This window comes from Microlunatus sagamiharensis, assembly GCF_900105785.1.
Classification (GTDB): Bacteria; Actinomycetota; Actinomycetes; order Propionibacteriales; family Propionibacteriaceae; genus Microlunatus; species Microlunatus sagamiharensis.
Genome location: NZ_LT629799.1, coordinates 1,143,531 through 1,201,201 on the forward strand (window position 1 = coordinate 1,143,531; position 57,671 = coordinate 1,201,201).

Annotated in this window: 47 protein-coding genes (2 of these 47 cut by a window edge); 30 read left to right on the top strand and 17 right to left on the bottom strand. The window is 73.6% G+C overall.

What is annotated here, in order from left to right; all coding sequences use genetic code 11:
* A protein-coding gene (thiD, locus tag BLU42_RS05210) for a bifunctional hydroxymethylpyrimidine kinase/phosphomethylpyrimidine kinase (protein ID WP_091073541.1) crosses the window boundary here: on the top strand, window positions 1-581 show its 3' portion. Its footprint begins 244 nt before the window's first position; only the last 581 of its 825 coding nucleotides appear in the window; the start codon falls outside the window, past its left edge; the stop codon is at window positions 579-581.
* A gap of 59 nt (window positions 582-640) precedes the next feature.
* Window positions 641-3,322 (top strand): FtsK/SpoIIIE family DNA translocase, encoded by a 2,682-nt coding sequence (locus tag BLU42_RS05215; RefSeq protein WP_091073542.1) that lies wholly within the window; start codon window positions 641-643, stop codon window positions 3,320-3,322.
* Between the two features lie 45 nt (window positions 3,323-3,367).
* Here BLU42_RS05215 and BLU42_RS05220 read toward each other — a convergent pair whose 3' ends face one another.
* Entirely contained in the window at window positions 3,368-4,015 is a 648-nt protein-coding gene (locus BLU42_RS05220; protein WP_091073543.1) for a DUF4232 domain-containing protein, read from the bottom strand.
* A gap of 196 nt (window positions 4,016-4,211) precedes the next feature.
* Here BLU42_RS05220 and rimO point away from each other — a divergent pair, with 196 nt between their 5' ends.
* The 4 genes from rimO to BLU42_RS05240 are packed head-to-tail and all read left to right on the top strand — an operon-like array spanning window position 4,212 to window position 7,153.
* Entirely contained in the window at window positions 4,212-5,699 is a 1,488-nt protein-coding gene (rimO, locus tag BLU42_RS05225; RefSeq protein WP_091073544.1) for a 30S ribosomal protein S12 methylthiotransferase RimO, read from the top strand.
* Complete coding sequence (gene pgsA, locus BLU42_RS05230; RefSeq protein ID WP_091073545.1) at window positions 5,696-6,301, top strand: CDP-diacylglycerol--glycerol-3-phosphate 3-phosphatidyltransferase; 606 nt, start codon at window positions 5,696-5,698, stop codon at window positions 6,299-6,301. The genes rimO and pgsA overlap by 4 nt, the downstream gene beginning before the upstream one ends.
* Complete coding sequence (locus tag BLU42_RS05235; RefSeq protein WP_091073546.1) at window positions 6,298-6,789, top strand: CinA family protein; 492 nt, start codon at window positions 6,298-6,300, stop codon at window positions 6,787-6,789. Before pgsA ends, BLU42_RS05235 begins: the two co-directional genes overlap by 4 nt.
* A 46-nt stretch (window positions 6,790-6,835) precedes the next feature.
* Window positions 6,836-7,153: a helix-turn-helix domain-containing protein gene (locus BLU42_RS05240; RefSeq protein ID WP_091073547.1), complete on the top strand. Its 318-nt coding sequence runs from the start codon at window positions 6,836-6,838 to the stop codon at window positions 7,151-7,153.
* 10 nt (window positions 7,154-7,163) lie between these two features.
* On the opposite strand, the gene BLU42_RS05245 is transcribed toward BLU42_RS05240, so the two are convergent.
* Complete coding sequence (locus BLU42_RS05245) at window positions 7,164-8,135, bottom strand: IS481 family transposase (RefSeq protein ID WP_091079479.1); 972 nt, start codon at window positions 8,133-8,135, stop codon at window positions 7,164-7,166.
* Window positions 8,136-8,277: 142 nt separating this feature from the next.
* Complete coding sequence (locus tag BLU42_RS05250; RefSeq protein WP_091073548.1) at window positions 8,278-12,984, bottom strand: ATP-dependent helicase; 4,707 nt, start codon at window positions 12,982-12,984, stop codon at window positions 8,278-8,280.
* Between the two features lie 113 nt (window positions 12,985-13,097).
* Between BLU42_RS05250 and BLU42_RS05255 the strand changes: the two genes are divergently transcribed.
* The gene (locus BLU42_RS05255) at window positions 13,098-13,292 is read left to right on the top strand and encodes a DUF3046 domain-containing protein (RefSeq protein WP_091073549.1); all 195 of its coding nucleotides are present in this window, start codon (window positions 13,098-13,100) and stop codon (window positions 13,290-13,292) included.
* A 19-nt stretch (window positions 13,293-13,311) separates the two neighbouring features.
* On the opposite strand, the gene BLU42_RS05260 is transcribed toward BLU42_RS05255, so the two are convergent.
* A complete protein-coding gene (locus BLU42_RS05260) occupies window positions 13,312-13,902 on the bottom strand; it encodes a TIGR03086 family metal-binding protein (RefSeq protein WP_091073550.1) in 591 nt (196 codons plus the stop codon).
* A gap of 268 nt (window positions 13,903-14,170) precedes the next feature.
* Here BLU42_RS05260 and recA point away from each other — a divergent pair, with 268 nt between their 5' ends.
* The 3 genes from recA (at window position 14,171) to rny (ending at window position 18,150) form a co-directional block, all read left to right on the top strand.
* On the top strand, window positions 14,171-15,217 hold the full coding sequence (gene recA / locus BLU42_RS05265; protein ID WP_091073551.1) for a recombinase RecA: 1,047 nt from the start codon (window positions 14,171-14,173) through the stop codon (window positions 15,215-15,217).
* Window positions 15,218-15,641: 424 nt separating this feature from the next.
* Window positions 15,642-16,097, top strand: coding sequence for a regulatory protein RecX (locus tag BLU42_RS20465; RefSeq protein ID WP_157719785.1), 456 nt, complete (start codon window positions 15,642-15,644; stop codon window positions 16,095-16,097).
* A gap of 346 nt (window positions 16,098-16,443) precedes the next feature.
* Window positions 16,444-18,150: a ribonuclease Y gene (gene rny / locus BLU42_RS05275; RefSeq protein WP_091073553.1), complete on the top strand. Its 1,707-nt coding sequence runs from the start codon at window positions 16,444-16,446 to the stop codon at window positions 18,148-18,150.
* 12 nt (window positions 18,151-18,162) lie between these two features.
* On the opposite strand, the gene BLU42_RS05280 is transcribed toward rny, so the two are convergent.
* The 5 genes from BLU42_RS05280 to BLU42_RS05300 all read right to left on the bottom strand — a co-directional run bounded on the left by BLU42_RS05280 (window position 18,163) and on the right by BLU42_RS05300 (window position 22,616).
* Complete coding sequence (locus tag BLU42_RS05280) at window positions 18,163-19,068, bottom strand: amino acid ABC transporter permease (RefSeq protein WP_091073554.1); 906 nt, start codon at window positions 19,066-19,068, stop codon at window positions 18,163-18,165.
* Entirely contained in the window at window positions 19,065-19,754 is a 690-nt protein-coding gene (locus BLU42_RS05285; RefSeq protein WP_091073555.1) for an amino acid ABC transporter permease, read from the bottom strand. Before BLU42_RS05285 ends, BLU42_RS05280 begins: the two co-directional genes overlap by 4 nt.
* A gap of 68 nt (window positions 19,755-19,822) precedes the next feature.
* Window positions 19,823-20,677, bottom strand: a complete 855-nt coding sequence (locus tag BLU42_RS05290) for a glutamate ABC transporter substrate-binding protein (protein ID WP_091079483.1) — start codon at window positions 20,675-20,677, stop codon at window positions 19,823-19,825.
* Window positions 20,678-20,785: 108 nt separating this feature from the next.
* Window positions 20,786-21,595, bottom strand: coding sequence for an amino acid ABC transporter ATP-binding protein (locus tag BLU42_RS05295; protein WP_091073556.1), 810 nt, complete (start codon window positions 21,593-21,595; stop codon window positions 20,786-20,788).
* Window positions 21,596-21,698: 103 nt separating this feature from the next.
* Window positions 21,699-22,616, bottom strand: coding sequence for an aldose 1-epimerase family protein (locus BLU42_RS05300; RefSeq protein ID WP_157719787.1), 918 nt, complete (start codon window positions 22,614-22,616; stop codon window positions 21,699-21,701).
* A 42-nt stretch (window positions 22,617-22,658) separates the two neighbouring features.
* On the opposite strand from BLU42_RS05300, the gene miaB reads away from it, so the two are divergent.
* On the top strand, window positions 22,659-24,215 hold the full coding sequence (gene miaB, locus BLU42_RS05305) for a tRNA (N6-isopentenyl adenosine(37)-C2)-methylthiotransferase MiaB (RefSeq protein ID WP_091073558.1): 1,557 nt from the start codon (window positions 22,659-22,661) through the stop codon (window positions 24,213-24,215).
* 25 nt (window positions 24,216-24,240) lie between these two features.
* A complete protein-coding gene (locus tag BLU42_RS05310; protein WP_091073559.1) occupies window positions 24,241-25,776 on the top strand; it encodes a hypothetical protein in 1,536 nt (511 codons plus the stop codon).
* 10 nt (window positions 25,777-25,786) lie between these two features.
* Here the strand turns inward: BLU42_RS05310 and BLU42_RS05315 are convergent, their stop codons facing one another.
* The gene (locus tag BLU42_RS05315; protein ID WP_091073560.1) at window positions 25,787-25,993 is read right to left on the bottom strand and encodes an antitoxin; all 207 of its coding nucleotides are present in this window, start codon (window positions 25,991-25,993) and stop codon (window positions 25,787-25,789) included.
* 64 nt (window positions 25,994-26,057) lie between these two features.
* Here BLU42_RS05315 and miaA point away from each other — a divergent pair, with 64 nt between their 5' ends.
* Complete coding sequence (miaA, locus tag BLU42_RS05320; protein WP_091079487.1) at window positions 26,058-26,984, top strand: tRNA (adenosine(37)-N6)-dimethylallyltransferase MiaA; 927 nt, start codon at window positions 26,058-26,060, stop codon at window positions 26,982-26,984.
* A 43-nt stretch (window positions 26,985-27,027) separates the two neighbouring features.
* The gene (dapF, locus tag BLU42_RS05325; protein ID WP_091073561.1) at window positions 27,028-27,864 is read left to right on the top strand and encodes a diaminopimelate epimerase; all 837 of its coding nucleotides are present in this window, start codon (window positions 27,028-27,030) and stop codon (window positions 27,862-27,864) included.
* A 119-nt stretch (window positions 27,865-27,983) separates the two neighbouring features.
* On the opposite strand, the gene BLU42_RS20470 is transcribed toward dapF, so the two are convergent.
* Window positions 27,984-28,160, bottom strand: coding sequence for a hypothetical protein (locus tag BLU42_RS20470; protein ID WP_157719789.1), 177 nt, complete (start codon window positions 28,158-28,160; stop codon window positions 27,984-27,986).
* 231 nt (window positions 28,161-28,391) lie between these two features.
* Between BLU42_RS20470 and hflX the strand changes: the two genes are divergently transcribed.
* The 3 genes from hflX to BLU42_RS05340 all read left to right on the top strand — a co-directional run bounded on the left by hflX (window position 28,392) and on the right by BLU42_RS05340 (window position 32,464).
* Window positions 28,392-29,909, top strand: a complete 1,518-nt coding sequence (hflX, locus tag BLU42_RS05330; RefSeq protein ID WP_091079491.1) for a GTPase HflX — start codon at window positions 28,392-28,394, stop codon at window positions 29,907-29,909.
* A gap of 115 nt (window positions 29,910-30,024) precedes the next feature.
* Window positions 30,025-31,986, top strand: coding sequence for an ATP-dependent DNA helicase (locus BLU42_RS05335; RefSeq protein WP_091079495.1), 1,962 nt, complete (start codon window positions 30,025-30,027; stop codon window positions 31,984-31,986).
* A 118-nt stretch (window positions 31,987-32,104) separates the two neighbouring features.
* Window positions 32,105-32,464 (top strand): nuclear transport factor 2 family protein, encoded by a 360-nt coding sequence (locus BLU42_RS05340; protein WP_091073562.1) that lies wholly within the window; start codon window positions 32,105-32,107, stop codon window positions 32,462-32,464.
* Between the two features lie 36 nt (window positions 32,465-32,500).
* Here the strand turns inward: BLU42_RS05340 and lexA are convergent, their stop codons facing one another.
* Window positions 32,501-33,334, bottom strand: coding sequence for a transcriptional repressor LexA (gene lexA, locus BLU42_RS05345; protein WP_091079498.1), 834 nt, complete (start codon window positions 33,332-33,334; stop codon window positions 32,501-32,503).
* A 330-nt stretch (window positions 33,335-33,664) separates the two neighbouring features.
* On the opposite strand from lexA, the gene BLU42_RS05350 reads away from it, so the two are divergent.
* Complete coding sequence (locus tag BLU42_RS05350; RefSeq protein ID WP_091073563.1) at window positions 33,665-34,084, top strand: hypothetical protein; 420 nt, start codon at window positions 33,665-33,667, stop codon at window positions 34,082-34,084.
* Window positions 34,085-34,177: 93 nt separating this feature from the next.
* On the opposite strand, the gene BLU42_RS05355 is transcribed toward BLU42_RS05350, so the two are convergent.
* Window positions 34,178-35,017, bottom strand: a complete 840-nt coding sequence (locus tag BLU42_RS05355) for an RDD family protein (protein ID WP_157719791.1) — start codon at window positions 35,015-35,017, stop codon at window positions 34,178-34,180.
* A gap of 94 nt (window positions 35,018-35,111) precedes the next feature.
* On the opposite strand from BLU42_RS05355, the gene BLU42_RS05360 reads away from it, so the two are divergent.
* From BLU42_RS05360 to BLU42_RS05375, 4 genes are all read left to right on the top strand, one after another.
* Window positions 35,112-35,567 (top strand): DUF2752 domain-containing protein, encoded by a 456-nt coding sequence (locus BLU42_RS05360; protein ID WP_091079502.1) that lies wholly within the window; start codon window positions 35,112-35,114, stop codon window positions 35,565-35,567.
* Window positions 35,568-35,974: 407 nt separating this feature from the next.
* Window positions 35,975-36,544, top strand: a complete 570-nt coding sequence (gene nrdR, locus BLU42_RS05365; RefSeq protein ID WP_091073565.1) for a transcriptional regulator NrdR — start codon at window positions 35,975-35,977, stop codon at window positions 36,542-36,544.
* A gap of 257 nt (window positions 36,545-36,801) precedes the next feature.
* On the top strand, window positions 36,802-39,690 hold the full coding sequence (locus BLU42_RS05370) for a vitamin B12-dependent ribonucleotide reductase (protein WP_091073566.1): 2,889 nt from the start codon (window positions 36,802-36,804) through the stop codon (window positions 39,688-39,690).
* 86 nt (window positions 39,691-39,776) lie between these two features.
* Window positions 39,777-40,898 (top strand): serine hydrolase domain-containing protein, encoded by a 1,122-nt coding sequence (locus tag BLU42_RS05375; RefSeq protein WP_091073567.1) that lies wholly within the window; start codon window positions 39,777-39,779, stop codon window positions 40,896-40,898.
* A 29-nt stretch (window positions 40,899-40,927) separates the two neighbouring features.
* On the opposite strand, the gene BLU42_RS05380 is transcribed toward BLU42_RS05375, so the two are convergent.
* Both BLU42_RS05380 and BLU42_RS05385 read right to left on the bottom strand, forming a co-directional pair.
* On the bottom strand, window positions 40,928-41,968 hold the full coding sequence (locus BLU42_RS05380) for a molybdopterin-dependent oxidoreductase (RefSeq protein WP_157719793.1): 1,041 nt from the start codon (window positions 41,966-41,968) through the stop codon (window positions 40,928-40,930).
* A 17-nt stretch (window positions 41,969-41,985) separates the two neighbouring features.
* Window positions 41,986-43,251, bottom strand: coding sequence for a PrsW family intramembrane metalloprotease (locus BLU42_RS05385; protein ID WP_157719795.1), 1,266 nt, complete (start codon window positions 43,249-43,251; stop codon window positions 41,986-41,988).
* A 168-nt stretch (window positions 43,252-43,419) separates the two neighbouring features.
* Here BLU42_RS05385 and BLU42_RS05390 point away from each other — a divergent pair, with 168 nt between their 5' ends.
* From BLU42_RS05390 to BLU42_RS05410, 5 genes are all read left to right on the top strand, one after another.
* Complete coding sequence (locus tag BLU42_RS05390; RefSeq protein ID WP_231918454.1) at window positions 43,420-44,400, top strand: T3SS (YopN, CesT) and YbjN peptide-binding chaperone 1; 981 nt, start codon at window positions 43,420-43,422, stop codon at window positions 44,398-44,400.
* A gap of 235 nt (window positions 44,401-44,635) precedes the next feature.
* A complete protein-coding gene (hrpA, locus tag BLU42_RS05395) occupies window positions 44,636-48,544 on the top strand; it encodes an ATP-dependent RNA helicase HrpA (protein WP_197680626.1) in 3,909 nt (1,302 codons plus the stop codon).
* Window positions 48,545-48,606: 62 nt separating this feature from the next.
* Entirely contained in the window at window positions 48,607-49,497 is an 891-nt protein-coding gene (locus BLU42_RS05400) for a proteasome assembly chaperone family protein (protein ID WP_091073571.1), read from the top strand.
* Window positions 49,498-49,564: 67 nt separating this feature from the next.
* The gene (locus BLU42_RS05405; RefSeq protein WP_091073572.1) at window positions 49,565-50,431 is read left to right on the top strand and encodes an acyl-CoA thioesterase; all 867 of its coding nucleotides are present in this window, start codon (window positions 49,565-49,567) and stop codon (window positions 50,429-50,431) included.
* Window positions 50,432-50,440: 9 nt separating this feature from the next.
* Window positions 50,441-50,971, top strand: a complete 531-nt coding sequence (locus BLU42_RS05410; RefSeq protein WP_091073573.1) for a TOPRIM nucleotidyl transferase/hydrolase domain-containing protein — start codon at window positions 50,441-50,443, stop codon at window positions 50,969-50,971.
* A 493-nt stretch (window positions 50,972-51,464) separates the two neighbouring features.
* Here BLU42_RS05410 and BLU42_RS05415 read toward each other — a convergent pair whose 3' ends face one another.
* Both BLU42_RS05415 and BLU42_RS05420 read right to left on the bottom strand, forming a co-directional pair.
* The gene (locus BLU42_RS05415) at window positions 51,465-52,415 is read right to left on the bottom strand and encodes a sigma-70 family RNA polymerase sigma factor (protein WP_091073574.1); all 951 of its coding nucleotides are present in this window, start codon (window positions 52,413-52,415) and stop codon (window positions 51,465-51,467) included.
* Between the two features lie 175 nt (window positions 52,416-52,590).
* Window positions 52,591-54,717, bottom strand: a complete 2,127-nt coding sequence (locus BLU42_RS05420) for a S9 family peptidase (protein WP_231918455.1) — start codon at window positions 54,715-54,717, stop codon at window positions 52,591-52,593.
* Window positions 54,718-54,962: 245 nt separating this feature from the next.
* On the opposite strand from BLU42_RS05420, the gene BLU42_RS05425 reads away from it, so the two are divergent.
* The 3 genes from BLU42_RS05425 to BLU42_RS05435 all read left to right on the top strand — a co-directional run.
* Entirely contained in the window at window positions 54,963-56,438 is a 1,476-nt protein-coding gene (locus BLU42_RS05425; protein ID WP_091073576.1) for a glutamate--cysteine ligase family protein, read from the top strand.
* Window positions 56,435-56,860: a universal stress protein gene (locus BLU42_RS05430; RefSeq protein WP_091073577.1), complete on the top strand. Its 426-nt coding sequence runs from the start codon at window positions 56,435-56,437 to the stop codon at window positions 56,858-56,860. The genes BLU42_RS05425 and BLU42_RS05430 overlap by 4 nt, the downstream gene beginning before the upstream one ends.
* A gap of 268 nt (window positions 56,861-57,128) precedes the next feature.
* On the top strand, window positions 57,129-57,671 hold the 5' end (the start) of the coding sequence (locus BLU42_RS05435; protein WP_231918456.1) for an RNA polymerase sigma factor. It continues 867 nt past the right edge of the window; 543 of the gene's 1,410 nt are visible here — the first part of the coding sequence; it begins with the start codon at window positions 57,129-57,131; the stop codon falls past the right edge of the window.

Sequence of the window (57,671 nt, forward strand, 5' to 3'; positions counted from 1 at the left end):
TGCTCGGGTCGGCCGCGACGTGCGCCCTGGTGGCCGACCTGCTCGAGACGCTGCCTCCCGGCGTGCCCGTCGTCCTGGACCCGGTCGCGGTGAGCAAGCACGGCGACGCGCTGATCGACGACGATGCGCTCGACGTGGTCCGGACGCGGCTCTTCGGGCTCGCGACCGTCGCGACCCCGAACCTCGACGAGGCCCGGACCCTCGCCGGGCGCCCCGCCGCGACCGACCAGGCCGGGCTCGGGCACGCGCTGCTCGCCCTCGGCCCGGCGTGGGTCCTGGTCAAGGGCGGCCACGCCGACGGCGACCCGACCGACGTCCTCGTCGGGCACGACCAGCCCGACCGCGCGTTCACCGCCGGACGCGACGACAACGCCCACACCCACGGGACCGGCTGCACGCTCGCCTCGGCGATCGCCTGCCGGCTCGCGCTGGGTGGCGACGTGCCGGGCGCGGTCGGGGCGGCCAAGGCGTACGTCACGGGGGCGATCGCCGGCGGGTTCGCGCTCGGCGCGGGCATCGGCCCGACCGACCACCTCTGGGCGCTGCGCGACCGGCTGCCGGGAGCCGGGCCCGCGGATTGACCTGGGCGACGCGCGTGTGGCGCCTGTGACGGAAGTGGTCCTCGCCTAGAGTGCGACCCATGGCGACCCGCGCGTCTTCCCCCGCGCGGACTTCCAGCCGGTCCGGCTCCAGCACTCGGAGCAGCACCAGCTCACGTCCGCGCGCGTCCGGAAGCAAGAGCACCTCCTCCCGACCGAGCTCGTCGGGAGGGCGGTCGAGCTCGTCGCGCCCGGCGAACCGGCGCCCGGCCCCCCGGGGGCGCGCGCCGCAGCCGTCGCTGCTCGCGACCCTCCTGCGCGGCCTCGTCGCGATCTGGCGCGGCCTGGCGCACGGCGTCGGCAGCGCGGTCCGCGCGATCGGGCACGGCGCCCGCGACCTCGACCCGGCCCTGCGCCGCGACGGCGCCGGGCTCTTCATCCTCGGCCTCGCGGTGGTCATCGCGGCCGAGTTCTGGTTCGGGCTGCCGGGCCGCTTCGGCCACGTCGTCGACATCGGCGTCTCGACGATCATCGGCGGGCTCTCGGCGCTCGCGCCGATCCTGCTGGCCGCGATGGCCTGGCGGACGCTGCGCCACCCCGACCACAACGGTCCGGCGGGACGGCAGGTCGTCGGGTGGGGCGCCATCCTCTTCGGCCTGCTCGGCCTCATCAACATCGCCCGGGGGCTGCCGCTCACCGACCAGCCCGAGCGGCTGCGCCAGGCCGGCGGCATCCTCGGCTACCTCTCCAGCTCGATCCTGTCCGACCTGGTGACGGTGTACGCCGCGGTGCCCCTGCTGGTGCTGCTGCTGGGCTTCGGCATCCTCGTCGTGGTCGGCATCCCGCTGCACGAGCTCGCCGACCAGGTGCGCACGGCGACGGCCCGCCTCACCGCCGACCCCGAGGCCGTCGAGGGCCGTGTGCTCGACGACGACGACCTCGAGTACGGCGTCGACGAGGCGTACGAGACGCCCGTCGTCACCGACCACGTCGACGACGGCGAGCCGACGACGCGGCGCAAGGGCCGGGGCCGCAAGGCCATCGGACCGCCCGAGCCGGTCGCCCCGCTGGTCGACATCGACCTCCACGACCCGCACGACCGGCACGACGGGGACCGCTCCGAGGACGACCGGGGCCCGGACGCCGAGCCGACCGAGGTCCTCAAGAAGCCGGTGACCGCCGGCCTGCCCAAGGCCCACGGCTCCACGGCCCTGCCGGAGGCGGGCGAGGACTTCGTGGTGCACGAGAGCCCCGAGCTGGAGGCCCCGGCGCACAGCCCGATCCCGCAGCGCGCCGAGCAGCTGCAGCTGTCCGGCGACGTCACCTACCTGCTGCCCGACTCCGAGACCCTCAAGCCGGGCAGCGTCCACAAGTCGCGCACCGAGGCGTCGGACGCCGTGGTCGGCCGGCTGACCGAGGTGCTCAGCCAGTTCGAGATCGATGCGCGGGTCACCGGCTACAGCCGCGGCCCGACGGTCACCCGCTACGAGGTCGAGCTCGGACCGGCCGTCAAGGTCGAGAAGGTCACCGCCCTCTCCAAGAACATCGCGTACGCCGTCGCCAGCGCCGACGTGCGGATCCTGTCGCCGATCCCCGGCAAGTCGGCGATCGGCATCGAGATCCCGAACACCGACAAGGAGGTCGTCAGCCTCGGCGACGTCATCCGCTCGTCCAAGGCCCGCAGCGACCACCACCCGATGACCGTCGGGCTGGGCAAGGACGTCGAGGGCGGGTTCGTCGTCGCGAACCTCGCCAAGATGCCCCACCTGCTCGTCGCCGGGGCCACCGGCTCGGGCAAGTCGAGCTTCGTGAACTCGATGATCACCTCGATCCTCATGCGCTCGACGCCGGACGAGGTCCGGATGCTGATGGTCGACCCCAAGCGCGTCGAGCTGACGATCTACGAGGGCGTGCCGCACCTGGTCACGCCGATCATCACCAACGCCAAGAAGGCCGCGGAGGCGCTGCAGTGGGTCGTGCGCGAGATGGACATGCGCTACGACGACCTGGCGGCGTTCGGGTTCCGGCACATCGACGACTTCAACAAGGCGGTCCGGGGCGGCGGGGTCAAGCCGCTGCCGGGCTCGGAGCGGGTCCTCGAGCCGTACCCGTACCTGCTGGTCATCGTCGACGAGCTCGCCGACCTGATGATGGTCGCGCCGCGCGACGTGGAGGACTCGATCGTCCGCATCACCCAGCTCGCACGCGCCGCCGGCATCCACCTCGTGCTGGCCACCCAGCGCCCGTCGACCGACGTCGTCACCGGCCTCATCAAGGCCAACGTGCCGAGCCGGCTGGCGTTCGCCACGTCGTCGATGACCGACTCCCGCGTCATCCTCGACCAGCCGGGCGCGGAGAAGCTCGTGGGCCAGGGCGACGGGCTGTTCCTGCCCATGGGCTCCAGCAAGGCGATCCGCATCCAGGGCGCCTGGGTCACCGAGCAGGAGGTGCGCGCGGTCGTCACGCACGTCACCGAGCAGCTCAAGCCGACCTACCGCGAGGACGTCACCGCGGCGCCCGAGGCCTCGTCGAAGGTCGCCGAGGACATCGGCGACGACCTCGACCTGGTGCTCCAGGCCGTCGAGCTCGTGGTGACGCTGCAGCTCGGCTCGACCTCGATGCTGCAGCGCAAGCTGCGCGTCGGCTTCGCCAAGGCCGGGCGACTCATGGACATCCTCGAGACCCGCGGGGTCGTGGGCCCCTCGGAGGGGTCAAAGCCGCGCGAGGTGCTGGTCAAGCCTGACGAGCTGGACGACGTGGTGGAGAACCTGCGGCTCGGCTGAGCCGCAGGTCTCGCTCTCCGCCGTCCTCGGGTGGCGTCGGCCCGGTCAGCGCACCGGGCCGACCTGCAGCAGCGGCGCGTTCGCGCTCCTGCACCCCGTGGTCTCGAACGTCACGAAGACGGCGCCGGTGTCACCCGGCGCGTAGACGCGGAACCCAGAGACGTCGGTCTCGTCGCAGGCGTCGCCGTAGTTGCGCGGCTGGCTGCGCCGCAGGGACGCCTTGACGCTGCCGCCGGCCTCCAAGGTCTTGGTGGCCACCGGGTCGTCGGTGCGGGTGGCGGCCTGGCCGACCTGCTCGCCCTTGCTGCCGGTCACGTACGAGACGCCCGGGAAGCCGCGCAGGGTGCAGGGCTGCGACGAACGGTTCGTGAAGGTGAAGGTGCCGTTGACGTTGCCCGCCCCGGCGCCGCCCGCGTCGTCGGCGTAGCGCACGGACAGGTCCTCGGCCGTGCACGTGCCCGTCCCGGGTGAACCGCCGGTGCCCGGGGTGGACGTCGCGGCGGACGCCCGGGGGCTGCTCGTCGAGGGCACGTCGGCGGGGCTCGAGGCCGGGGCCGACGCGGTGACGGTGACGGTCGGGGCGGGGCTCGCACCGTCCTGGTCGGACGCGGTGCCGCACGCGGTCGTGGCGAGCACGAGGCTCGCCGCGAGCAGCGCCAGCGGACGGACGGCGGGGGACGGGTGCGGTGTCATCGGGGGGACTCCTGGGTCGGAGGTGACGGGCGAGGTCCATCGAATCCCATCGGACTGAGCAGCGGCCTCGTCGTGGAGCGTGTCGCGCCCGGTCTCGTGGGCGGGACTGTCTCGCGGCCCCGCGCGGCCGTGCAAGCCCGGTGCGCGGGCTCGCCGAGGCGGGGGACCGGGCGCGAGCGGTCATACTGGGACGGTCATGCCTCCTGCCGTCGCGACCTCGCCCACCCCGCTCACCGCGGTCCACCTCGTCACCCTCGGGTGCGCCCGCAACGAGGTCGACTCCGAGGAGCTCGCCGCCCGGCTGGAGGACGGCGGCTTCCGCCTGGTCGACGACCCGTCCGACGCCGACGCCGTCATGGTCAACACCTGCGGGTTCGTCGAGGCGGCCAAGAAGGACTCCGTCGACACGCTCCTCCAGGCCGCCGACCTCAAGGGCGCCGGCAAGACGCAGGCCGTCGTGGCGGTGGGGTGCCTGGCCGAGCGGTACGGCTCCGAGCTCGCCGAGTCCCTGCCCGAGGCGGACGCCGTGCTCGGGTTCGACGACTACGCCGACGTGGCCGGCCGGCTGCAGCACATCCTGGCCGGGGGCAAGCACGAGACCCACGTCCCGCGCGACCGCCGCACGCTGCTCCCGCTCGCCCCGGCCGCCCGACGGGCCGCGGCGAGGACCACCGCGATCCCGGGCGTCCCCTCCAACCCCGTCCCCGCCTCGCCGCCGCTGCCCGAGGGCGTCGCGCCGGCCAGCGGCCCCCGGGCGTTCCGGCGCCGCCTGAACGGCAGCCCGTACGCCCCGCTCAAGATCGCCTCCGGCTGCGACCGGCGCTGCGCCTTCTGCGCCATCCCCGCCTTCCGCGGTGCGTACGTCTCCCGCCCGCCGGCCGAGGTCGTCTCCGAGGCCCGCTGGCTCGTCGAGCAGGGCGTGCGCGAGGTGATGCTGGTCAGCGAGAACACCTCCTCCTACGGCAAGGACCTCGGCGACATCCGGCTGCTGGAGTCGCTGCTCGCCGACCTTGGCGCGGTCGACGGCCTGGAGCGCGTCCGCGTCTCCTACCTCCAGCCGGCGGAGATGCGACCGGGCCTGGTGGAGGTCATGACCTCGCTGCCGCACGTCGCCCCGTACTTCGACCTGTCCTTCCAGCACGCGGCACCGGGTGTGCTGCGCCGGATGCGGCGGTTCGGTGACCCGGACTCCTTCCTCGGCCTGGTCGAGAGCATCCGCGCCAAGGAGCCCACGGCCGGTATCCGCAGCAACGTCATCTGCGGCTTCCCCGGGGAGACCGACGCCGACGTGCAGGTCCTGCAGGACTTCCTGGTCGCCGCCCAGCTCGACGTGGTCGGCGTCTTCGGCTACTCCGACGAGGACGGCACCGAGGCGGCCCGCCTCGACGGGCAGGTCGACGAGGACGAGGTGGAGGCCCGCCGCGCCGCGACGGCCGACCTGGTCGACGAGTTGATCTCCCAGCGTGCCGAGGAGCGGGTCGGCGAGGCCGTCCGCGTCCTCGTCGAGGAGGTCACGCCGCGCGCCGGTGGCGCGGACGTCGTGGGCCGCGCCGCCCACCAGGGACCCGAGGTCGACGGTTCCGTGTCGCTCGCGCTGGGGCATGCTGGGACCGTGGGTGAGTTCGTGGACGCGGTCGTGACCGGCAGCGACGGGGCGGACCTGGTCGCCCGTCCGGTCGCATGAGCGCGACCGCCGGGACCCCGACGGCGCCGCGCAGGGTCAGCTCCTGGAACGTGCCGAACGCCCTCACCGTGCTCCGGCTGGTGATGGTGCCGGTCTTCGCCTGGGCGCTGCTGGCGCACCCGGACTCGGTCGGCTGGCGGGTCGCCTCGACGGCGATCTTCGTCGTCGCCATCCTCACCGACGCCCTCGACGGCAAGCTGGCGCGCAAGTACGACCTCGTTACCAGCTTCGGCAAGCTCGCCGACCCGATCGCCGACAAGGCGCTCACCGGGATGGCCTTCATCGGCCTCTCGGTCCTGGGCGAGCTGCCCTGGTGGATCACGATCGTGATCCTCGTCCGCGAGTGGGGGATCACCGTGCTGCGGTTCGTGGTGATCCGCTACGGCGTGATCGCCGCCGACCGCGGCGGCAAGCTCAAGACGCTGCTGCAGGCCGTGGCCCTCACGCTGTTCCTGCTCCCGCTCACCATGGTCGCCGGGCTGGGCTGGCTGCACGTCGTCGGCTGGGTCGTGATGGTCGCCGCGCTGGTGCTGACCGTGCTGACCGGCGCCAACTACGTGCGCTCGGCCCTGCGGCTGCGCCGCTCCGCCACGCGGGCGTGAGCGCCGAGGCCGTCCTCGCCGCGCTGCGGACGCGCGGCCTGACGCTGGCCACCGCGGAGTCCCTCACCGGAGGTCTCGTGGGTGCGGCGCTGACCGCCGTGGGTGGCTCCTCCGACGTCTACCGCGGCGGCGTCGTCTGCTACGCCACCGACCTCAAGGCCACCTTGGCCGGCGTGCCCGCGGACGTCCTCGACGCCCACGGACCGGTGGCCCCGGAGACGGCCGCGGCACTCGCCCGCGGCGTGGCGAGGGCCTGCGGGGCCGACGTCGGTCTGGCCACCACGGGCGTCGCCGGGCCGAGCCCGCAGGACGGCCACCCGGTCGGCGAGGTGTACGTGGCCGCGGCGCTCTCGGGTCAGGAGCCGGAGGTCCGGCGGCTCCACCTGACCGGGGACCGGGAGGCGGTCCGCGCGGCGAGCGTGGAGGCCGTGCTGGACCTGCTCCTGGCGCTCGCCGACGTGCTGCTCGAGGCCCGTCCGGAGGGTTGAGCGTGGTGCGCTCTGGCGCTGACCACCCGGTGGGTACAGTTTCTGCATGTCGTCTCCGACGCCGGTCAAGCAGGTGCTGGTCCGTGAGCTGATCGGGGAGTCGCTGCGCGAGGCCCGGACCGACCAGGGGCGCACGCTGCGCGAGGTCTCGAAGGCCGCGCGCGTCTCCCTGGGCTACCTCTCCGAGGTCGAGCGGGGGCAGAAGGAGGCGTCGAGTGAGCTGCTCGCGTCCATCTGCGCCGCCCTCGACCTCCCGCTCTCGGTGGTGCTCACCCTGACGGGCGAGAAGATGGCGGCCGTCGAGCGCATCGACAGCCGCGTCACCGCCCTGCCGCACGTGCGGGCGATGGCCCAGGCCGCCTAGGTGTACCCGGTCATGAGGTTGGTGACAGTCGCGCGAGTGGGGTGAGTCCATCGAGTGCGGAGTGGGCTCGTTCAGTGTTGTAGTGCTCGACCCAGGGAGCAAGCGCTGCAGCGCGGGCGGCGTTCGACGTCCAAACCTGTCGGTAGGCCCACTCTGAGGCAAGGGTGCGGTTGTAGCGCTCCGCCTTGCCGTTCTGCCAGGGGCAGTGCGGCTTGATGAACTTCTGGGCGATTCCGTGCTCGGCGCAGACCGTGACGAGGGAGTAGCGGTAGGCGAAGGCGTTGTCGGTCATCAGCCGCTCGACTCGGTCGACTCCTCGCTCGGCTAAGTAGGCCAGCGCGCGCTCGAGGAACGCCGCGCACGTCACGCCTTTCTCATCGGTAAGTACTTCGGAGTAGGCGAGCCGGGAGTGGTCATCGACGACCGAGTGGACGTAGTCGTAGCCGATCAGGGCCCGCTTGTGCTTGTCGCTGTTGGTCGCGAGGCGCCCGTGGGCGCGCCAGCCGCCGCCGGCGGGGATCCGGCCGATCTTCTTGACGTCCATGTGGACGAGCTCGCCCGGGGCGTCCTTCTCGTAGCGGACGGCGGTGGTCTTCGACGCGCGGATCACCTCGCCGGTGACCGGGTCCAGCACGGCCAGCCTGGGCAGCTGGTGACGGACCAGGACCCGCGACACCGTCCGGGCGCAGACCGGGTGCCGAGCGGCGATCCACGCCGGCCCGCGGCGGTACTCGACCCGGTCGGTCGTGATCGCCTCCTCGACCACGGCCGGGGTCTGGCCGGGGCTGTGGTGCGGGCGCGAAGACCGATCGAGCAGCCCTGCGTCGCCCTCGGCCCGCCAGCGGCGGACCCAGCGATAGGCGCACTGGCGCGAGATCCCCATCGCCTTCGCGGCGTGGGCGACGGGCCAGTGCTGGACGACGACGCGTTCGATCAGCAGCAGCCGACCATGACGATTGAGCCGGGCGTTAGCGTGAGCCACCTGAGGGCCTCCGAGCGGTAGAAGACGACACATCTCCCACCGCACTCGGAGGTCCTCTTCACGTCAAGCACTCGAACCGAGTGTCACCAACGTCCTGGCCCAGTACACCTAGGCCGCCCAGCCGGTACGGCGGGCCAGGGCGTCAGACGCCCGGGCGCAGCCGCAGGCCCTGCGGCGTCATCCGGAAGCCGGCCTCCTGCAGCGCCGCGCTCACCCCGGCCGAGCCGAAGACGTGCCCGCCGTCGGCACGCTCCACGGTCAGCTTGCCCAGGTGGCCCTGCTGGACCGCGGTGGCCAGGGCCACGGCGGCCGGCCGGAGCCGCTGCTCCTCCTCGGAGAAGGACAGCAGCGTCTTGCCGCCGCGCTCGACGTAGAAGACCAGCGCCCCATCGACCAGGACGACGAGCGCGCCCGCCTTGCGGCCGGGCCGGTGCCCCTCGCGCTCGGGCCACGGCAGGGCGGCGCCGTACGCGTTGGCCGGGTCGCACGCGGCCAGGACCATGGCGGTGGGGACCTCGGGGTCGCCCTGCTGGGCCCGGAGCCGGTCGACCGCGCCGCTGAGGGCGAACTGCGCCGCGCCGAGGCCCTCGACGAAGTAGCCCCGCCGGCACTGGCCGGTCTCCTCCATGGTCGCCATGGCCCGGTAGGCCGTCCCGAAGCCCCCCTCCACGTCCTCGGTGAGCACCGTGCCGCGGGTGACGACCCCGTAGCGGTCGAGCAGCCCGAAGACGTGACCGGCGAGCGCCTCGGCCGGGGTGCCGGGGGACCGCTCCACCAGCGACCAGCGTCCGGCGGTCTCCGGCGAGGAGATCCGCGGCGCGCGGGTCGGACGCCGCAGGCCCTGCCCGCTGAGCCGGGCGCGGTGGGTCCGCACCGCAGGTCGTGACGGCTTGCGGTGGGCGCCGCCGCCCGAGACGAGGGCGCGGACGGGGTTGAACGTGTCGGACGCGACCAGCCCGGCCCAGGCGAGGTCCCACAGCGCGGCCGTGTACTCGGCCCGGTCGGTCACGCCGACGGGCAGGATCGCGTCGAAGAAGCGGGCCCCGCCGGCGTCGAGCGCGGCGAGCAGCTCCTGGCCGCGGTAGTGCGAAGGCTCGGCCCCGGCGGGTGGCGGTTCGCTGCCGCCGACGACGAAGCGCACCCACCCGTCGTTGTCCCCGATGGCGCCGTCGCCCACCCAGCCGACCTCGCCGGCGGTCATGAGCTCGTCGAGCATCGCCGGGCGGTAGTCGGCCACCCGTGCCGGCAGCACGAGCGTCTCGACGGCGCTCGCGGGCACCGCGCAGCCGTCCAGCTGCTCGAGGACGGCCAGCACGGCGTCGGTGCCGCGGTTGCCCGACCCGACGCCCTGCCACTCGGTCAGGAACCGGCTGAAGGCCACCTGCTCGACCGGCTCGACCTCGCGGCGCAGCGCCGCGAGCGTGCGGCGCTTGACGAGCGCGAGCACCTTGCCGTGGCAGTACTGGCGGCGGTCGGCCTCGGAGTCGCCGAGCTCGACGAAGGAGCCCGCCACGACCGTGCCGGAGGCGACCAGCGCGTCGCAGGCCGACTCGACGACGGCGCGGCCCAGGCCGTAGCGCGTGGCGACCGTCGAGGCGAGGAACGGCCCGTGGGTGCGCGCCCAGCGCAGCACGAGGTCCTCGATCGGGTGCGCCGACACCTCGGTGAAGCTCGCGGCGACGCCGGGCGGCACGGGTACGCCCAGCCCGTCGCGCAGGCGCGGGACGTCCTCGGACACGGCGACCATGGGCTGGCCCGCGATCCGCACCTCGACCAGCCGTCGGTCGAGCACCAGCGTCTCCACCGCCGGCGCCGGGTCGAAGCCCTCGGCGCACCGCAGTCGCAGCTCGGCCAGGGTGAACGGGCCGGCTGTGCGCACGAGGTCGTACAGGCGCTCGGCGTCGGTCGCCTGCCGCTCGGCGCTGAGGCCCTGCAGGTCGGCCTCCGTGCTCGCGATCACGTCGCCGTCGAGCAGCTGCTTGAGCCCGTCCTTGCCGAGCAGCTCGGCGAGCAGCGTGGCGTCGAGCGACAGCGCCGCGGCCTTCTTCTCCGCCAGCGGCACGTCGCCCTCGTAGACGAAGGCGCCGACGTAGCCGAAGAGCAGCGAGCGCGCGAAGGGCGAGGCCTCGGGCGTCTCCACCTCGACCACGCGGACCGACCGGGCCGCCATCTGGCGCTGCACCTCGAGCAGCCCGTCGAGGTCGAAGACGTCGGTGAGGCACTCGCGCATCGTCTCGAGCACGATCGGGAACTCCGGGTACTGCGCCGCGACGGTGAGCAGCTGTGCCGAGCGCATCCGCTGCTGCCACAGCGGGGAGCGCGACTTGGGGTCGCGCCGGGGCAGCAGCAGCGCCCGCGCCGCGCACTCCCGGAACCGCGACGCGAAGAGCGCGGAGCCGCCGACCTCGTCGGTGACCACGCTCTCGATCGTCTCGGGGTCGAGCACGATCAGGTCCGCGCCCGGCGGCGCCGACTCGGTGTCGGGCACGCGCAGCACCATGCCGTCGTTGGTCGCGGTCGCCTGGACCTCGATCCCGTAGCGCTCACGCGCCGCGCGCTCGACGGCGAGTGCCCACGGCGTCAGCACGCCCGTCCCCAGCGCGCAGTGCACGCACACCCGCCAGTCGCCCAGCTCGTCGCGGAACCGCTCGAAGACGATGGTGGAGTCGGTCGGCAGCGAACCCGTGGCGGACTGCTGCTCGCGCAGGTAGGTCAGCAGGTTGCCCGCGGCCCAGTCGTCGAGCCCGGCCTCGGCCAGGCGTGCCTCGGCCCGCTCGGGGGCGAGGCCGCCGACCTCGCGGACGAAGGCGCCGAACGCGCGACCCAGCTCCAGCGGGCGCCCGGGCGCGTCGCCCTTCCAGAAGGGCAGCCGGCCGGGCACGCCGGGCGCGGGGGAGACGAGCACCTGGTCGTGCGTGATGCCCTCGACCCGCCAGCTCGTCGTGCCGAGGGTGAAGACGTCGCTGACGCGGGTCTCGTAGACCATCTCCTCGTCCAGCTCGCCGACCCGGCGGCCGGGCTCGTGCTTGCCCGACGCGTTCCCCTCGCCGACCAGGAAGACGCCGAACATGCCTCGGTCGGGGATCGTGCCGCCCGAGGTGACGGCCAGCCGCTGGGCGCCCGGACGTGCGGTGAGCACGCCGGTGTCGCGCTGCCAGACCACGCGCGGGCGCAGCTCGGCGAAGTCCTCCGACGGGTAGCGACCGCTGAGCATGTCGAGCACGGACTCGTACGCGCTCCAGGGCAGGTCGCGGAACACCCCCGCCCGACGGACGAGGGCGTACAGCTCGTCGACCTTCGCCTCCTCCATCGCCACGGCCGCGACGATCTGCTGGGCGAGGACGTCGAGCGGGTTGCGCAGCTCGGCCACCTCCTCGATGGCACCCTGGCGCATGCGCTCCACGACGACCGCCGACTCGATGAGGTCGCCCCTGTGGTTGGGGAAGAACACGCCGCGCGAGACCGCGCCGACCTGGTGCCCGGCGCGGCCGACGCGCTGCAGCCCGCTGGCCACCGACGGCGGGGCCTCGACCTGGACGACGACGTCGACGGCACCCATGTCGATGCCGAGCTCGAGGGAGGAGGTGGCGACGACGCAGGGGAGCTGGCCGGACTTGAGGTCGGCCTCGATCTGCGCGCGCTGCTCCTTGCTCACCGAGCCGTGGTGCGCCCGTGCCACCACGGGGGCGAAGGTGCCGTCGTGGCCGGACGACGCCCCCGACTGCGCCATCACCTGGGCGGGGCTGCGCATCGGCCGCGCGGGGCCGCCCGCACGGCTCGCCGACGTCGCGGCGACCGTGCCGCCCTCGCCGCGCTCGCCCTCGTCGCTGCCGTCGTCGTCCCCGGTCGCCCCGCCCGGGTCGCTCTCGGCGGCGGCCGCCTCCAGCCGCTCGGCGTGGAGCTCGTTGAGGTGGGACGTGAGCCGCTCCGCCAGGCGGCGGGAGTTGGCGAAGACGATCGTCGAGCGGTGGCCCTCGATGACGTCGAGGATCCGGTTCTCCACGTGGGGCCAGATCGACGGCGCGCGGGCGGGCTGCTCGGAGTCCAGCGACACCTGGCCGGGCGCGGAGGAGGCGCCGAGGTCGCTCATGTCCTCGACGGGCACGACGATGTCGAGGTCCCAGCGCTTCTCCGCGGGCGGGGCGACGACGTCGACGTCGTAGGGCCCGCCCAGGTAGGCCGCGACCCGGGAGGCGGGCCGGACGGTGGCCGACAGGCCGATGCGCTGCAGCGGCCGCTCCGCCCCGGACTCGGACACGAGCGCCTCGAGCCGCTCGATCGAGACGGCGAGGTGGGCGCCGCGCTTGCTCCCGGCCAGCGCGTGCACCTCGTCGACGATCACCGTGCGGACCGAGCGCAGCACGTCGCGCGCGGAGGAGGTGAGCATCAGGAACAGCGACTCGGGGGTGGTGATCAGGATGTCCGGCGGGCGGCTGGCGATGGCGCGCCGCTCGGCCGGGCTCGTGTCCCCGCTGCGCACCCCGACCGTCACGCTCGGCGGCGTCTGGCCCAGACGGACGGCGGTCTGGGTGATGCCGGTCAGCGGGGCCCGCAGGTTGCGCTCGACGTCGACGGCCAGCGCCTTGAGCGGGGAGACGTAGAGGACGCGGCAGCGCTCCTTGGGCTCCGGGACCGGCTCGCGGGTGAGCTCGTCGATCGCCCAGAGGAAGGCGGCCAGGGTCTTGCCCGACCCGGTCGGGGCGACGACGAGCGCGTTGCGTCCGGCGGCGATGCTGCTCCAGGCGCCCTGCTGGGCGCCGGTGGGCTCGGCGAAGACCTCGCGGAACCACGTCGACGTCGCCGGCGTGAAGCCGTCCAGCGGCTGGGCGGGCGCGGTCGTCGAGGTCACGCGTCCATCTTGCCCGGGGCTTCCGACAGTTCGGCGGCGCGCGCCCCGCGGCCGCCGCCGCGGCTACGGTGGGGTCCCGCCGGCGACCAGGGAGCCGGGGTCGAGGGGGTGCGATGAAGGAGACCGAGCTGTGGGCACGCCTGCAGCAGCACCTGGGGGCGGGTTACTACCGCGTCTGGGCCGCGGAGCACAACCTCGGCGAGGTCGGCGGGCGGACGGTCGTCGAGGCGATCGCCGCCGGAGTGCCCTTCAAGGACATCTGGCGCGCCGCCTGGGCGGCGCTGGACCTGCCGCCGACGGAGCGCTAGGGCCCGCACGGCCCGGCGCTCAGCCGGCCGGTGACCAGCGCGGGTCCCGCCCGGCCTGCGCGAGCGCCCGGTCGAGGGCGGGTGCGTCGGCGGGCACCTCCATCTCCGGGCCGTACGCGCCCATCTGCCGGCCCAGCACGGCCGTCGCCGCCACCGCCTGCTCGACGCGCTCCGCCGCGGGCGGGGGGAGCTCGAGCGTCCGTCCGAGCGCCCGGGCGACGTCCCAGCCGTGCGCTGCGACCTCGACCAGGGCCATCTCGCCGAGCATCGCGCGCGGGAGCCGCGAGCCGCCGACCTGCGCCTCGCCGGACCACGCCTCCGGCCGGCCCCAGCCGCGGGCGAGGTCGGCGAGGTTCCCGCGCAGGAGGGCCGCCCAGTCGCCCTCCGCGGAGCCCGCACCGCCGCCCCAGGGGTCGTCGGGGTCGAGCGGCCGGTCGAGCCCGAGGCGGGCGAGCGCGCCGCTCGTGCCCACGAAGTGCTCCACGAGGGCGCGCAGGTCGAACCCGGAGCACGGGGTGGGTGAATCGAGCGCCTGCGGTGGAGGGTCGAGCAGGACGGCGGCGACGGCGTCGCAGACTCCTCCGACGGCGTCCGGGTGGCTGCTGCTCATGCCAGCATCGTGGACCTTCGGGGCGCGCTCGGCAACGGCCGGGCGCAGGTCGGTGGACGTCCGGCGACCCCTGCGTGTCGTGCTGGCCCCTCGAACACGTGTTCGGTAAGTTGTCCACCGTCCGGCACCGCACCGGGGAGTTCTCCACAGGGCGGGTGCCGAGGGCGGCCGATTGTCAGTGCCCGTCCTTACAGTCCCTGACAACGAGCACAGCAGTCACGCCGCGAGGCGACGACACGAGGCCCACGGGCGAAGAAAGAGGACCACGATGGCCGCAGGTGACCGCGACAAGGCACTCGAGTCAGCACTCGCGCAGATCGACAAGCAGTACGGCAAGGGCTCCGTCATGCGCCTCGGCGACGAGGTGCGCGCCCCGATCGAGGTGATCCCTACCGGCTCGATCGCCCTCGACGTCGCCCTCGGCATCGGCGGGCTGCCCCGTGGCCGCGTCATCGAGATCTACGGCCCGGAGTCGAGCGGAAAGACGACGGTCGCCCTCCACGCGATCGCCAACGCCCAGGCCGCCGGCGGCATCTGCGCCTTCATCGACGCCGAGCACGCGCTCGACCCCGACTACGCCGCCCGGCTGGGCGTCGACACCGACTCGCTGCTGGTCAGCCAGCCGGACAACGGCGAGCAGGCCCTCGAGATCGCCGACATGCTCGTGCGCTCCGGTGCCCTCGCGCTGATCGTCATCGACTCGGTCGCCGCGCTCACCCCGCGTGCCGAGATCGAGGGCGAGATGGGTGACAGCCACGTCGGTCTGCAGGCCCGGCTCATGAGCCAGGCGCTCCGCAAGATGACCGGCGCGCTGAGCGGTGCGGGCACGACCGCCATCTTCATCAACCAGCTGCGCGAGAAGATCGGGGTGATGTTCGGCTCGCCCGAGACCACCACCGGTGGTCGCGCGCTCAAGTTCTACTCCTCGATCCGCCTCGACGTGCGCCGCATCGAGACCCTCAAGGACGGCCAGGAGATGGTCGGCAACCGGACCCGGGTCAAGGTCGTCAAGAACAAGGTGGCCCCGCCCTTCAAGCAGGCCGAGTTCGACATCCTCTACGGCAAGGGGATCAGCCGCGAGGGCAGCCTGATCGACCTCGGCGTCGACTGCGGCATCGTCCGCAAGGCCGGCGCGTGGTTCACCTACGAGGCCGACCAGCTGGGTCAGGGCAAGGAGAACGCCCGCACCTACCTCAAGACCAACCCCGACCTCGCCGACGAGCTCGAGAAGAAGATCAAGGAGAAGATGGGCATCGGCCCGCGGGTCGACGCCCCCGCCGGGGTCGACCCGGTGACCGGCGAGGTGGAGTTCTAGGCCGGTGGGCAGCGGGGACGACTTGCGAGAGCCGTCCCGCGCGGCCGACCAGGTCGGTCTCGCGCGGGACTGGCTCCTCAGCCACGGGGTGGAGCCCCCGCCGTCGTCAGGCGGTTCCCGTGGGGCTGCTGACCCTCGGCTCGAGGTCGAGGGTCAGGTTCGTGCTGACCCTCGACGCGGTGTCGAGGGTGCGGGCGCGACGGGCGTCGAGGGCGGGGTCTGGGCCGTCGGTCCCGACGGCGGCACGAACGACGACGACATCGACGACACCGACGTTCCTTCCGCTCGTCGTGGTCGCGGCGGCCGGCGGGGCGGTCGCGGCAGGGCTGCCGGGGACGACGGCGGACGTGACCACGAGCGACCGGCCCGCGGACCTGGCGGGCTCGACCCGGACGCCGACCCCGAGGAGGTCGCGCGGACCATCGTGCTGCGCAAGCTGGCGGCGCAGGCGAGGACCAGGACCGAGCTGGCGCGGGCGCTGAAGACGCGGGAGGTCCCGGAGGCGGCGGCGAACGCTGTGCTCGACCGGATGACCGAGGTCGGGCTGGTCGACGACGCGACCTTCGCCCACGACTGGGTGGCGTCGCGCCAGCAGCGGCGGCACCTGAGCCGGACCGCCCTGCGGCGCGAGCTGCAGACCAAGGGGGTCGACCGCGACCTCATCGACGACGCGCTCTCGGGCGTGGAGGTCGACGACGAGCACCGGGCGGCGCTCGACCTGGCCCGGCGTCGGGCGGCCTCGATGGCCGGGCTGGAGCGGGACGTCGCCTACCGCCGGCTCGGCGGGGTGCTGGCCCGCCGAGGCTTCTCGTCCTCGGTCACCGTGCAGGTGATCAGCGAGGTCCTCGACGAGCTCCGCGAGGGCTCGCGCGCGGACTGAGCAGCCGTGAGGGACGGACGCGTGGTCGGGCTGCGGCTCCGGCCGCGACCGGAGGCGGCCCCAGGGCGACCGGCCGGGTGGCCGGGCCCGTCGGTGCTTGACCCGGTATGGGCCCGGACCTAACCTGCCAAGACGAGGTGTTCTGCACGCTTGATCTGACTGTTTTCGTGTGTGGTCGTGGATCCCCCGAGGGATCCGCGGAGTGGTTTTCTCCCGCTGGTGCGGGTCGAGATAGGTGACGGTGCCGCGGTGCCCGCCCGGGGGAGATGCTCCCGGGGACGGGTGGCGCGGTGGGCGCTGACGAATGCCTCGTTGGTGCGCGTACGCGCGCGGGGAGGGAGTCGTCATGACGGGTGGAGCGTTCCAGGCTCTCGTCCTCGTCCTGCTGCTGGTCGTCGTCGTGGTGGTGGCGGTCGTCGCCGTCGTCCTGCTGAGGCGCCCGCGGGCGCTCGGCCCGATCACGCAGCCGCAGCTGCCCGTCGAGCCGGCCCACCAGGGTCAGCCCGCCGACGAGGCTGTCCAGGCGTCCGAGCCGACGGCCGTCGAGCGGCCAGCGGCCGAGCGGTCGGCCGAGCCGGTGGACGTCCCCGCCCCGCACCCGACGGCGGCCGAGGTCGCTGCGCTGGCCGAGGCCCGTGCCGCGAGCGCGCAGGAGGCCGAGCGGGCCTCGCAGCTGCTCGCCTCGCTCGACCAGGCCAAGGCGGCGCTCGAGGAGCAGACGCAGGCGCGTCGCGACGAGCTGCGGGCCCAGCGTTCCGACGTCGAGCGCCGCGAGCACCGGCTGGCCGAGCGTGAGGAGCGCCTGGACGTCGAGCTGCACTCGCTCAGCGACCAGGTCGGCGCGGTCGACCAGACTCGGGCCGAGCTCGAGGAGCGCCGACGTCGGCTCGAGGACGCCGAGGCCGAGCGGCTGGCCGCCCTCGAGCGGGTCGCCGGACTGACCTCGGAGCAGGCCAAGGCCGAGCTCGTCGCGGGCGTCGAGCACGAGGCCAAGCGGCAGGCCGTCCTGGTCGCCCGCGAGATCGAGCGCAAGGCCCTGCGCGAGGCCGACGAGCGGGCCCGGAACATCGTCGTCGGCGCGATCCAGCGGGTCGCCTCCGACCAGACCTCGGAGTCGGTGGTCTCCGCCGTGCACCTGCCCGGCGACGAGATGAAGGGCCGGATCATCGGCCGCGAGGGTCGCAACATCCGTGCCTTCGAGCAGGTGACGGGCGTCAACGTGATGATCGACGACACCCCCGAGTCGGTGCTGCTCTCCTGCTTCGACCCGGTGCGGCGCGAGACGGCGCGGCTGACGTTGAGCGAGCTCGTCAAGGACGGGCGGATCCACCCCGCACGCATCGAGGAGGTGCACGAGCGCAGCCGCAGCCAGATCGAGGCCCTGTGCCTGCAGGCCGCGGAGGACGCCATGACCGAGGTCGGCATCACCGACCTCCACCCGGCCCTGGTGCCGATCCTGGGCACGCTGCGCTACCGCACCTCGTACGGCCAGAACGTCCTCAAGCACCTGGTCGAGTGCGCCCACATCGCCGGCCTGATGGCCGGCGAGCTGGGCCTCGACGTCGCCCAGTGCAAGCGCTCGGCCTTCCTCCACGACATCGGCAAGGCCCTGACCCACGAGGTCGAGGGGTCGCACGCGCTGGTCGGCGCCGACCTGGCCCGCCGCTACGGCGAGAACGCCGACGTCGTGCACGCCATCGAGGCCCACCACAACGAGGTCGAGGTGCGCACGGTCGAGGCCGTGCTGACCCAGGCCGCGGACGCCATCAGCGGGGGCCGTCCCGGCGCGCGGCGGGAGAGCCTCGAGGCGTACGTGCAGCGGCTGGAGAAGCTGGAGCAGATCGCGGGCGTCCACGAGGGCGTCGAGAAGGTCTTCGCCATGCAGGCCGGCCGCGAGATCCGGGTGATGGTCGCGCCCGAGGAGATCGACGACATCGCGGCGCAGGTCCTCGCCCGCGACATCGCGAAGCAGATCGAGGAGGACCTGACCTACCCCGGGCAGATCAAGGTCGTCGTCGTGCGCGAGTCCCGGGCGACCGAGACCGCCCGCTGAGGCCCGAGGGCCTCAGCGGACCGCGGTGCCGTCGGGCACCGCGGTCGGCGCGTCGACCGCGCCCGGTGGCACCGCGCCGTCGACCGGCCGCGGGCTGCGACGAGCCGTCTGCAGCCGCCGTTCGACGAGGCGGGCGACCAGGCTCAGCGCGTAGTTGATGACGATGAACATGATGGCGACCACGATCAGGGTCGGGATGAGGTTGCCGTACGCCGACGACAGCGTCGTGCCGGAGCGCAGCAGGTCGGTGTAGCTGATGATGTAGCCCAGCGCGGTGTCCTTGAGGATCACGACGAGCTGGCTGATCAGCGAGGGCAGCATCGCCGTGACCGCCTGGGGCAGGAGCACCGTCACCAGCGTCTGGCGCGGGGTGAGGCCGATGGCGAGGCCGGCCTCACGCTGGCCCCTGGGCAGCGCGAAGACCCCCGAGCGGATCAGCTCGGCGATGACGGCGGAGTTGTAGAGCGTCAGGCCGCCGACCACCCCGACGAACGTCGAGGTGTCGCCCAGCACCCCCAGCACGAAGATGCAGAAGTAGTAGACGAAGAGCATCATCACGAGCACGGGGACCGAGCGCAGGAACTCCACGAGGGCCCCGCACACGCCCCGGACGACGCGGGCCTGCGACAGCCGGCCGAGGCCGAGCAGCACGCCGAGGACGCCGGAGAGGACGACCGCGGCCCCGGCCGCCTTGAGCGTGGCGGCCAGGCCGGGGAGCAGGTAGGCAGTCCAGGTCTCGCCGTCGAGGAAGGGGCTCCACTTCTCGGCGGTCAGCTGGCTATTGTCGGGGTCGGCCAGCCCGCGCACGACCAGGGCGAGCAGCGCGAGGATGACGAGGGCGCCGACGACCCCGAGGACGCGGTGCCGGGCCCGAGCACGCGGCCCGGGCTCGTCGAAGAGGACGGCGGGGACGCTCATCGCTGCACCACCAGCCGCCGCGAGAGCGCGGTGAACAGCAACCCGGTCGGCAGCGTCAGCAGCACGAAGCAGGCGGCCACCAGCAGGAAGATCGCGTAGAGCAGCGACGGGTTGAACTCGATCATGCCGCGCATCAGGTACGCGAGCTCGGCGACGCCGATCGTCGCGACGACGGTCGTGTTCTTGGTCAGGGCGATCAGGGTGTTGCCGAGCGGCGCGATGGCGCCGCGGAAGGCCTGCGGCAGGATCACCTCGCGCAGCGACGCCCCGAACTCCAGCCCGATGGCCCGCGCCGCCTCGGCCTGGCCCTGCGGCACCGTGTTGATGCCGCTGCGCAGCGCCTCGGCCACGAAGGACGCGTGGTAGACCGACAGCGCGACGACGCCGTAGCGGAAGTTGTTGTCGACGACCTCGGTCGGCGAGCCGGCCGGGGCGAGGCTGAGGTTGAGCGTGTTCAGCAGCCCGAACGCGCAGAAGAAGACGATCAGCGTCAGCGGCGTGTTGCGGACCAGCGTCACGTACGCGGTCCCGAAGCCGCGCAGCACGCCGACGGGAGAGACCCGGCACACGGCGACGACCGTGCCCACGACCAGCGCGCCGAGCGCGGACAGGACGGTCAGCTTGACCGTCATCCAGAAGGCCGCCGGCACGTCGTAGCTCTGCAGCAGCGTGGTGATCGCGTCCATCGCACCTCCGGGTGCTGGGTAGCCCCGACGGGCGCCGCCGGGCGCCCGTCGGGGGAGGACCTACGGGGTCAGGAGCAGGGCTCGGGCTTCGGCGGGTTGGTGGCCGTGTCGGGCTGGAAGTCGGCCGCCCCGACCGTGTCGTCGAGGGCCTTCTGCCAGGAGCCGTCGTCGACCATCTTGGTGATCGCGGCGTTGACCTTCTCGCACGTCGCGGTGTCGCCCTTGGCGAGGCCGACGCCGTACTTCTCCGTCGAGAACGTCTGCCCGACGACCTTGAGCTTGCCCTGGTACTGCTGCTGCGCGGCGAAGCCGGCGAGGATGACGTTGTCGGTCGTCACCGCGTCGATGCGCCCGCTGTTCAGGGCCTCCACGCACTTGGAGTAGGTGTCGTACTCCTGCAGCTGCACCGAGCTGGCGAACTGGTCCTTGACCTTCTGCGCCGAGGTCGACCCGGTGACCGAGCAGAGCTTCTTGCCGTTCAGCGCGTCCGGACCGGTGATCGAGGCGTCGTCGGACTTCACGAGCAGGTCCTGCCCGGCCACGAAGTACGGCCCGCCGAAGGACACCTTCTGCTTGCGGTCGTCGGTGATCGAGTAGGTCGCGAAGATCATCTTGACCTGGCCGCTCTGCAGCAGCGTCTCGCGCTGCGCGGACGGCGCCTCCTTGAAGGTGACGTCGGTGTAGCCGAGCTCCTTGGCCACGTAGCGCGCGACCTCGACGTCGAAGCCCTTGAAGTCGCTGCCGATCTGCTGGCCGAGGCCCGGCTGGTCGAACTTGATGCCGACCGTCACGGGGCCGCCGGAGCCGGCGTCGCCGCCGCTCCCGCCCTCGGGCACGGCGTTCTCGGCGCGGGCGCACGCGCCCATGGTCAGGGCGAGCCCGGCCGCCGCGGCGACGCCGAGGATCTTCTGGGTGGTGGTCATCATCTGCCTCCGCTGTGGGGGCGGGAGGTCCGGCGGTCCGCCGGTCTCCCGCAGTCGTCGGTGGTGCCGCGCCGGTGGCGCGCTCGTGGGAGCAGCCCGCAGGCCGGCTTAGTGGGTGAGGATCTTGCTCAGGAAGTCCTGCGCCCGCGCCGTGCGTGGGGCGGTGAAGAAGGACTCGGGATCGCCCTCCTCGACGATCCTGCCGTCGGCCATGAAGACCACGCGGTGGGCGGCGCGCCGCGCGAAGCCCATCTCGTGGGTGACGACGACCATGGTCATGCCGGCCTTCGCCAGCCCGACCATCACGTCGAGCACCTCGTTGACCATCTCGGGGTCGAGCGCCGAGGTGGGCTCGTCGAAGAGGATCACCTTGGGCTCCATGGCCAGCGCGCGGGCGATCGCCACCCGCTGCTGCTGGCCGCCGGAGAGCTGCGCGGGGTACTTGTCGGCCTGCGACTCCACCCCCACCCGCCGCAGCAGCTCGCGGGCGCGCTCGCGGGCCTCCGCGGCGGGCCGGCGGCGGACCTTGACCGGCCCGAGCATGACGTTCTCGAGCACGGTCTTGTGGGCGAAGAGGTTGAAGGACTGGAAGACCATGCCGACGTCGGCCCGCAGCCGGGCGAGCTCGCGACCCTCCGCAGGCAGCTCCTGGCCGTCGACGGTGATCGAGCCGGAGCCGATCGTCTCCAGCCGGTTGATCACCCGGCACAGGGTGGACTTGCCCGAGCCCGAGGGGCCGAGCACGACGACGACCTCGCCGCGGCCGATCTGCAGGTCGACGTGCTGCAGCACGTGGAGGTCGCCGAAGTGCTTGTCCACGCCCTCCAGCACCACCAGCGGCGGGCCGACGGGTCGGCTCGGCGACGCCGTGCTGGCCTCGTTCGTGGCGGTCTCGACCGCCTGGTCCGGGGCATCCATCGTCCGAACCTAGTGGTGCCGGGGTCCGTACGAACAATCCCCACGCGGTCCGGGAGCCGGGTTGAACCGCAATTGTTACCGCGGAGGTCGGCGTATAGGCGCTCTAACTACCCCGGATGCCCCACCGGAACCGCAAGGTCTCGCGCGGCGCGAGGGTGAGCATCCCGTCATGGGTCGGCCCGGGGTTGAAGGCGTCGGGGCCGCAGGTCATCGGCTCGACCGCCAGCCCGACGTCGCGGCGCTTCTCGCCGGTGAAGACCTGCGCCCAGGCGAAGGAGGAGTCCGCCCACAGCTCGGCGGTGCGGTCCCCGCGGCGCAGCCGGACGCTCCAGCCGCCGTCGGCGTCGCGGGCGAGGTCGGTGTACGCGGTGTCGAGCACCCGGTCGCCGACCAGCGAGGGCTCGCGCAGGTCGAGCCCGCTGCCCTCGACCGGCGACACGGCCACCGGGAGCATCCGGTCGTCGACCTCGAGCCGGCTCGCCGCGGGCAGCGTGACCTCGACCTCGTCGACGCGCTCCTCGCCGACGGTGAGGTAGGGGTGCGCGCCGTAGCCGAAGGGCACCTCGGTCCGACCGACGTTGGTCGCCTCGAGAGTGACGTGCAGGCCGTCGTCGGCGAGCGCGTACGTCAGCCGCGCGTGCAGGACCCCCGGCCAGCCGGGCTGGCTGAAGATCGTCAGCTCCAGCACCACCTGGGCGTCCTCGTGCTCCACGACGCTCCAGGGCACGTAGCGGGCGAGCCCGTGGCTGGCGTTGTGCCGGGGCGGCTCGCTCAGCCAGAGCTGCTGGGTGGCGCCCGCCCAGGGGTAGCGGCCGTCGCGGATGCGGTTCGGCCAGGGGATCAGCTGCTGGCCGCGCCCGCCCGAGACGGGCTCGTCGGCGCCGTAGCCCTTGACGACGTCGCGGCCGGCGACGGCGTAGCGGCGCATGCCCGCGCCGAGCTGCGTCACCGTGGCGGACTGCTCGCCGAGGGTGATGTCGTGCTGGGTCCCAGTCGGGCTGCTCGCGGCCGAAGGCGTCACGGATCGCACTCTAGGGCGGCGCGGAACTACCCTGGGGCCGCCATGTCGACCACCACCGCACCGCAGCCCGTCGCCGTTGAGGCCGTCCCCGTGACCGGTCCGTCCGAGCCGTCCGCGCCGCGCACGTACGCCATCCGGACCCACGGCTGCCAGATGAACGTCCACGACTCGGAGCGGCTGGCCGGCCTGCTCGAGGAGGCCGGCTACACCCCGGCCGAGCGCGACGGCGCCGACGGGGCGGACGTGGTCGTGTTCAACACCTGCGCGGTGCGCGAGAACGCGGACAACAAGCTCTACGGCAACCTCGGGCACGCGGCGAGCGTCAAGGCCCGCCGGCCCGGCATGCAGATCGCCGTCGGCGGCTGCCTGGCGCAGAAGGACCGTGGCGAGATCACGCGGCGCGCGCCCTGGGTCGACGTCGTGTTCGGCACCCACAACGTCGGCGCCCTGCCGCGGCTGCTGGAGCGGGCCCGCGTCGAGCAGGCCGCGCAGGTCGAGATCGCCGAGTCCCTCGAGCGCTTCCCCTCGACGCTGCCGACCCGGCGCGACTCCGCGTACGCGGCCTGGGTGTCGGTCAGCGTCGGCTGCAACAACACCTGCACCTTCTGCATCGTGCCCGCGCTGCGCGGCCGCGAGGAGGACCGCCGACCGGGCGACATCCTGGCCGAGATCGAGATGCTGGTGGCCGAGGGCGTGCAGGAGATCACCCTGCTCGGGCAGAACGTGAACGCCTACGGCGTCGAGTTCGGCGACCGCGGCGCCTTCGCCAAGCTGCTGCGGGCCTGCGGGGGCATCGAGGGCCTGGAGCGGGTGCGCTTCACCTCCCCGCACCCGCGCGACTTCACCCCCGACGTCATCGCGGCCATGGCCGAGACGCCCAACGTGATGCCGCAGCTGCACATGCCGCTGCAGTCCGGCTCGGACCGGGTGCTCCGCGCGATGCGCCGCTCCTACCGCAGCGAGAAGTACCTCAAGATCATCGAGGACGTGCGCGCCTCGATCCCGCACGCCGCGATCACCACCGACATCATCGTGGGCTTCCCCGGCGAGACCGAGGAGGACTTCCAGTCGACGCTGGACGTCACGGCCGAGTCGCGGTTCGCCGCGGCGTTCACGTTCCAGTACTCGATCCGGCCAGGGACGCCCGCCGCGACGATGCCCGACCAGGTCCCGCGCGAGGTCGTCCAGGAGCGCTACGAGCGCCTGGTCGCCCTCGTCGAGGACGCCGCCTGGAGCGAGAACCGCGCGCAGGTCGGCCGGAGCGTCGAGGTCATGTTCGCCGACGGCGAGGGCCGCAAGGACGCCGCGACCTCGCGCATGTCCGGCCGGGCGCGCGACAACCGGCTCGTGCACGTCGGGGTCCCCGAGGACCCGGCGCTGCGCCCCCGGCCCGGCGACCTCGGCGAGGTCGTCGTGACGTACGCGGCCCCGCACCACCTCACCGCCGACGACGGGCTGCTGTCGCTGCGCCGCACCCGCGGCGGCGACGCGTGGGCCGCGCGGCAGGCCGGCGCGACGGCGGCCCGGCCGGTCGTCGGCCTCGGGCTGCCCACGGTGGGCGTGCCGGCGCCGCTCGCCCCGGCAACGGCCTGCGGCTGAGCCCCTGGGCTGGCACCCTGCTGCCATGCCTGACGACTGGAGCTGGTTCTGGGCCGGCGAGAACGGCCGCGACAACCTGCTGCGCGACGAGCTCGAGGGCCTGCAGAGCCGTGCCTTCGAGGCGTCGCAGCAGTCCGCCCGCCTCAGCAGCCAGCTCCGCACGCTGCAGGGCTCCCTGGAGTCACGGCTGCAGGCGCTCTCCACCGCCTTCGACGCCTACGTGGAGCTGGGCGACGTGCGCGAGCAGCTTGCCGGCTACCCCGGCACGAGCGCCGTGCGGCGCGCGTCGCTCCGCGCGCTCCTCACCCTCGACGCGAGTGGCGTGCCCGACCCGCTCGCGACGGGCGAGGTCGACTACTGGCTCGTCGGCGCGACCAACGAGGTCGTCGCGCTCGCGACGGGCGCGTCCGTGCCCGCCTCGTCCGTCGGCCCGGCTGACGGCCGACCCGGCGGCACCGTGGGGAACGCCGAGCACGAGACCTTCGTCGTGGCTGCGCTCGGCTGGCTGGGGCACGGCGAGCGTGTCGCCGAGCGCGTCGCGCCGCTGCTCCTCGCCGACGGCGCCCTCGCCGCGCCGCAGGTCGTGCTGTGGCGGGCGGTGGCGCACGGCCGCTACCCGGGTGCGCTCCCCGGCGTGGAGCGGGCCTGGAGCCGCGACCTCGACCTGACCGCCGAGACGTGGCGACGCTTTGCGGCCGACACGGCGAAGGCCGTCACCCCGCTCCAGACCGTGCGCTGGATCCAGCTCCTCGTCCAGGGCGGGTGGTCACCGACCGTGGTCGCCCCGTCCGCGGCCGGCGAGCGGTCCGACGCCCGGGCGACCATCGACACCGACGACGACCGCACCGCGCTGCGCCGGGTGGTGGAGGCCCTCGTCGGCGCCGGGCTGGGTGACGAGCGGGTTCTCCTCGAGCGGGCCCGGGTGCTGCGCGCCCGGATCGAGGACCCGGGCGCGCCCGAGCCGGACGCCGAGCAGGAGCCCCCGCGCACCCCGACGACGACGCTGGTCCAGCAGGCGCTGCTCGACCCGCGGGTCGGCGCGGAGGAGCGCCGCACCCTCGTCGGCTGGGCGCGGCCGGGGCTCGACGCGGCGGTGACCGCGATCGCGGCCGAGGTGGCGGCGCAGCGCCCGGGACCGCAGGCGGTGCACACCGAGATGGGTCAGGTCATGGTCACGACCGACGGCGCCGACCCGGCCAGGCTCGCCGAGCTCGACGCCCATGCCGTCCAGAGCCGGACCAGGTCCCGCGCCGCCGTCCTGGTGCCGGCCGTCGGGGCGGGTGTCGCCCTGCTCGCCGGCCTCGCGCTGCTGCGGACCGCCGCCGCCGGGCTCGGCGTGACGCTGCTCCTCGCGGTCGTCGTCCTCGTGGTCGTGCTCCTCCGCGAGGTCGTGCGGACCCGCCGGGGCCGCGTCGAGCTCGAGGAGATCAGGGAACGGACGCGGCAGCGCGTCGAGGAGGGGCGTCAGGCCGCCGTCGCGGCTGCGGCCGAGGACCTCGCGACGAAGGCGGAGGTGGCGACGCTCGCCCGGTCGCTCACCGGGCAGGCGTCGCTGCGCTGAGCGCCGGGGCTCAGACGCCGGGCGCCTGGCCGGGCTCGGGGTCGCGGCGGGCGTAGTCGCCGAGCTTGTCCTTGGCGACGCCCGAGCCCTTGTCGATCTGCTCGCTGTGCTTGCCGCCGGTGCGGCGGTCGGCCTCGTCGGCCACCTTGTCCACGACGGTGTCGATCTTGTCGGCGTGCTGGTGGAGCGCCTCGCGCGCCTTGTCGAAGATGCCCATGCAGGAAGGGTAGTGGGGCACCTCGGACGGCCGCGCCGCCCGGCAGACTGTCGGGGTGACGGTCGTGCTCGTCGGTCCCACCGCCTCCGGCAAGTCCGGGCTGGCGGTGGCGCTGGCCCGCGCGTACGCGGCCGCGGGCCGGCCCGCCGAGGTCGTCAACGCCGACTCGATGCTGGTGTACCGGGGCATGGACGTCGGCACCGCCAAGCCCTCGGCGCTCGAGCGGGCCGGGGTCGTGCACCACCTGGTCGACGTGCTGGACGTGACCGAGACGGCGACGGTGGCGCAGTTCCAGGCCCTGGCCCGGGCCGCGGTGGCCGACTGCCTGGCCCGGGGTGTCGTGCCCGTCCTCGTCGGCGGCTCCGCGCTCTACGTCCGTGCGGTCGTGGACGCCTTCGAGTTCCCCGGCACCGACCCGGTCGTGCGGGGGCGCCTGGAGCGCGAGCTCGAGGAGCTGGGCCCCGAGGCCCTGCACGCCCGGCTCGCCGAGCGCGACCCCGCGGCGGCGAGCCGGATCGAGCGCGCCAACGGGCGCCGGGTCGTCCGGGCCCTCGAGGTCGTCGAGCTGACCGGCCGCCCGTACGCCGCCGAGCTCCCCGAGCGCCGCTACGCGCTGCCCGACGTCGTGCAGATCGGCCTGGACGTGCCCCGGCCCGTGCTCGACGAGCGCATCCGCGCCCGCGTCGACGCCATGTGGGCGGCCGGCCTGGTGGACGAGGTCCGCCGGCTCGCCGACCACGGGCTCCGCGACGGCGTCACCGCCTCCCGTGCGCTCGGCTACCGCCAGGTCCTGGCCTTCCTCGACGGCGAGACCGACGAGGCGTCGGCGCGGGAGGCGACCGTGGTCGGCACCCGGCGCTTCGCGCGGCGCCAGGACTCGTGGTTCCGCAAGGACGAGCGCATCACCTGGCTGGCCCACGACCGCCCCGACCTCGTCGAGGCGGCGCTGGTGCTGGCCGGACCCGAGGGGAGGGGCCGGCCCGCCGCATGAGCGCGGACCTGTTCGCCGTTGCCCGCGGTGGGATCATCGGGCGGTGCGGCGATGGCGGTTCAGCAAGGGTCACGGGACGCAGAACGACTTCGTCGTCCTGCTCGACCGGGAGAACGTCCTCGACCCCTCCGACGAGGACGTGCGCTGGCTCTGCGACCGGCGGGCCGGGATCGGCGGAGACGGGCTGCTGCGGGCGGTGATGGCGCGCCACGTCCCGGAGTGGGACGGCGACCCCGGCCTGTGGTTCATGGACTACCGCAACGCCGACGGCTCGGTCGCGCAGATGTGCGGGAACGGCGTGCGCGTCTTCGTCCGCTACCTGCTCGACCAGGGTCTGGCGACCGGCCCGACCGTCGACGTCGCCACGCGGGCCGGGCTCAAGCCGGCGACCGCGCTGCCCGACGGGCGGGTCCGGGTGGGCATGGGCCGGGTCGCCGTGGCGCCGGGGACGGTCCGTGTCACCACGGCCGGCGGGTCCGCGTACGACGCCACGTCGGTCGACGTGGGCAACCCGCACGCGGTCAGCGTCGTGACGGGTGTCGGTTCGCTGGACCTGACCCGCGAGCCGCGCTGGGAACCGGCCGAGGCCTTCGGCGAGGGCGTGAACCTGGAGTTCGTCGAGCCGCTGGGCGAGCGCCACGTCGCGATGCGCGTGCACGAGCGCGGCGTGGGGGAGACCCGCTCCTGCGGGACGGGGACGGTGGCCGCGGCCGCCGCAGCGCGGGCGCTCGGCGTCGGCGGCGCGAGCGGCGGGGACGGCGTGTGGACCGTGGACGTGCCCGGCGGGCGCGTGGAGGTCGAGCTCGTGGGCGACGAGGCCCACCTGACCGGACCGGCGGTGCTCGTCGCCCACGGCGAGGTCACGCTGCCGCCCCGCTAGGAGCCGAGGAGCGCTCCCCGAGCTCGTCGGACACGGCCGCCGGATCGTGTCGAGGAACCGTCACGAGGCCGGCGTCCTCCGAGCCAGGACGGTCGTCCGGACCCGGAGGAGAGGGCGGCTCAGCGCCCCGCGTACGGGTGGAGCCCCGGGTGGCGCGGGTCGAAGGCGAGCGCGCGGCGGACGCGGTCCCACACGGGCGGGAGCTCGTCGCGGTAGACGACGGCGACCGAGGTCAGCGGGATGCCGAGGCAGACGGCGCCCAGGACGCTCAGGAGGACGGTGGCGAGGGTGGTCATCGGTGGTCGCTTCCGCTGGAGGTTCAGGATGCTGACAACGATGTCAGGACCAAGCGTAGCAACCGCACCGCCACCGGTCACGCGATGCTGCTGGGATGGGTGCGTGGCCCGCGAGGGGACCAGCCGCGGCGGAGGTTCGTGCCGGAGCTCCGGTCCCGCGCCGACGAGGCTGTGGACAACCCGCCAAACCAGGTGCTCGCGCTTGAGCACCGTGAGACCCTGGGCAGCACGATGAGTCTTCCTCGACCCGACGCCGGTGCGCTCCACGAGACGCAGGAACCCCACGACGACGAGCTGCTCGTCGAGACCCTCCGACGGCCGCGGCCCGCCGGACCCGCGCCCGAGGACGTCGACGGCGACCAGCTGGACCGGGCCGACCGCCAGTCGCTGCGCCGCGTGGGCAGCATGTCCACCGAGCTCTCCGACATCAGCGAGGTCGAGTACCGCCAGCTCCTGCTCGAGCGGGTGGTGCTGGTGAGCGTGTGGACGACCGGCAGCCAGGTCGACGCCGACAACTCCCTCGCCGAGCTCAAGCTGCTGGCCGAGACCGCCGGCTCGCAGGTGCTCGACGGCCTGGTGCAGCGCCGGCCCGTGCCGGACCCCGCCACCTACATCGGCTCCGGCAAGGTCGCCGAGCTCCGCGACGTCGTCGTCTCCAGCGGCGCCGACACCGTCATCTGCGACGGCGAGCTCAGCCCGGCCCAGCTGCGCAACCTGGAGGACCGGGTCAAGGTCAAGGTCATCGACCGGACCGCCCTGATCCTCGACATCTTCGCCCAGCACGCCAAGAGCGCGGAGGGCAAGGCCCAGGTCGAGCTGGCCCAGCTGAACTACCTCAAGCAGCGCCTGCGCGGCTGGGGCGGCAACCTCTCGCGCCAGGCCGGTGGCCGGGCGGCCGGCGGCGCGGGCATCGGTGGTCGCGGACCCGGTGAGACCAAGCTCGAGACCGACCGCCGCCGCATCAACAGCCGGATCGCGCGGCTCCGCGGAGCGCTGCGCGAGATGGACGGCACCCGCGAGACCAAGCGGGCCGAGCGCAAGCGCAACCAGATCCCGTCCGTGGCGATCGTCGGCTACACCAACGCCGGCAAGTCCAGCCTGCTCAACCGGCTCACCGGGGCGGGCGTGCTGGTCGAGGACGCGCTGTTCGCGACCCTCGACCCGACGGTGCGCCGCTCCGCCACCGCCGACGGCCGCGTCTTCACGCTCACCGACACCGTCGGGTTCGTCCGGCACCTGCCCCACGACCTCGTCGAGGCATTCGCGTCCACGCTCGAGGAGTCGGCCCAGGCCGACCTCCTGCTGCACGTGGTCGACGGCTCCGACCCCGACCCGGAGGGCCAGATCCGCGCGGTCCACGACGTCCTCGCCGAGATCGGGGCCGGCAAGGTCTCCGAGCTGATCGTGATCAACAAGGCCGACACCGCCGGCCCCGACGCGATCGCGGCCCTGCGTGCGCGCTACCGCGACGCGGTCGTCGTCTCGGCCCGCACGGGTGCCGGCATCGCCGACCTGCAGCGCACCGTGGAGGCGCGGCTGCCGCGGCCCGAGGTCGAGGTCCGGGCGATGGTGCCGTACGGGCGTGGCGACCTGCTCAACCGGATCCACCAGGAGGGTGAGCTCCTCACCACCGAGCACACGGGCGACGGCACGCTGGTCGTGGCGCGGGTGCACGGTGACCTGGCCGGCGAGCTGGCCGAGTACGAGCGGGGACGTCCCGCGCTGGACGCGACCGTCCGCGGTGGCTGAGCAGACCCTCGCCCCGCCGCGGGGAGCGAAGGACGGCTCGGCGCCCGGCCACCGGCGGGTCCTCGACGACGCGGTCGCCGGTATCGGCGGGGCCGACCGTCCGGGGCAGCACGCGATGGCCGACGCCGTCGCCCTCGCGCTCGAGGACCGGCGCCACCTGCTCGTGCAGGCGGGCACGGGGACCGGCAAGTCGCTCGGCTACCTCGCACCGTCGCTGGTCTGGCTGACCGAGCACCCCGGGGAACGCGTGGTCGTCGCGACGGCGACGCTGGCCCTGCAGGCGCAGCTGGCCAAGTCCGACATCCCCGCTGCGCTCGACGCGGTCCAGCGGGTGACCGGGCGGCGTCCCGACTTCTCGGTCCTCAAGGGCCGCAGCAACTACGCCTGCCTGCTGCGCGTGCGGGACGGGGGCGTCACCGAGCAGGGGACACTCATCTCGGCCGACGACCTGGCGGCCACCGCCCGGTCCAGCGCGTCGCCGGAGTCCGCGCTCGGCACCGAGGTGCTCGCGCTGCGGGAGTGGGCCGAGGACCAGGCGGCGACGGGCGGGGTCGCCGACCGCGACGACGCCCCCGCGCACAGCGACCGGGCCTGGCACCAGGTCTCGGTGCCGGTGCGCGAGTGCCTCGGTGCCCAGCGCTGCCCGTACGGGGACTCCTGCCTGGTGGAGAAGTCGCGCGACCAGGCCCGTTCCGCCGGGCTCGTGGTGACCAATCACGCCCTGCTGGCCATCGACGCCATGCACGGCGGTACGGCACTCCCCGAGCACCGCGCCGTCGTCGTCGACGAGGCGCACGAGCTCGTCGCCCGGGTGACGGGGGCCGCGTCGGCGGAGCTGAGCCCGCAGCAGGTCGAGCGGGTCGGCAAGCGCGCCGTGACCTTCCTGTCCGACGACGTCGCGCTCGACCTGCTCGAGTCCGCCGACGAGCTGCGGACCGCGCTGGACGAGATGCCGCTGGAGCGGGTGGAGGACCCGGCGTCGCCCTTCGTGGTCGCGGCGCAGCGGGTCCGCTCCGCCGCCCGGGCCGCCGTGTCCGCGCTGACCGGCAGCGCCGGTGGGGAGAAGCCGAGCCCGGAGCAGCGGCAGGCCGCCGCTGCGGTCGGCGAGGTGCTCGACGTGGCCGAGCGGATGGCCGGGCTGTCGCCGTACGACGTCGTCTGGGTCACCGAGCGGGAGCGGTCGGGCCGCGAGGCGCACGTCGCGCCGCTGTCGGTCGCCGGCCTAATGCGCTCGTCCGTGTTCGGCGAGCGCACGATCGTCCTCACCTCCGCGACGCTCAAGCTCGGCGACGACTTCGGCCCCTCGGCCGCCGCGCTCGGGCTGCGGGCGCGCGACCGGGACGACTCGGGCGAGGCGTACGTCCCGAGCGGCGTCGAGGGCGCCTCGGCCGACGATCCGCCGGTCCCGTGGCGGGCGCTCGACGTCGGGTCGCCGTTCGACTACCGGCGCCAGGGCATCCGCTACGTGGCCCGGGCGCTGCCGACCCCCGGTCGCGACGGCATGAGCAAGGAGGTGCTCGACGAGATCGCCGAGCTCGTCTGGGCGGCGGGCGGGCGCACCCTCGGGCTCTTCTCCAGCCGGCGCGCGGCCGAGGCGGCCGCCGTGCACGTGCGCAAGCAGCTGCCCAAGCTGACGATCCTCTGCCAGGGCGACGCCCAGCTGTCCGAGCTGACGCGGCGCTTCACCAGCGAGCCGACGACCAGCCTCTTCGGCACCCTGTCGCTGTGGCAGGGCGTCGACGTCCCCGGGGCGACGTGCCAGCTGGTGATCATCGACCGGATCCCGTTCCCGCGACCCGACGAGCCGCTCACGCTGGCACGGCAGAAGGCCGTCGCCGACGCCGGCGGCAACGGGTTCATGAGCGTGGCCGCCACCCACGCGGCGCTCCTGCTGGCGCAGGGCTCCGGGCGGCTCGTGCGCCGCAGCAGCGACCGGGGTGTCGTGGCCGTGCTCGACCCGCGCCTGGTGACGGCGCGCTACGGGTCCTTCCTGCGCGCCTCGATGCCGGACATGTGGGAGACGTCCGACCGCGAGACGGTGATCGGCGCACTGCGCCGGCTGGCCGAGGAGGCGTAGGGCCCGTCGGGCCGTCCGATCCCGGGTGGGAGGGTGGCACCCTGCCGATGAGGGCTCACGGGCGCGGCCTCCGGTGCCGCCTCAGCTCGTCCTCGCCCGAGACGCAGGAGGATGCCCGATGGACGACCAGACGCTGGAGCTGCTGCACGCCAACCTGGCGGAGGTGTTCGGGGAGCGCGACGCCGACGCCCGGCGGGAGGCGGCCCGCCGCACCTACACCGCCGACGTCACCTTCACCGACGCCGAGGGGACCGTGCACGGCTGGGAGGCCGTCGCCACCAAGGCGGGTGCCCTGCAGGACGGACTGCCACCCGGAGCCGCGTTCGCCGAGGAGGGGCCGGTCTACGCCGGAGCGGGACGCGCGGCGCTCGCCTGGCGCCTCGGTCCGGCGGACGGTGAGCCGCTCGTGCGTGGGATCGACATCGTCACGATCGTGGACGGACGCATCAGCGAGCTGCTCACCCTGCTCGTCGGCTGATCCCGTCCGCCACGCTCCGCGTCGGAAGGGACCCGCTCAGAGCCGGCGCAGGACGGCGACGACCTTGCCCAGGATCGTGGCGTGGTTGCCGTCGATCGGGTCGTAGGCCGGGTTGTGCGGCATCAGCCACACCTGGCCCGGCTGGCGCTTGAAGGTCTTCACGGTGGCCTCGTTGTCGAGCAGGGCGGCGACGATGTCGCCGTTGTCGGCGTTCGGCTGCTGCCGGACGACCACCCAGTCGCCGTCGCAGATCGCGGCGTCGATCATCGAGTCGCCGCGGACCTCGAGGGTGAACATGGTGCCCTCGCCCACGAGCTGGCGCGGCAGGGCGAACACGTCCTCGACGCGCTCCTCGGCGAGGATCGGCCCGCCGGCCGCGATGCGGCCGAGCACCGGGACGTGGACGGGCTCGGGGAAGGCGTTCACGCCCGAGTCGTCGACCTCGACCAGGCGGGGCCTCACCAGCTCGACGGGGGCGACGCGCACCGGCTCGGGGGCACGACGGTCCTCGCCGGGGAGGAGCACCTCGAGCGCGCGCGGCCGGTTCGGGTCGCGACGCAGGAAGCCCTTCTGCTCCAGCGCCTTCAGCTGGTGGGACACGCTCGAGGAGCTGGCCAGGCCGACCGCCTCGCCCATCTCGCGGATGCTCGGCGGGTAGCCGCGCGACTCGACCGTGTCGCGGATGACCTCGAGGATGCGGCGCTGGCGCGGGGTGAGGCCCGAGCTGTCCGCGGGACCGTCGGGCAGCGAGCTCACCGACGCCGACTCGCCCAGCTGCGCCGCGACCTCGGCCTTGGTCGGACGCCCCCGCCGACGGGCGGGTCGGCCGGTGTCGCTCGTGGGGCTGTCCGGCGTGTCGTCGTGTGCCATGGACGGCACTGTAGGAAAGACGCCGAGCACATTCAAACACCTGTTCGAGCGTGTCGCCCGCGTGTCGTGGCGGAGAGCGCTCGCCCTGGGGCCACCCGTGCCGTGTGGTGGTGCGCGAGCCCGTACGCCGCCCGTCGACGGTGCGCCTGCGAGAGGTGCGCACCTCCAGCCGCGTTTTTGTCAGACCCCCCTGGTGGACTCCGGAGCATGAAGTTCTCGAACACCGCTTCGAATGTGCTTGCGCCGCGACCCGGGGTGCGATACACATCGAACACGCGTTCGATCGAACGGACGTTCGACCGTACGCCCTACACGTTGAGGAGCACCGTCATGAGTGTCGCACTCGCCGAGCCCGTCGCCCCCGCTGTCGTCGAGCGGCCCCGCGCCCTCCGGCTGGTTCCCGCGGGGCCCGGGGTCGAGCCCGCGGCCGCCCCGACCCGCACCCGGCCCCGCCGGTCGGGCCCGGGTGTCGGACCGGCCGCTCGGCCGCGCCGGCTGCGCTTCACCGCGCCGCCCGCCGCGCGGACCCAGGCGTGCCGGGTGGCCGCACCCGTCGCGGTCCCGGCTGCCGCTCCCGCGTCTGCGCCGAGCTGGCGGCTCACCGAGCGCGGCGTGGCCGTCGTGCTCGCCGTCGCCGCCGCTCTCGTGGTCGCCAGCGTCGTGGTCGTGGGGCTCACCGCGCTCCGCGTCACGAGCGACGGCTACCGCGCCTCGCACGCGTCCGACGCCGTCGTCGTCGCGCAGGGCTGAGCCTGAGCGGACGCCTGTCGGTCGACGCTGTGCGTCGGGCGGATGCTCGTCGTCGGTCCTGAGCTCCTGGTCGCGAGCTGGAGGACCCGTTGGTCACGACCACCCGACGGGTCGCTCGTCCACCGTGCGGACGACGACCGTCTCGATGATCTTGTCGGCGAACGTCTGCCGCTCCTCGTCCCACAGCGGCCAGAGGTAGCCGATCCACGCGAAGCCGTCGAGCACGTGGAGCAGGTCGCGCAGGAACGCGTTGAGGGTACCGACGGGGCGGCCGTCGACCTGGCTCAGGAGGCGGGTGCCGGTCAGCCGGCGACCGAGCGACTGGCCCGTCCGGCCGCCGCAGATCCAGCGGTTCCAGAGGTTCCACCCGATCGCGACCAGGTTCAGCGCGAGGCCGCCGACCAGCAGGCCCCAGCGGGGCTCGGCGTCCACGTCGCCCCGCAGCAGGCCGGCGTACAGCGGGAGGTAGGCGAGCAGCTGCAGGACCAGCGCGACGTACGCGGGCGCGTGGTCGACGAGGTCGCCGAGGACCCGGCTGCCCCAGCGCGCGTACTGGTCACGGCGCCATCGCGGTCGGGGCCGAGCGTGCGCCGGCCAGCCGGGGAGGGGTGCCGGCCAGCCCGGGACCGGACCGGGCGGCGCCGACCATCCGACGTCCGGCGGTCCCGTCCATCCCGGCGGCAGGGGAGCGGGCGGCGTCCAGGGCGCCGGGCCGGGCGTCCACGGAGCCCACGAGGGGGAGGCACCGGGAGCGGGCGGACGAGCCGAGGGCGCGGGTGCTCCGGGCACGCCGAACCGGGTCACCCGGCCGTAGACGGGGCCGGAGGGCTGGCTCGGACCGCCTCCCGCGGCGGACGCCGGGTCGGGCGCGGGGGCAGGTGGCACGTCCGGCCCCGACGGCTCCTGCTGGTCGCGACCGGTCTGCTCGCCCACGTGCCCTCCTGCTCGAGCGCCCCGGCCTCGAGGCGCAGCCCAGGTTAAGGCGCGTCCGGTCCGCGCGGACCGCACGCGAGGCAGAATGTCGGGCATGGCGACGAGGGTGGCGGGCTCGAGGACTCCGACGGCCCACGGCGACGGTGCAGCCGCCGCGTTCTCCCCGCGCACGGCGCTGCGCCCGCTCGTCGGGTTCTTCGCGACCGGGCTCGGCCTCAGCGCCCTCTACGCCACGACGGGCATCGGCGTCAGCTGCCCGTTCCGCGTCGTCACCGGCTGGGACTGCCCCCTGTGCGGCGGCACCCGGATGGGCAGTGCCCTGCTCCACGGCGACGTCGCGACCGCCTTCGCCTTCAACCCGCTCGCGCTGGTGCTGATCGCCGTGCTGGGCGTGATCGGGCTCTGCTGGGTGGTCGAGGCCCTCGGCGGTCCGGCGGTGCGGCTCCCCGCAGCGGTGCGGCAGCGCTGGCGGCGCACCACGCCCACGCAGCGCCTGGTCGCGTTCTTCGCGGTGGGTGTCGCCTACACCCTCGTGCGCAACCTGACCTGACCCACGGCCGGTCATCCGGCTCTCTCCCGCAGCAGCGGCCTGCGGCCTCAGGGCGGTCCACGCCGGCGTCGTCCACGCCGCGTCGTCCACGCCTGGACCGTCCACGCCTGCACCGTCCGTGCCTGGGTCCCGTCGGCCCGGCAGGTGCGCCCCCGCCCTCGTCGCGCCGCGTCCCGGCGGCTGCCCCGGCGTGTCCTGCGACGCGACGCGCGAAAGTGTCAGTCCTCTTGCACATAGTGGGTCCCGGTCGTAAGGTCACTACATCTAGTGGTTACACCGCTGTAGTTCATCCACAACTAGTGGTCGGTTACCCACACAAGTCCACAGCACGGTCCACACGTCCTCCCCAGGGTTGTCCCCAGGGGCCGACGGTCAAACGGTGCGGAACGGGTCGAGAGGAGCCGCAGGTGCACTGCCCGTACTGCCGTCACGGCGACTCCAAGGTGCTCGACTCGCGCACCGCCGAGGACGGCGGCAGCATCCGCCGCCGCCGCCAGTGCCCGGTCTGCGAGCGTCGTTTCACCACCGTCGAGCAGATGCAGCTCGTGGTGGTCAAGCGCAGCGGCGTGGTCGAGCCGTTCAGCCGCGACAAGGCGGTGTCCGGGGTGCGCAAGGCCTGCAAGGGCCGCCCGGTCACGGAGACCCAGCTCGCCCGGCTCGGCCAGCTGGTCGAGGACTCGCTGCGGGCCTGCGGCCAGCCCGAGATCCCCGCGGACGAGGTCGGTGTGGCGATCCTCGGTCCCCTCCGCGAGCTCGACCAGGTGGCCTACCTGCGCTTCGCGAGCGTCTACCGGCAGTTCCGCTCGGTCGACGACTTCGAGTCCGAGATCGCGCTGCTGCGCGCCGAGGGGGAGCCGGCGGGCATCGAGCCGCTCATCCCCGACCCGCTGCTCGACTCCAAGGTCGCGAGCTTCACCCCGCACCGCCTGACCCCGCGCCGCCGCCCCGCCGGTGGCGGGGGTCAGCCCCCGCCCTGAGGGGCGCCCCGACTCCGGGGCCGGGAGCGCATTGCTGGGGAAGGCAGCGCGCTCTCGGCCCCGGTCCCAGCCCGACGTACGCACCGCCAGCACCCCCGAGCGGCGGGGCAGCGTCAACCAGCACGACCGGTCCTGACGGGTCGGAGCACCACCCCGGGCCCAAGGGCCCGGACCCGCACCAGAGCACGACCCGGGGACTACCAGCCCAGCGCAGACCGTTCTACGAGGGACGGCGTGCACGTCAGGAAGAAGGACAGATGACCGAGACCACCCGTGCGGCCAACGGCCGCGGCGACACCGCGAAGAGCACCGCGAAGAACGGCCGCAAGAGCGCCGGGCTCGTGCTCGAGCGCGTGTTCAGCAGCGGCGTGCACCCGTACGACGAGGTCACCTGGGAGCGTCGTGACGTCGTCCAGACCAACTGGAAGACCGGCGAGACCGTCTTCGAGCAGCACGGCGTGGAGTTCCCGGACTTCTGGAGCGTCAACGCCTCCACGATCGTCACCACCAAGTACTTCCGCGGCGCCCTCGGCAGCCCGGTGCGCGAGCAGGGGCTCAAGCAGCTCATCGACCGCGTCGTGCACACCTACCGCAAGGCCGGCGAGGACTACGGCTACTTCGCCGACGCGGCCTCCGCCGAGGTCTTCGAGCACGAGCTGACCTGGCTCCTGCTCCACCAGCACTTCTCCTTCAACTCGCCGGTGTGGTTCAACGTCGGGACGCAGTCGCCGCAGCAGGTCAGCGCCTGCTTCATCCTCTCCGTCGACGACTCGATGGACTCGATCCTGAACTGGTACCGCGAGGAGGGCTTCATCTTCAAGGGCGGCTCCGGTGCCGGCCTCAACCTCTCGCGCATCCGCTCCAGCAAGGAGCTGCTGACCTCCGGCGGCACCGCGTCGGGCCCGGTCTCCTTCATGCGCGGCGCGGACGCCAGCGCGGGGACGATCAAGTCGGGCGGCGCCACGCGTCGCGCGGCCAAGATGGTCGTGCTCGACGTCGACCACCCCGACATCGAGGAGTTCGTCGAGACCAAGGCGCGCGAGGAGGACAAGATCCGCGCGCTGCGCGACGCCGGCTTCGACATGGACCTGGGCGGCAAGGACATCACGTCCGTGCAGTACCAGAACGCGAACAACTCCGTCCGCGTGAACGACGAGTTCATGCGTGCGGTCGAGCAGGGCACCGACTTCGGGCTGCGCTCGCGCACCACCGGCGAGGTCATCGAGACCGTCGACGCCCGCGACCTGTGGAGCAAGATCGCCCTCGCGGCGTGGCAGTGCGCCGACCCGGGCATCCAGTACGACGACACGATCAACGACTGGCACACCAACCCGGAGTCGGGCCGCATCAACGCGTCCAACCCGTGCTCGGAGTACATGAGCCTGGACAACAGCTCGTGCAACCTGGCCAGCCTCAACCTGCTCAAGTTCCTCCGCGACGACGACACCTTCGACGCCGAGCGCTTCGAGAAGGCCGTCGAGCTGATCATCACCGCGATGGACATCTCGATCTGCTTCGCCGACTTCCCGACCGAGTCGATCGGGCGCACCACCCGCGACTACCGCCAGCTGGGCATCGGCTACGCCAACCTCGGCGCGCTGCTGATGGCCACGGGCCACGGCTACGACTCCGACGGCGGCCGCGCGCTCGCCGGCGCCATCACCTCGCTGATGACGGGCGTCTCCTACCGCCGCTCGGCCGAGCTGGCCGGGATCGTCGGCCCGTACGCCGGCTTCGCCCGCAACGCCGACGCGCACCGCCGGGTCATGCGCAAGCACCAGGCCGCCGACGACTCGCTGCGCGACGTCGACGCCATGGGCTCCTCGATCCACGCCCGGGCCACCAAGGCGTGGGACGGCGTGATCAAGACCGGCGAGGCCAACGGCTTCCGCAACGCACAGGCCTCGGTCCTCGCGCCCACCGGGACCATCGGCTTCATGATGGACTGCGACACGACCGGCATCGAGCCGGACTTCTCGCTGGTCAAGTTCAAGAAGCTCGTCGGCGGCGGCTCGATGCAGATCGTCAACCAGACGATCCCGCGCGCTCTCGCCAAGCTCGGCTACGCCGACGAGACCGTCGAGGCGATCGTCGAGTACATCGCCGAGAACGGCCACGTCGTCGACGCCCCCGGCCTCAAGCCGGAGCACTACGAGGTCTTCGACACCGCCATGGGCCGCCGGGCCATCAAGCCGATGGGCCACGTGCGGATGATGGCGGCCGCGCAGCCGTTCCTGTCCGGCGCCATCTCCAAGACGGTCAACCTGCCCGAGACCGCGACGGTCGAGGAGATCGCCGACGTCTACCTGCAGGGCTGGAAGTACGGCCTCAAGGCGCTCGCGGTCTACCGCGACAACTGCAAGGTCGGCCAGCCGCTCAGCGACGGCAAGGCGGAGAAGAAGACCGAGGACGCCCCGGTGGCCGCGGCCGAGCCGACCGTCGTGGAGAAGGTCGTCTACAAGCCGCAGCGCAAGCGCATGCCGAAGTCGCGCTCGAGCCTGACCCGCTCGTTCTCCGTCGGCGGGGCCGAGGGCTACATGACCTCGGGCGCGTACGAGGACGGCGGCCTGGGCGAGGTCTTCCTCAAGCTCGGCAAGCAGGGCTCGACCCTGGCCGGCGTGATGGACGCCTTCTCGATCGCGGTGTCGATCGGCCTGCAGTACGGCGTGCCGCTCGAGACGTTCGTGCAGAAGTTCACGAACCTCAAGTTCGAGCCGGCCGGCCTGACCGACGACTCCGACATCCGGATGGCGCAGTCGATCATGGACTACATCTTCCGGCGCCTCGCCCTGGAGTACCTGACCTTCGACGACCGTGCCGAGCTCGGCATCTACACGGCGACGGAGCGGGCCCGCCAGGTCGAGACCGGCTCCTACCTGCCCGAGCCGGAGGAGGAGCAGATCGAGTCGGAGTCGCTCAAGAGCGACGCGGGCGACACGGTCGACACCGACGCCGTCGAGGTGGAGGTCCCCGTGGCGTCGGCCAAGCCGGCACCGAGCACCGCGCACACGACGTCGGAGCTCTTCGAGCGCCTGACCGGCACCAGCGTCGACGCCCCGCTCTGCCTCACCTGCGGGACCAAGATGCGCCCGAGCGGCAGCTGCTACGTCTGCGAGGGCTGCGGCTCCACGAGCGGCTGCAGCTGATCCTCGCCTGACCTCGACCGGCCCGGTCCCCACCAGGGGGCCGGGCCGGTCTGGTCGTGGGGCGGCGGACCTGGGATCGTCGGTCCGTGGCCAGCGCGCTGGAGGACCTGCTCGTCCGTCACGTGGAGGCGGGCACGGTGCCCGGCGCGATCGGACTGCTCGGGCGCGACGACCCGGAGGTCGTCGCCGTCGGCGTGGCCGCCGTCGGCGGACCGGCGCTGCGTGATGACGCCATCGTCCGCATCCAGTCGATGACCAAGGCGGTCACGGCAGTGGCTGTGCTGCGGCTGGTCGAGGCGGGACGCCTCGGGCTCGACGACAGCGTCGAGCCGTGGCTGCCAGAGCTCGCCCGTCGACGGGTGCTGCGGGCCCCGACCGCCGCGCTCGACGACACGGAACCGGCCGTCCGGCCGATCACGGTGCGCCACCTGCTCACGAACACGTCGGGCTACGGCATGCTCCTCGAACCGTCACCCCTTGCGGAGGCGATGGCCGCCAACGCCACCGAGGCCGGGCCGAACCCGTTCCCGGGCAGCGCGGACGCGTGGATGGGCCGACTCGCCGGGCTGCCGCTGGCGTTCCAGCCGGGGGAGGGCTGGCGCTACCACCACTCGTACGCGGTGCTGGGCGTCCTGGTCTCGAGGCTGACCGGGCGCGGGTTCGGCGAGCACCTCGCCGACGACCTCCTCGGGCCGCTGGGGATGGTCGACACCGGGCTGTGGGTCCCGACCGCGGAGCTGCACCGGCTGCCGGCGGCGTACCGGCACGACGGCGAGCGGCTGGTCGAGACCGAGCCGGCGGGCGGCGGCGCGTACGCGGGTCCGCCGGACGTCGACGTCAGCCACGGCGAGCTCGTCTCGACCGCGCGCGACTACCACCGCTTCCTCCGGGCCCTCGTGACGGGCGAGGACGTCGGAGGTCCTCCGCTCGTCTCTGCCGCGCACCGGCGCCTCATGACGAGCGACCAGGTCGCTCCCGCGCTCAAGACGCCGACGAGCTTCTTCCCCGGCTTCTGGGACACGACGGGGTGGGGCTTCGGCGTCGGCGTGGTGACGACCGACCCGCACCGCGGCCGGTTCGGCTGGTCGGGAGGCCAGGGGACCGACTTCTTCGTCGACCCCGACGGCACGGTCGGGGTGCTCCTCACCCAGGTCGAGCTCGGCGAGCACGTGTGGCCCCTCGTGGAGGAGTTCCAGGCCCTCGCCTGAGCGGCGCCGCTACGCGGCGGCGCACCCGGCTACTGCAGAGGGAACGGGGACTGCGCGGACGCGGGCAGGGCGCTCGTCTCGACCGAGGCGACCCACTTGACCCACCAGAAGCCGCGGTGCCCGGGCGCGACCAGCCGTACGGGTGCGCCGTAGCCGGCGCTGAGGCGTGCGCCCTCGACCCGCGTGCACAGGAACAGCGCGCCTGCCGCGTCGACGTCGAACCGGCGTCGGTAGCCCGTCACGCTCGTGACCACGAGGCTCCGCGCCTCGGCGAGCGCGGACGCGGGGAGCAGGTCGGCCAGCGCGACACCGGTCCAGGTCGCGTCGGCGTACCAGCCGGTCGTGCAGTCGAGGCGCGCCCGCACGGGTCCGCCGCGCGCGTCGAGGTCGGCCGCGGTGACTCCGACGCCGGCGATCGTCACCTCCTGGGCCTGCTCGGCGGCGCCGGGGACACGGTCGAGCAGCCAGATGGTCGCGGGGACGTCGGCGGCCGGGATGCGGTGCGAGCCGGTGGCGGTGCGGCGCTCGGCGGCCCCGCTCGCGACGGTCACCCCGTCGAGCGCGACGAAGGTCCCAGCGGCCGCCGCGGTGAACGCCGCCGTCCGCAGCAGCTGGCGACGCCCCGCGTCGGTGCGCCGGACGAGCCGGGGCCGCCAGTGCCGGACCACGTGGGTGGCGAGGAGGGCGACGATCCCCACGGCCGACCCGACGTGGACCTGGATCGGGGTCAGGGCGCCGCCGCGGACGTCCGGACCGACGAGCACCTCGACCACCCCGGCCACGACGCAGGTGACGACGAGCAGGGCCAGCGCCAGCCCCAGGGGGGTGACGCGCGGGGCCCGCCGGACGACGACGACCTTCCACGGCACGAGCGCGAGGAGGCCGAGCCCGAGCACGCCGTGGGCGACCGCGGCCGCGCGGGCCGTCACGAGACCGGCCGTGGCGAAGGCGAGCCCGCCGGTGGCCAGGCTGCCGAGCAGCAGGAGCAGGAGCCCGGCGTTCGTCCGCCGTCCCGCGCGCCGCAGCACCCGGCGCGGCGCGAGCGCGTGCGGACGGACGGGCGTGCTCACTGCGCTCCGCGTCCGGCTCAGGACCAGCCGGCGCGGGTGGGGCGTGTGCCCGCGCCCGGCCCGTACCACTCGGGCAGCCCCGGCGGGATCCAGCCGGGAGCGGTCGCGGCGCCGGGTGGACCTCCCGGGAGCGTGGGCTGCGGCAGCTCCGGCGGCAGGACGACGAACGGTCGGAGCGCCGCCGCCCGGTCGAGCAGGCCGAGCATGCGCTGGTTGACGTCGCGCGGGGCGGTGCCGTTGACGAAGCGGTTGTGCAGGAAGGCGATCTCGATCATGGTCTGCTGGAACGCCCGCAGCGCCTGCGCCGCCGGCTTGCCCGCCCGCATCCGGGCGTAGCGGCGGGCGGAGACCCGGTCGGAGATGCGCGCCACCCAGCGCACCTCCTCCGGACGGGTCCAGCCCATCTGGACCGTCTGCTGCAGGGCGGTGAGGAGCATCCGGCCCTCGCGCGAGCGGGCCCAGATGGCGATCGAGATGATCACGATCAGCAGCGGCAGCATGATCAGCCCGTACGCGGTGAGGAAGCCGCGGCCGCCGTACACGGTGCTGCCGTTCCAGATGCCGTGCAGCACGATGCCGGTCAGGTAGCCGAGCAGCGGGGCGACGACCTGCTTGGCCCTCGACGTCGACGTGGCGCCGATGCCGAAGCCGAGGCCGGTGGCCGCCGTGAACAGCGGGTGCGCGAAGGGGCTCATCACCCCGCGCAGGACGACGGTGGTCGTCAGGCCGGCCGCACCGCCCTCGTTCAGGGCCGACAGGTAGTAGAGGATGTCCTCCACGAAGGCGAAGCCGACGCCGACCAGCGCGCCGTAGACGACGCCGTCGAGCAGGCCGTGGACCTGCGAGCGCCGCAGCAGCACGACGGCGACGAGGAAGAGGCCCTTGCCGGTCTCCTCGACCACGGGCGCGACGATCGCGAACGAGGCGAACGACTCGTTGCCCGTCACCAGCGCCGCGGCCGACTCGACGACGAAGCTGAGGATGACCGCGACCACGCCGCCCCAGCCGATCGCCGCGAGGCGGTAACGGGCGGGCTCGGGCTCGTAGCGGTCGAGCCAGAAGATCACCAGCAGGATGACCGGGAAGGCCAGCGCGGCGAGGAACGTCACCAGCGCGACCGGACCGAGGCCGCCGAAGGCGACGAACAGCCCGGCGATGACCAGCGCGCCCACCCCGAGGACGGCTGTCGTCACCCAGGTCAGGGCCGACCGCGGGTGGTGCAGCAGCGCGGGCGGGACGACGGCGCCGCCACCCGTCACGGGCACCGGTGACCGACCACTCATGGCTCGACTCCTCCTCGACGCGGGGTGGATCCGGGTGCGCCGGGGACCACCCTAGGTTTCGGGCGACCTGCCCGCACGCCCGCCGGGCCGACGCGCACGAGGCGGGTCCGGGTCGGCCTCGGCGGGCGACGCGTGCGCTAGGTTCGGGCTCGTGAGGAGGTGCGCGGCGTGAGCGGGGTCGACGGGATCGACGACTTCGACATCGACCGCGCCATCGAGCAGGCCTGGAGCGAGTTCGGTGCCCGGCTCGCCGAGGTGCTCTCGATGGTCGACGAGTCCGGCGACCTCACGATCGGCACGCCCACGGGCGACGGCGCCCCCGACAGTTGGGTGCGCTTCTCGAGCCCCGCGCGCGACCGGGTCCGGGCCGTGGCCGGCGTGGCGGCCGGCCGGACGCAGACCGAGCAGGTCGACGCCCTCGCCGCCGACGGCTGGGAGCGCTGCGACCCCTCGGGCGCGGACGCCCCGGGCCTGGAGCACCTGCGCGCCGAGTGCGCGCAGGAGGAGTCCGAGACGCTCGCCGAGCAGGCCGTCCGTGCGCTGCGCGACGTCTTCGGCGTGCAGCACCCCGTATTCCTCGCTCCCGACCAGCTCGCCGAGGTGCTCCAGCCCGAGGTCGCCGAGACGACCGAGCCGACGCCACCCTCGACGAACGGCTCCACCGGCGCCGTCCTCGAGCCCGCCCGCCTGCCGCGCCGGGGCACGCCGATCGAGGTAGATCCCGACGACCTCAACGCCACGCTGCCCGACGGCCCGGGCCACCTGAGCCGGCTCGTCGACGCCGAGCTGACGAGCATGTACGGCCACCCGCCCTACCGCGACAACGAGGGCGACGTCGCCATCCGCGTCGGCTCGACGATGCTCTTCCTGCGCACCAGCGGCGACGGCAAGGAGGTCACGGTCTTCGCGGCCGTGGTCCACGACGTCTCCGGCCGCTCGCGCGCCGCCGAGGTCGTCAACGACCTGAACGTCGAGTCGCGCTGGGTCAAGTTCCAGCTCGTGCGCGACCGGGTGTTCGCCAGCATCTCGGTGCTCGCGCAGCCCTTCGTGCCGGCCCACCTGCACCAGGCCGTCCGCGTCCTCTCCGACGTCGCGGACGGCATCGACGAGGACCTGGCGGCGAAGCTGGACGGAAGAACCACGTTCTAGTCCTCGCTCGTACGCGGTCGTCCGCCCTGGACCTGCCGTCTTCCTCCTCCCGCGTCACGACGATGAAGCGTTGTCGTGACGCGCTCGTCGTCCAGACGGCAGGGGGCGGACTCCCTCTCGTACGAGCGAGCGGTCCACTTCCTGCGGAGCGGGTAGCGGTGTCCGGTGCGGTCTGCTTCCACTTCGGGTCTCCGGACACGCGGTCCGGCTGGCTCGTCCGACTAGCCTGGGTCCAGTGAGTGACGTGGCAGTGCAGGAGAGTCCCGCGCTCCACCTCACGTACGACGAGGCGCTGCCGATCACGGCGTGGCACGACGAGATCGCCGGGCTCGTGCGGGACCACCCGGTGGTGGTCGTGGCGGGGGAGACGGGGTCGGGCAAGACGACCCAGCTGCCGAAGATCTGCCTCGAGCTCGGGCGGCGCTCGGTCGCCCACACCCAGCCGCGCCGGCTCGCGGCGAGGACGGTCGCGCAGCGCGTCGCCGACGAGATGGAGACGCCGCTCGGCGACGTCGTCGGCTACCAGGTCCGCTTCACCCGCCAGACGTCGCGGCAGACGCGGCTCAAGATCATGACCGACGGCGTGCTGCTCGCCGAGATCGGGCGGGACCGCGACCTGCGGCGCTACGACACGATCATCGTCGACGAGGCGCACGAGCGCTCCCTGAACATCGACTTCCTGCTCGGCTACCTCAAGCAGCTGCTGACGCGCCGTGACGACCTCCGGGTGGTCATCACCTCCGCGACGATCGACACCGCCCGCTTCGCCGAGCACTTCGCCGGTCCCGACGGCACGCCGGCGCCCGTGGTCGAGGTGTCCGGGCGCACCTACCCCGTGGAGATGCGCTACCGCCCGATGCTCGACGAGGGCGCGGGCACCGCCGACCAGAACGCGGCGATCGTCGACGCGGTCAAGGAGCTGAGCGCGCTCGGCGGCGGCGACGTCCTGGTCTTCCTCTCCGGCGAGCGCGAGATCCGCGACGCCGCCGACGCGCTCAACGGGGCGGGACTGCGCTCGACGGAGGTCCTGCCGCTGTTCGCGCGGCTGTCGACCGCCGAGCAGCACCGCGTCTTCGCCCCGCACCCGGGCCGGCGGGTGGTGCTCGCCACGAACGTGGCCGAGACCTCGTTGACCGTGCCCGGCATCCGCTACGTCGTCGACGTCGGCACGGCCCGCATCTCGCGCTACTCCGCCCGGACCAAGGTGCAGCGGCTGCCGATCGAACCGGTCTCGCAGGCGTCGGCCAACCAGCGGGCCGGCCGCTGCGGCCGCGTCGCGCCGGGCGTCTGCATCCGCCTCTACAGCGAGGAGGACTTCGCCTCCCGCCCGCTCTTCACCGAGCCGGAGATCCTGCGCACCAACCTCGCCTCGGTCATCCTCCAGATGGCCGCCGCCGAGCTCGGCGACATCGCCTCGTTCCCCTTCGTCGAGCCGCCGGACCGTACGCAGGTCAGCGACGGCCTGCGGCTGCTCACCGAGCTGGGCGCGCTGCACGGCGACGACCGTCCGGGTGCCCGCCGCAACCGGGTCGAGGGCGACGTCCGGCTGACCAAGGTCGGGCAGCGGCTGGCCGCGATCCCCGTCGACCCCCGGATGGGCCGGATGCTGCTGGCCGCCGAGCGCCAGGGCTGCCTCAAGGAGATGCTCGTCGTCGTCGCCGGGCTCTCGATCCCGGACCCGCGCGAGCGCCCGGCCGAGCAGCGCGAGCGCGCCGACGCGCTGCACCGGCGCTTCTGGGCCCCGCTGCCCAGCGGCCCGGCCGAGGAGGGTGACGCCCCGGCGCAGGAGCAGGGACCACCGGTCAACGAGGGCAGCGACTTCCTCGCCCTGCTGCGGCTGTGGGACTACCTCAAGGTCTCGCGCAAGGAGCTGTCGGGCAACGCGTTCCGGCGGCGGGTGCGCGAGGAGTTCCTCCACTACCTGCGGATCCGCGAGTGGCAGGACCTGCACACCCAGCTCAAGCAGGTCTGCCGCGACCTCGGCATGAGCACGAACGAGACCCCCGCCGGGGGGGACCGGATCCACACGGCCGCCCTGACCGGGCTGCTCTCGCACGTCGGGCTGCTCGACGAGCGCGAGGAGCCGCGCGCGCAGGGCAAGGGCCGCCCGGCCCCCAAGCGGCGGCGCCCCGCACGGGAGTACCTCGGCGCCCGCGGGACGCGGTTCGTCATCAGCCCTGGCTCGGCGGCCGGCGCGCGCCCGCCGTCGCTCGTGGTCGCCGCCGAGATCGTCGAGACCAGCCGCCTGTACGCCCGCACGGTCGCCGGTGTCACCGCCGCGCAGGTCGAGGAGGTCGCCCAGCACCTGCTGAACCGCTCCTACTCCGAGCCGCACTGGTCGTCGCGCTCGGGATCGGTGATGGCGTTCGAGCAGGTCACGCTCTACGGCGTCCCGATCGTCGCCCAGCGCCGCGTCGGCTACGCCAAGGTCAACCCGGTCGAGGCCCGCGAGATCTTCCTGCGCGCCGCGCTGGTGGAGGGCCGCTGGCACACCCGGCACCGCTTCGTGCAGCGCAACGCCCAGGTCCGTGCCGAGGTCGAGGAGCTCGAGGAGCGGACCCGGCGCCGCGACCTGGCCGTCGACGACGACACGGTGTACGCCTTCTACGACGCCCGCGTGCCCGCCGACGTCACCTCCGGCGCCGCGTTCGACGCGTGGTGGAAGACCGCGCGGCACGAGACGCCCGAGCTGCTCGACCTGAGCCTGGCCGACCTGACGACCGGGCCGGCGGGGCTGGCCCTCGGCGACGCCTACCCCGACCACTGGGACGTCGCCGGGCACGCGCTCGCCGTCTCCTACCGCTTCTCCCCGGGCGACCCGCGCGACGGGGTGAGCGTGACGGTGCCCGTGGACGTGCTCAACCAGATCGGTCCCGCGCCCTTCGGCTGGCAGGTGCCGGGCTTGCGCGGCGAGCTCGCCACCGAGCTCGTCCGCTCGCTGCCCCGGGCGGTGCGGCGGCTGCTCGTCCCCGCCCCGGAGCACGCCGAGCGGGCCCTCGCCTGGGTCCGCGAGCACCCGGGACCGCCGGGGGAGACCTTCACCGCGGCCCTGGGACGGGCGATCCGCGTCCTCACCGGCGAGACGGTGACGGACGACGCCTGGGACCTCGACGCCGTCCCGGACCATCTGCGGGTGACCTTCGTCGTGACCGACGCGGCGGGCGCCGAGGTCGCGGAGGGCAAGGACCTCGCCGCGCTGAAGACGCGGCTCACCGCCCAGGTCAACGCCGCGCTGGCCGCGACCGCCGACACCTTCACCCGCACCGGGCTGACGGGCTGGGACTTCGGCCGCCTGGAGCCGGAGCTCACCGTGACGAGAGACGGTCGCAGCGTCGTCGGCTACCCCTCGCTCGTCGACGAGCAGACCAGCGTCACGCTGCGCCTGCTCGACACCCCGGCCCGCCAGGCCGCCGCGACCACCGCCGGCCTCCGGCGCCTGGTGCTCCTCGGCACGCCCGACCCCACGCGCTGGGTGGTCGGCCACCTGCCGAACCTCGACAAGCTCGCCCTCGGCTCCAGCCCGTACGCCGGCGTCCCGGCCCTGCTGGCCGACGCGAGGCTCGCGTCGGTGGGCGAGCTGGTCCGTCGCCACGCGCCCACGGGCGCCCCGGTGCGTGACGCGGCCGCGTTCACCCGCCTGTGCGACGCCGTGCGGCAGGACAACCCCGACCTGATGCGCGGCGTGGTCGCCCTCGCCGCCGAGGTCCTGCGGACCTGGGGTCCGGTGCAGAGCGCCCTGCCGCAGGTCGCCGCCCGCAGCCAGGAGGCCGCCGACGACCTGCGCGAGCAGCTGGCCAACCTCGTCTTCGCCGGCTTCCTGTCCGCGACGCCGTACGAGCACCTCGTCGACCTGCCGCGCTACCTGCAGGCCGCGCAGCAGCGCGCGACCACGCTCACCACCCAGCCGGCGCGCGACCAGGCGGGCCGGAAGGTGGTGCTGCGCTGCGAGGACGCGTACGCCGCGCTGGTGGCCGAGGTGCCGCCCGGGCCGCTGCCGGGTGCCGTCGCCGAGGTCGGCTGGCTGCTGGAGGAGCTGCGGGTCAGCCTGTTCGCCCAGGGGCTGCGGACCAAGGTCCCCGTCTCGGAGAAGCGGGTCCGCTCAGCGATCGAGGCGGCGCGCCGGGCCCTGGCCGTTTCGCTCTGAGCGTGCTCGCCCGGCCGTCCGCGGACGGGGTCGGCACCGGTCGCCCCGGGTAGCCTGTCGGCATGCTCGATCCACGACTGCTCTACTCGCTGGACGAGGAGGTCGTGGCCAGCCTGGCCGACGCTCACCCGGTGCTGATCCACCAGCTCGACGGGTTCGTCGACGCCGGCGGGGCCGGACGCCTGCTGACCAGCCACGTGCTCGAGCACCTCGACCACCAGGTGGTCGCGACCTTCGACCACGACCAGCTGCACGACTACCGCAGCCGTCGGCCGATCATGACGTTCGACACGAACCAGTGGAAGACGTACGCCGACCTCCACCTGCGCCTCTACCGCGTGGTCGACGAGCAGGGCGAGGTCTTCCTGCTCCTCTCCGGCCCCGAGCCCGACGTGCAGTGGGAGCGCTTCGCCGCGGCGGTGATGGGGCTGATCGAGCTCCTCGGCGTGCGGCTCACGGTCTCGGCGCACGGCATCCCGATGGCCGTGCCGCACACGCGCCCGATCACCTTGACCGCGCACGCCACGGACCCGGAGCTGGTCACCGGCTACCGCAGCTGGATCGATCGGGTGGAGGTGCCGGCGAGCTTCACCGGGCTGCTCGAGCTGCGGCTGGGCCAGGCCGACCGCCGGGCCATGGGCTTCGCCGCCCACGTGCCGCACTACCTGGCCCAGGCGAGCTTCCCGGAGGCCGCGCTCTCGCTGACGCGCTCGATCAACGCGGCCACCGGCCTCGCCGTGCCGCTCGAGCCGCTGGAGAAGGCGTCGGCGAGCAACCTGGAGGACATCGCCGGCGAGATGCAGGGCTCGCAGGAGGTCCAGGAGCTCGTCGCGAGCCTCGAGCAGCAGTACGAGGCGCTCCAGGCCGAGCAGCAGGGCGTCCCGAGCGCCGACGACATCGCCGCCGAGTTCGAGCGGTTCCTCGCCGAGCGCGAGACCAAGGACGACGAGTAGGGCGGTCCTTCGGGCGGGTGCCCACCGGGCACGCCTGGGACCGGCACCGCCTGCGTACGCTCTCGGTGTGCCGGAGAGCGTCGAGGAGCTGGTGTCCCTGCTCGACCTCGAGGAGATCGAGGTCGGGCTGTTCCGTGCCCGCCAGCCGCGGACGTCGCTGCAGCGGGTCTTCGGCGGGCAGGTGCTCGCGCAGGCGCTGACCGCGGCCACGCGGACGGTGCCGGCCGAGCGCACCGTCCACTCCCTGCACGGCTACTTCCTCGTCGCCGGGCGCACCGACCTGCCGATCGTCTACGACGTCGAGGCGGTGCGCGACGGCGGTTCGTTCTCCTCGCGCCGGGTCGTCGCCCGTCAGGGCGGGCAGGTGATGTTCTACCTGTCGGCCTCGTTCCACACCCACGAGGAGGGCTTCGAGCACGCCGACACCGTGCCCGAGGCGCCCGGACCCGACGAGTCGACGCCGCTGGCGACCGTGCTGGCCGGCCTGACCGGTCGGCCGGCCGCGGGCTGGCAGCACGAGTGGGGCGCGATCGACGTCCGCTACGTCGGCGACTCGCGCGAGGGCGGCACCATCCAGGACCCGGCGCACCCGGCGCGGGCGCGCGCGTGGGTCCGCGTGGCCGGAGAGCTGCCGGACGACCCCGTGCTGCACCAGGCCGCGCTGGCCTACACCAGCGACCTGACCCTGCTCGGGGTGAGCACGGTGCCGCACGGCGTCGTGGTCGGGTACACCGTGCAGGCGGCGTCGCTGGACCACGCGATGTGGTTCCACCGGCCGTTCCGTGCCGACCGCTGGCTGCTCTACGACCAGGTCTCGCCGTCGGCGTCCGGCGCGCTGGGCCTGTCGACCGGCCGGTTGTTCCAGGACGGGCGCCTGGTGGCGACCGTGGCGCAGGAGGGGCTGATCCGGCCCGCGCGGTCGCGCACCACCTAGAGCCGCGCCGTGGGCACGACCGTGCTGGTGGAGGGCGAGAGCGACCGCCTCGCGATCGAGAGCCTCGCGCGGCGTGACAGCCTCGACCTCGCGGCCCTCGGCGTCCGCGTCGTGGGCATGGGCGGGGCCACGAGCCTGCGGCACTTCCTCCCTCGCGACGGCGACGAGCGGGTGCTCGGCCTCGTGGACGAGGCGGAGGCACGCTGGACGCTGCGGGTGCTGGAGGCCGAGGGTGTGGGTTCGGGGAGGCTGGCCGAGCGCGGGTTCCGGGTCTGCCGCGCGGACCTCGAGGACGAGCTGATCCGCTGCCTCGGCAGCGACGCCGTCCTCGCGGTGGTCGAGGCCCAGGGTGAGCTGGCCTCGTTCGGGCGGCTGCGCCACCAGCCCGCGCTGCGCGGCCTGACCCTGGTCGATCAGCTGCGCCGGTTCCTCGCCGGCCGGAGCGGCCACAAGATCACGTACGCCCGCCTGCTCGTCGAGGCGCTGCCCGCGGGGCGGGCGCCCGAGCCGCTGGCGCGGCTGCTCGCCGATCTACATTGAGGCGGACCGCGAGGAGCATGCCGACCTCTTCGAGGCCCTTCGACGGGCTCAGGGGGCGTTGTCGGGCTCTTCGACGGGCTCAGGGGCGTTGTCGGGCCCTTCGACGGGCTCAGGGGCGTTGTCGGGCCCTTCGACGGGCTCAGGGGTTGTTGTCGGGCCCTTCGACGGGCTCAGGGGGTGTTGTCGGGCTCTTCGACAGGCTCAGGGGGCGTTTGTCGGCTGCGTGCGGCGCAGACCGCACCTGAACGCGCAGCGGCTCTTTCGAGCATCGGGTAGGGAGGGCGCCGTCGTCGAGCCTGGACGACGAGCGAGTCAGCTGCCCAGATCGCGGCAGCGAGCAGAACGGCCGCTGACGAGCGAGGAGGAAGGCCCGACGGGTAGGCGCGCGACCGGGTGCGAGAAAGACAGAAAGAGCGAGGCGACCCGGAGGGGGGTCCGGGCCGCCTCGTGGAGAGCTACGGGATGGTCGTCACTAACGTGCCGGGCGTTGGGGCTACGCCGCGAGCACCGACTTTCCGCGCAGCTTGGTAATGGCGTGCCGCTCGATCTGGCGGACGCGCTCGGCGGTGATGCCCCAGAGGGCGCCGATGTCGGCGAGTTTAGCCTGGCGGCCGTCGACGAGGCCATAGCGACGACGCACGACGTCGGCGGAACGTTCGTCGAGGGTCGAGAGCATCTCCTCCAGGCGGGCGTGCTCCTCGGCGTCCAGGAAGACCTCGTCCGGGCCCGGCATGGGCTCGCGGGCGATCAGGTCGCCGAGCGCGGTGTCGCCACCCTCCTCGACGGGGGCGTCGAGGCTGACGTGGTCGCGGCCGTAGCGGATCAGGTCGAGGACGCGCTCCGGCTCCAGGTCCATCTCCGCCGCGATCTCCTCGATCTCCGGGTCACGGCCGAGGCGGCGCTCCAGGGTGCGCCTCACGGCGCCGACCTGGTTGACCTGCTCGGCGACGTGCACCGGGAGCCGGACGATGCGCCCCTGCTGGGCGATCCCGCGGCTGATCGACTGACGCACCCACCAGGTGCCGTAGGTCGAGAACTTGAAGCCCTTGGTGTAGTCGAACTTCTCGACCGCACGGATCAGGCCGGTGTTGCCCTCCTGGACGAGGTCCAGCAGCGGCATCTGCGAGCGCCCGTACTTGCGGGCGACGGAGACGACGAGGCGGAGGTTGGCGGTCACGAAGCGCTGCATCGCCGCCTGGCCCTCGGCGATGATGAACTCGAGCTCGTCCTTCGTCGGGCGCTTGGCGTGCTTGCCGCGCTCGGCGTTGGTGACGTCGCCCGACAGGATGTGCTCGGCGTAGAGGCCGAGCTCGATCTGGCGGGCGAGCATGACCTCCTCCTCGGCCGTGAGGAGCGGGGTCTTGGCAATGCCTTCGAGATATAGCCCAACCGCATCCTTGCCATCGATGCCGTCCGACACTCTGCTTCGAGCAGAAATGGCCACGTGGGCCTCCTTTTCGTTGCCTTCGCTCCACACAACGCGTGAGAGGGGGCGAAGGATTCCTGGCGAGCCCTGAAGAAACCCTGAAGCGGGCCGCTGTCAAGGTGCCTAGGAAAGAATTTCTCCTGCAAAGCGCCGGTGGATGCAGGAACGCCCGAATTTACGTGCTGAAGGGCTGTTACCCCGTCCGGCCCACGATCTGGTCGAGCAGCCACGCATTCGCGAAGGCGACCTCGCGCCAGCTCGCGTAACGACCGCTCACGCCGCCGTGCCCCGCGACCATCTCGGTCTTGAGCAGCACCGGTCGACGGGCCGCCGCCGCCCGCGCGCCCGCGGTCGCCCTCAGGGCCGCGACCCACTTGGCGGGCTCGACGTAGTAGACGCGGGTGTCGTTCAGGCTCGTCGTGGCCAGGATCGAGGGGTAGTCCTGGTCGGTGACGTTCTCGTACGGCGTGTACGACTTCATGTAGCGGTAGACCTCGGGGTCGTGGAGCGGGTCGCCCCACTCCTCCCACTCGGTCACCGTGAGCGGCAGGTCGGGATCGAGGATCGTGGTCAGCGCGTCGACGAACGGCACCTGCGCGTGGACCGCTCGGAACTTCTCCGGCCACGTGTTGGCCACCACGCCCATCAGCAGGCCGCCGGCGCTGCCGCCACGCGCGGCCAGGCGGTCGGGGGAGGTGTAGCCGGCCTGCACGAGGTGGTCGGCGCAGGCGGCGAAGTCGGTGAAGGTGTTCCACTTCGCCAGGACCTTGCCCTCGTCGTACCAGTGGCGCCCGAGCTCGCCGCCGCCGCGCACGTGGGCGATGGCGTAGACGACGCCCCGGTCGAGGAACGAGAGCCGCGAGATCGAGAAGGTCGGGTCCATCGAGATCTCGTAGGAGCCGTAGCCGTAGAGCAGGGCCGGGGCCGACCCGTCGAGGGGGACGTCCGCGCGGCGCACGATCGACAGCGGCACGCGCGCGCCGTCGGGTGCCGTGGCCCACGCGCGCTCCTGGACGTAGGCGTCGGGGTCGTACGGGCCCTGGGCCGCCGACGGCAGCACGGCGGTCTGCTTGAGCAGGCTGAGCCGCCCGGAGCGGAGGTCGTAGTCGTAGACCGACGGCGGGGTGAGCATCGAGGTGTAGTCGATGCGGATGCTCGGCGTGTCGTACTCCGGCGAGCCGGGGGAGCCGACGGTGAACAGCGGCTCGGCGAAGCCGACGTCGGAGCCGGGCAGCACGTCGCCGGAGGCGTCGCGCGGCATCACGTGCAGACCGCTGAGCCCGTCGCGGCGCAGGCTCACCACGACGTGCGAGTCGTACGCGTCCACCTCGAGCAGGCGGACGCCGCTCTGCGCGGCGAGGACGGTCTCCCACTGGGTGTGGCTGGTCGCGTCGAGCGGGGCCTGGGCGAGCGCGAAGTCCTCGGCGCCGTCGTTGTGCACCACGAGCAGCCGGTCGCCGGCGGGCTCGACACTATACTCCACGCCCTGGCGGCGGGGGGCCACGACGCGCGGCGTGCCCTCGGGGTCGTCGGTGGCGAGCAGGCGGTACTCCGAGGTGAGCTTGCTGCCCGAGCCGAAGACGAGCCAGCGCTCGTCGCGGCTGGTGTCGACGCCGAGCCAGAAGCGCTCGTCGGGCTCGGTGAGCACGACGGTGTCGTCGTCGCCGGGGGTGTCGAGGCGGTGCCGCAGGACCACGTAGGGACGCCAGGCCTCGTCGCAGCGGCTGTAGAAGACGTGGGTGTCGCCGGCCCAGGCGGCGCCGTGGGCGACGTCGGCGATGGTGTCGGGGAGGTCCTCGCCGGTGCGCAGGTCGCGGATGCGCAGCGTGTAGCGCTCCGCGCCGGTCACGTCGGTGGAGTAGGCGAGCAGGTGCCCGCCGGGGGAGACCGAGAGGGCGCCGAGGTCGAAGAACTCGTGGCCGGCCGCCTCGACGTTGGCGTCGAGGTAGACCGTCTCGCCCTCGATGCTGCCGTCCAACGAGGGCGGGGCGGACCGGTCGGTCGCGGGGGCGCGGCAGTAGCGCGCGTACTCCGCGCCCTCCTCGGTCCGGGTGTAGTACCACCAGGCCGAGTCGCCCTCGGGACCGTGGTGGCGGGCGTAGACCGGCACCGAGAGGTCCGTCTCCTGCGTACGGTCCTTCAGCTCGCCGAACAGGGTCTCCACCAGCGGCTCGAGGTGCTCGGTGAGAGCGCTCGTCCAGGCGTTCTCGGCCTCGAGGTGGGCGATCACCTGGGGGTCGTCCTTGTCGCGCAACCACTCGTACGGGTCGTCGGCCACGTCGCCGTGGTGCTCGCGGACGAAGGGGCGCCGGTCGGCCACCGGGGGCCGCTGCTGGTCTGCTGTGTCGTCTGTGGAAGGCGAAGTCACGACCGACCACCCTAGTCGGAGGTCCCTTGTGGAGAAGGAGTTCGTGCAGAACCCCGCCCACTTCTCAGGCCTGTGCCGGGGCCGGGGGCGCCGTGGAGGACCAGGGCGGGACGCGGGCAAGAGCCCGGCCGGGCCGGCGTCGGCGCGGCGTGGGCACGGGGGTGCGGCCGAGCGCGGCGATGGGCCAGGATGTCGCCATGGGAGCCGAGGTCGAGGCCGCGCACTTCACGCGCGAGGACCGCAAGCAGCACCGCCAGAAGGTCCGGCGCGGGCTCGACGTGCTGGCCCGGATGCTCACCGAGTCGCGCTTCGACTTCGAGCGCCCGATGGCCGGCCTCGAGATCGAGCTGAACCTCGTCGACCCGGCCTTCGAGCCGGCGCTGCGCAACGCCGAGGTGCTCGAGGCGATCGCCGACCCGGAGTTCCAGACCGAGCTCGGCCGGTTCAACATCGAGATCAACGTGGCACCCCGTCGGCTGGCCGACTTCGGCTTCTCCTCCTTCGAGCAGTCGGTGCGCGCGTCGCTGAACGCCGCCGACCCGAAGGCCGAGGAGGTCGGGGCCAGCACGGTGATGATCGGGATCCTGCCGACCCTGCGGCCCGAGCACGTGACCGCGGAGGCGACGAGCGAGAACCCGCGCTACTCGCTGCTGGACCGCCAGATCCTCGACAGCCGCGGCGAGGACATCGAGATCGTCATCGACGGCGTCGAGCGCCTGCACGTCGTGACCGACACGATCATGCCGGAGGCGGCGTGCACCTCGACCCAGGTGCACCTGCAGGTCAGCCCGGACGACTTCGCCGGCTACTGGAACGCCGCCCAGGCGATCGCGGGCGTGCAGGTGGCCGTCGGGGCGAACTCGCCCTTCCTGTTCGGCAAGAACCTCGTCGCCGAGTCGCGGATCCCGCTGTTCGAGCAGGCGACCGACACCCGCGCCGAGGAGCTGAAGAACCAGGGCGTCCGGCCTCGGGTGTGGTTCGGGGAGCGCTGGATCACCTCGATCTTCGACCTCTTCGAGGAGAACGCGCGCTACTTCGGGGTGCTGCTGCCCGTCAGCTCCGAGGAGGACCCGGTCGCCGTCCTGGAGTCCGGCGGGGTGCCCGAGCTCTCCGAGCTCAAGCTGCACAACGGCACGGTCTACCGCTGGAACCGCCCCGTCTACGACACCCACGACGGCGCCCCGCACCTGCGCGTCGAGAACCGCGTGCTGCCCGCGGGTCCCACCGTGGTCGACACGATGGCCAACGCCGCCTTCTTCGCCGGCCTGGTGCGCGCCCTGGCCGGGCAGGACCGGCCGGTGTGGTCGCAGATGAGCTTCGCCGCCGCGGCCGACAACTTCGCCGCCGGGGTGCGGAGCGGCCTCGACGCCGAGGTCTACTGGCCCGGCGTGGGGCAGTGCACGGTGACCGAGCTGGTCGTGCGCCGCCTCCTGCCTCTGGCCGCGGACGGGCTGCGCCAGTGGGAGGTCGAGGAGTCCGAGATCACCCGGCTGCTGGGGATCGTCGAGCAGCGCTGCCTCACCGGGCGCAACGGCGCGACCTGGCAGGTCGAGCAGGTCGCCCGCGCCGAGCGCGAGGGGGCGACGCGCGACGAGGCGCTGCACGCCATGCTGGCCCGCTACACCGAGCTCATGCACAGCAACGAGCCGGCGCACACCTGGGAGGTCGCATGAGCGCCGTGGACGGCACCGTCACGGGTCCGAGCGGGGGCTCAGGGTCCGGGCAGGACGGCCCGCGGATCGTCGTCGGCTACAGCTCGCGGCCCGAGGGCCGGGCGGCGCTGCGCCGGGCGGTCGCCGAGGCCACCCTGCGCGGCGCGAGCCTCGTGGTGCTGCACGGGCCCGACGACGACCTCGACGAGCTGGAGGGCGAGCTGCAGGCCGCGGGGGTCGCCTACCGGCTCGTGAGGTCGGCGGACGGCGACGACCTCGCCGAGGACCTGCTCGAGCTGGCCGAGGACACCGGGGCCGCGTTCATCGTGATCGGGCTGCGCCGGCGCTCGCCGGTCGGCAAGCTGCTGCTCGGCAGCAACGCCCAGCGCGTCCTCCTGGACGCCTCCTGCCCCGTGCTGGCGGTCAAGGCCGAGCAGCACTGACCGGCGGGCCCGGCCTACCTGCGCCGCCTGCTGCCGTCCTCCGGCCCGGGGTGCGAGCAGGGCACGGGCAGGGGCGCGCCGTCTGGTTCCCCGGCGTTCGCCGAACGTGCACCCTTCGGTCGCCCTTGTGTCTTTGGATGCCCGTGCCAGAATGCTTCTCGGAGCGGCTGTTGACATCCACCTTGCCGCTGCACGCCCTCGAACGACCTGGACATCCGAGAGGTACTTCTTCGTGACGCCGCCTTCCAAAGCCCAAGCACCGGCCGTCGTGCCGGAGCTGACCGACGACGGGGCCCTGGCCCCCGACGCCACGAGCGTCCGCGCCAGCCGTACGGCCACCGCCAAGAAGGCCCCGGCGCGACGCCCCGCGGCGAAGAAGACGGCCCTCAAGGCCGTCAACGGCGCGGGTGCGGGCACCAAGGCCAAGGCGGCCACCAAGGCCGACGACGCGGACGTCGACGAGGCCGAGCTGGAGCCCGACCTGTCGGTCGAGCCGGACGAGGGCGACGACGTCACGAGCGCCGACGAGATCGCCGTCGCCGACGTCGTCAGCGGCGACCTGCCGACCGACGTGCAGGTCGACCTCGAGGGCGACGAGGTCGTCGTCACGGTGGGCAAGAAGCGTTCGCTCGACGACGTCGACGAGGCCAAGTTCGAGCCGGCCAAGGAGGCCGAGGTCGAGGCCAAGCTCGTCGAGGACCAGGGCTTCACGCTCTCCGCGGCCGACGACGCCGACGAGCCCGAGCAGCAGGTCATGGTCGCGGGTGCGACCGCCGACCCGGTCAAGGACTACCTCAAGCAGATCGGCAAG

Excerpts from the sequence above, each read along its gene's own strand:
- BLU42_RS05215 (WP_091073542.1), top strand. The coding sequence starts at position 641 with ATGGCGACCCGCGCGTCTTCCCCCGCGCGGACTTCCAGCCGGTCCGGC.
- BLU42_RS05220 (WP_091073543.1), bottom strand. The coding sequence starts at position 4,015 with ATGACACCGCACCCGTCCCCCGCCGTCCGTCCGCTGGCGCTGCTCGCG.
- rimO (WP_091073544.1), top strand. The coding sequence starts at position 4,212 with ATGCCTCCTGCCGTCGCGACCTCGCCCACCCCGCTCACCGCGGTCCAC.
- pgsA (WP_091073545.1), top strand. The coding sequence starts at position 5,696 with ATGAGCGCGACCGCCGGGACCCCGACGGCGCCGCGCAGGGTCAGCTCC.
- BLU42_RS05240 (WP_091073547.1), top strand. The coding sequence starts at position 6,836 with ATGTCGTCTCCGACGCCGGTCAAGCAGGTGCTGGTCCGTGAGCTGATC.
- BLU42_RS05255 (WP_091073549.1), top strand. The coding sequence starts at position 13,098 with ATGAAGGAGACCGAGCTGTGGGCACGCCTGCAGCAGCACCTGGGGGCG.
- BLU42_RS05260 (WP_091073550.1), bottom strand. The coding sequence starts at position 13,902 with ATGAGCAGCAGCCACCCGGACGCCGTCGGAGGAGTCTGCGACGCCGTC.
- recA (WP_091073551.1), top strand. The coding sequence starts at position 14,171 with ATGGCCGCAGGTGACCGCGACAAGGCACTCGAGTCAGCACTCGCGCAG.
- rny (WP_091073553.1), top strand. The coding sequence starts at position 16,444 with ATGACGGGTGGAGCGTTCCAGGCTCTCGTCCTCGTCCTGCTGCTGGTC.
- BLU42_RS05280 (WP_091073554.1), bottom strand. The coding sequence starts at position 19,068 with ATGAGCGTCCCCGCCGTCCTCTTCGACGAGCCCGGGCCGCGTGCTCGG.
- BLU42_RS05285 (WP_091073555.1), bottom strand. The coding sequence starts at position 19,754 with ATGGACGCGATCACCACGCTGCTGCAGAGCTACGACGTGCCGGCGGCC.
- BLU42_RS05290 (WP_091079483.1), bottom strand. The coding sequence starts at position 20,677 with ATGACCACCACCCAGAAGATCCTCGGCGTCGCCGCGGCGGCCGGGCTC.
- BLU42_RS05295 (WP_091073556.1), bottom strand. The coding sequence starts at position 21,595 with ATGGATGCCCCGGACCAGGCGGTCGAGACCGCCACGAACGAGGCCAGC.
- miaB (WP_091073558.1), top strand. The coding sequence starts at position 22,659 with ATGTCGACCACCACCGCACCGCAGCCCGTCGCCGTTGAGGCCGTCCCC.
- BLU42_RS05310 (WP_091073559.1), top strand. The coding sequence starts at position 24,241 with ATGCCTGACGACTGGAGCTGGTTCTGGGCCGGCGAGAACGGCCGCGAC.
- BLU42_RS05315 (WP_091073560.1), bottom strand. The coding sequence starts at position 25,993 with ATGGGCATCTTCGACAAGGCGCGCGAGGCGCTCCACCAGCACGCCGAC.
- BLU42_RS20470 (WP_157719789.1), bottom strand. The coding sequence starts at position 28,160 with ATGACCACCCTCGCCACCGTCCTCCTGAGCGTCCTGGGCGCCGTCTGC.
- hflX (WP_091079491.1), top strand. The coding sequence starts at position 28,392 with ATGAGTCTTCCTCGACCCGACGCCGGTGCGCTCCACGAGACGCAGGAA.
- BLU42_RS05335 (WP_091079495.1), top strand. The coding sequence starts at position 30,025 with ATGGCCGACGCCGTCGCCCTCGCGCTCGAGGACCGGCGCCACCTGCTC.
- BLU42_RS05340 (WP_091073562.1), top strand. The coding sequence starts at position 32,105 with ATGGACGACCAGACGCTGGAGCTGCTGCACGCCAACCTGGCGGAGGTG.
- lexA (WP_091079498.1), bottom strand. The coding sequence starts at position 33,334 with ATGGCACACGACGACACGCCGGACAGCCCCACGAGCGACACCGGCCGA.
- BLU42_RS05350 (WP_091073563.1), top strand. The coding sequence starts at position 33,665 with ATGAGTGTCGCACTCGCCGAGCCCGTCGCCCCCGCTGTCGTCGAGCGG.
- BLU42_RS05360 (WP_091079502.1), top strand. The coding sequence starts at position 35,112 with ATGGCGACGAGGGTGGCGGGCTCGAGGACTCCGACGGCCCACGGCGAC.
- BLU42_RS05370 (WP_091073566.1), top strand. The coding sequence starts at position 36,802 with ATGACCGAGACCACCCGTGCGGCCAACGGCCGCGGCGACACCGCGAAG.
- BLU42_RS05385 (WP_157719795.1), bottom strand. The coding sequence starts at position 43,251 with ATGAGTGGTCGGTCACCGGTGCCCGTGACGGGTGGCGGCGCCGTCGTC.
- BLU42_RS05400 (WP_091073571.1), top strand. The coding sequence starts at position 48,607 with ATGCTCGATCCACGACTGCTCTACTCGCTGGACGAGGAGGTCGTGGCC.
- BLU42_RS05425 (WP_091073576.1), top strand. The coding sequence starts at position 54,963 with ATGGGAGCCGAGGTCGAGGCCGCGCACTTCACGCGCGAGGACCGCAAG.
- BLU42_RS05430 (WP_091073577.1), top strand. The coding sequence starts at position 56,435 with ATGAGCGCCGTGGACGGCACCGTCACGGGTCCGAGCGGGGGCTCAGGG.